Origin of the sequence: Mycobacterium haemophilum DSM 44634, from assembly GCF_000340435.2 — a bacterium.
Lineage (GTDB): Bacteria > Actinomycetota > Actinomycetes > Mycobacteriales > Mycobacteriaceae > Mycobacterium > Mycobacterium haemophilum.
In genome coordinates this window covers 690103-747773 of record NZ_CP011883.2, presented here as the reverse complement: position 1 = coordinate 747773, position 57671 = coordinate 690103, and the positions used below count along the sequence as shown (strand labels likewise).

Below are 57671 nucleotides of genomic sequence, written 5' to 3'. Positions count from 1 at the left end.
CACCTGCGAACCAGCGATCTTGAACGCCATTTCCGACGAGTCGACGTCGTGGTACGCACCGTCGAGCAGGGTAACCTTCAGGTTCACCAGCGGGTAGCCGGCCAGCACGCCGTACTGCATGGCGTCTTGGGCACCGGCGTCCACCGACGGGATGTACTCGCGCGGGATACGGCCACCGGTGACCTTGTTCTCGAACTCGTAGGTCGCGCCGTCCTCGCCGGTAAACGGCTCGAGTTTGATGATCACCTTGGCGAACTGGCCCGAGCCACCGGTCTGCTTCTTGTGGGTGTACTCGACGGTCTCCACGACCCGGCGGATGGTCTCCTTGTACGCCACCTGCGGCTTGCCGACGTTGGCCTCGACCTTAAACTCGCGGCGCATCCGGTCGACCAGGATGTCCAGGTGCAACTCGCCCATCCCGCCGATCACGGTCTGGCCGGTTTCGGAGTCCAGGTGCACCTTGAAGGTCGGGTCCTCCTCGGCGAGCTTCTGAATCGACAGGCTCAGCTTCTCCTGGTCGCTCTTGGTCTTCGGCTCGATGGCCACCTCGATCACCGGGTCCGGGAAGGTCATCGACTCGAGCACGATCTGGTTGTTCGGGTCGCTCAGAGTGTCGCCGGTGGTGGTGTCCTTGAGGCCGATCACCGCGTAGATGTGACCAGCTGCAGCAGACTCGACAGGATTCTCCTTATTCGAGTGCATCTGGAACAGCTTGCCCAGCCGCTCCTTCTTTCCCTTGGTCGCGTTGATGACCTGGCTGCCGGAGTCAACCTTGCCCGAGTACACCCGGACGTAGGTGAGCTTGCCGAAGAAGGGATGCGTCGCCACCTTGAACGCCAGTGCGGAGAACGGCTCGTCGGTCGACGGCTTGCGGACGATCTCCTCGTCCTCTTTGCCCGGTGCGTGGCCGATGGCCGCCGGCACGTCCAGCGGCGAGGGCAGGTAGTCGATGACGGCGTCGAGCATCGGCTGGACGCCTTTGTTCTTGAACGCGCTGCCGCACAGCACCGGGTACGCCTCCGAGCTGATGGTCAGCTTACGGATCGCGCCCTTGATCTCGGCAACCGTGAGCTCTTCGCCGCCGAGGTATTTTTCCAGCAGCGCCTCGTCGGTTTCGGCGACGGCCTCGAGCAGCTTGGTGCGGTACTCCTCGGCTTTCTCCTTCAAATCGGCCGGTATGTCAACAACGTCGTACTTCTCACCGAGCTTGGTCTCGGCGCTCCACACCTTGGCCTTCATCTCAACCAGGTCGACGACGCCTTCAAAGTCACCCTCGGAGCCGACGGGTAGCTGGATGGGAATGACGTTGGCGCCCAGCCGCTCCCGCATGGTGCGAACCGAGAAGTAGAAGTCGGCGCCGATCTTGTCCATCTTGTTGACGAAGCAGATGCGCGGAACGTCGTATTTGTCGGCCTGCCGCCAGACCTGCTCGGACTGCGGCTCGACGCCTTCCTTGCCGTCGAAAACCGCGACGGCGCCATCAAGAACACGGAGCGAACGCTCGACTTCCACGGTGAAGTCGACGTGGCCAGGCGTGTCAATAATGTTGATCTGGTTGTCATTCCAGAAGCAGGTCGTGGCCGCGGAGGTGATGGTGATCCCGCGTTCTTGCTCCTGCTCCATCCAGTCCATGGTGGCGGCGCCGTCGTGCACCTCACCGATCTTGTAGCTGATACCGGTGTAGTAGAGGATGCGCTCTGTCGTCGTCGTCTTGCCGGCGTCGATGTGCGCCATGATGCCGATGTTGCGGACCTTGGTGAGGTCGGTCAGCACGTCCTTCTGTGCCACAGAAGTCTTCTCTTTCGGTTGATAGTTGCTGTTGTCATTGCGCCTGGTCGACGGGAGCAGGCGGCTAAATCACCAGCGATAGTGCGCAAACGCGCGGTTTGCCTCGGCCATCTTGTGAGTGTCCTCGCGCCGCTTCACCGAGGCTCCGAGGCCGTTGCTGGCATCGAGGATCTCGTTGGCCAGCCGCTCGATCATGGTCTTCTCCCGACGTTGCCGCGAGAAGCCGACCAGCCAGCGCAGGGCCAGCGTGGTCGATCGGTCCGGTCGAACCTCGACAGGCACCTGATACGTCGCACCGCCAACGCGACGGCTACGCACCTCAAGGGCCGGCTTGACGTTGTCGAGAGCTCGCTTGAGCGTGATGACGGGATCGGTGCCGGTCTTGTCGCGGGCATGCTCGAGCGCACCATAAACAATGCGTTCGGCCAGCGATTTCTTCCCCTTCAGCAGAATTTTGTTCACCAGCTGGGTGACCAGCTGCGACCCGTAGACGGGGTCGTTGACCAACGGACGCTTGGGTGCGGGCCCCTTGCGTGGCATCAGCTCTTCTCCTTCTTGGCGCCATAACGGCTACGAGCCTGCTTGCGGTTCTTGACGCCCTGGGTGTCGAGCGAACCGCGAATGATCTTGTAGCGCACACCGGGCAGGTCCTTCACCCGGCCACCACGCACCAGCACCATGGAGTGTTCCTGCAGGTTGTGACCCTCGCCTGGGATGTACGCCGTGACCTCAACCTGACTCGTCAGCTTCACGCGGGCAACCTTGCGAAGCGCCGAGTTCGGCTTCTTCGGGGTGGTGGTGTACACGCGGGTGCAAACACCACGACGCTGCGGGCTGCCCTTCAGAGCCGCGGTCTTGACCTTGCCGATCTTGTCCCGACGGCCCTTGCGGACCAGCTGCTGAATGGTTGGCATCTACCGGCTTTCTGTGTTGCGTTCGTTGTCAAGCCTGTTGGCAAGTCTGGTTGTAGTGCAGTTATGCCCCGCCGCAGTACCCTGCGATCGGGTGTGTCGCATGTGCCCGCCCCGGACCGAATCCGTTGCATCCTGGACATGCGAATTGGCCCAGCATCACGCCCCCTAACATCAGGCGCCGTAAGCCGCCAGGCACGAGCAACCACAATACCCGTCCCTGCTCGGGCAGGTCAAAGCGACCCGATAACCCAACCGGCCTCAGCCGGCGCCCATGCCGCTTGCCACCGCAAAGGCTCCCGCTACAGCAAGCAAGACGGCCAGAATCTGCCGACGGCGAGACCGCACCCAACTATGCAACTGCAGCATGACTACTTGGGTTTGCGCCGGTTTCACCAGGTAGGCCACCAACGGCATCTCGACGACCGCAAGCGTCACAAGGATGAACCCGATAGCGGCACTCACCTGCATGCCGATGCTCGCTCCCGAGGCCAGGATGGCGGCGACTGCCACCAACCACTCGACAGCCGGCGGTGTGCCGGACATGCCGACCACGAACGCTACCCGGAAAGACGGGCCATCCAGCAAACCCCGGGCGCGGCCCAGCAGTCGCGAGAGTGCGGTCGGCCGGCCCGGGTTCAACAGCCCGGCCGGTGCAACGCCGACGGCCGGCACAGGTACCGATGCCCGAAGATGCGTTGGGAAGCCCACCGCGACGAGCACGGCGAGGAGTAGCACCAGCAAACCAACAACGATTTGGACGTGCCGGCCGGTCGAGCTCGCAGCAACGGAATTCACGCCTTCCGCAAACGCAGGCGCGAAGCCGCGTAGCCCCGTCAACAACCCGACAGTTAAAGCGCTACTCGCTATCAGGGCGCCGAGCCAGTATCCAAGCAAATTACGCATGGGCCGTTGCCGCGAAATCAACAGCAGCGCAACGCCAATACGCACCGGGTCGGCCGCCACCAGAAGTGCCAGCACAAACACCATCACCATCAGCCGGACCGCCTTACGCTGCCGGTGAGCCTGCTCCTCTGGGTGGCGGTATCGTTCACCACTTCGTGTCCCCCTGCTGCTAGGCACAAACGCTGCAGCGTCACACGTAAACCCACTGTCCCAATCATCGAAGCGACCTCTAATTCGGGAAGTGATCAGCAGCGTAATCGGTTGGTTCCACAAATGTGGGGTAATCGAATAATCGCGCGCCCGAACACAAAAGCCGCTGGTGAGATGGCTGCGCGCTGCACCAACCCCATCGACACGGTCAGTGCGTGGCAGCTGCGCATCAACGCTGGCAAACAACAGCCAGAACGCGGCGGCGCCTCATTCTTTGACGAAGCAGTACATCCGGTAGGACAGTATCCCGCTTTCCAGATCACGACGAGCGACCGAGACCCACCTAGGGACGAGATCCCGGGCAAAGCGTTGCAGCAACGCTGGCAGATAGCGATCGATCATGCCCATCCACTGCTGCGAATTTTTCTCCAGCCCACGCCTGACCTCGGCGCTGATGTCCCGGTGCGAAACCATGCGCATCGGGGCGTCGGCCAACATCGCCTCCCATGCAGCAACACCGTTGTGGGGTTGGACGTCGGCGTAGAGGAAATGCCCTCCCGGCCGCAGCACGCGCGCCACTTCGGCAAGGAAGCGCGGAAGACTGGGGTAATAAGTCGAGGATTCGATGTTGACGACTGCATCGAAAGACTGGTCGGGGAAGGGCAGGTTTTGGGCGTCACCTCGCACGAAATCTAGGCCGGGCAACCGGTGCCGTTTTTGACAAAAGGCGACACCGGTTGAGTTCAAATCCATTCCGGTATATGACGCCGGGTGCAAGGTGCGCATCAGGTATGAGGCTCCGCCGCCGTGGCCGCAACCGACTTCCAGGACCCGTTTGCCACGGATATCCGCCTGAGTCGCCGTGCGATGGTAGAGCTGGATAGAACCCCTATTGGGCTCGTCGGAGACAACCAACTGCAAAGACATGGGCGGATCCTCCTCATAGCCGAAGTTGAGGAAGACATCGTCGGCGCCAAGCCGGCGGGTGACGAGGGGATAAGCCCACTTCTGCAGCTTCTGATCGACCAGCTTCCAATAGAGCGGGCTTTGCAGCACACGGTCTTTGAGTGGCATGCCGGAAGTATCGCAGACCGCAGCGGCACCTCAGGTCGTTTCTGCCGTCTAGCTCAGACTATTACCGCCTATTACCGCCGAGCGTGGTACGCCGCTCCAAGCCAGCCGCCAGCCGCAACACCATGTCGGAGAACACCGCGTCCGTGTCGACGTCGTCCATGACGCCGGTCATTTCCAACAGCACAAACCCGTGCAGTGCCGACCAGAATTCGAGCGCTGCGTAGAAAGCTTCCTCACCGTCGAGGCCGAAGGACGACAACACCGCAATCACCGGTGCGGCCGCGCCCCTGGTCGCAGCGGTGTACTCGGGGTCATCCCCGCCCAGCGGCATCCGGGTGAACGCCGAATACCGACCGGGGTGGTGGTGGGCATAGCTGCGGTAGGCGCAGGCCATGACCAGCACCGCGTCATCGCGGGCACGACCCTCGCCGACCCGGTGCAACATCGTGATGATGTCGTCGATGACCCGAATCCGCACGGCGCGGCGCAGGTCCTCCAGGCTGTTGACGTGGTTGTACAGCGACGGCCCCTTGGTGCCCAGCTGGGTCGCCAGCGCATTAATGGTCAGCGAATCCCAGCCCTCCCGGTCCAGGAAGGTCAGTGCGCCGTCGATAATGCCGTCGCGGCTCAGCTTGGCCGAGCGGGCCACGGATTTCGCTGCTTTCGCCGCGCGCTGGCGCCCACCCGCTGACTGCGGTTCCGGCTGAGCTGACATGGCGATCGTCCTTCGATTGCGATGACACGGTTGGGCCACCGCCGCTTTTCGGTGCACGGTGAGTTCAACTAACGACTCTAGTTGACGAACTCGTGTACTTGGTCGTTCGTGCACGTAGGCTCAGTCCAGCAGACACCCGCCACAGCGAAGGGGCCCGCCGTGAATTGGACAACTGTCGCGGGGTCGCTAGCTACCTGCGTCATGACGATCGCTGCCACCCCTGCTGCCCCACCGCCAAGCGCGCACGCCAAAAACGGCGACACCCATGTCACCGGGGAGGGCCTCCAGCAGACTCTGGACTGCAACGATTCCACCTTGATGGTCGATGGCACAGCGAATATCGTCACCGCGAAGGGAACCTGCTGGGCGGTCACGTTAATGGGTTCGTCCAACACCGTGATCGCCGACACCGTGATCAACGACATCACCGTCTACGGCTGGGACCAGACAGTGTTCTTCCACAACGGCGAACCGTTCATCAAGGACCGCGGCCGCGAACTAGGCATGGTCAACCGGCTGCAGCGGGTACCCGGCTAATCCAAGGAATCGAGGAACCATGCGCTCCCCCATCACTGACGCATCCAGGCTGGCCGCACTGGCCCTGACGCTGGCGGTCGTACCGACAACTTTCGGGCTGGCCAGCTGCAGCTCGACGGCCAACCCCCCGGCAGGCCCGTCGACGAAAACCACGAGCAGCGTGACAACCACAACGAGTGCCGGAGCCGCACCGACGACGGGCGCACCCACCACCGCATCGGTCGAGATCGGAAACACAATGAACTACGGATCCCTTGGAACCACCGCCACCCTCGATTGCGGCGACGGCAAATCCTTGAACGTGGCCGGCTCCAGCAACACGCTGACCGTCAACGGCAGCTGCGCAACGGTGACCATCGGCGGCACGAATAACAAGATCACCTTCGACAAGATCGACCAACACCTCAGCGTGCTGGGGCTCGACAACACCATCACGTATAGAAACGGCGACCCGCAGGTCGACAACATCGGCTCGGGCAACACCATCAACAAGGGCGGATGACCCGCTAGCTCACCTCAGGACCCGCCGGGGCGCCATGGCGGCCGGCGCCCGCAGCGAACCGTCCGGCACCGTCGGCGGCCTCCGCGGCGACGCGCGAGATGCTGGCAAATTCGAAGTCCAACGCCGCAGCTTCCGGCATCCCCCATTGGTGCAGCGCCGACAATCGATCCGATCGCAGGCATTGCTGCGGCAGCGCGGCCAGTTGAGCCGCCAGTTCCTCGGCTGCTTGCCTGGCTTGGCCCTTGGGCACGACCCGATTGGCCAAGCCGATCGCTAGCGCTTCGTCGGCTGCCACCGCGCGGCCGGTGAGAATCATGTCCATCGCCCGACTCTGCCCGATGAGCCGGGGCAGCCGCACCGTACCGCCGTCAATGAGCGGCACTCCCCACCGCCGGCAAAACACCCCGAACACGGCGTCCTCCTCGGCTACCCGCAAATCACACCACACGGCTAACTCCAGACCACCGGCAACGGCGTAGCCGCTCACCGCGGCAATCACCGGTTTGGACAACAGCATCCGTGAAGGCCCCATCGGCCCGGGACCGCTGGGATGCACGGCGTTAGCCTCGGGGGTACCGAAGGCCTTCAAATCGGCTCCTGCGCAAAAGGTTCCGCCGTCGCCCCACAACACGGCCACCGATGCGGTGTCGTCGCGGTCGAATTCCTCGAACGCGGCGTAGAGGGCGGCCGCCGTCGGGCCGTTGACGGCGTTGCGCGCCGCCGGCCGGTTGAGGATCACCGTCGTCACCGGGCCCTTGCGCTCGACACGCACTGGATTAGTCATGTCGCCTCCGCGAGTTGAGTCCCATCTTTTTGTTCCACCACGTCGCGTCGCCCCGCCAGTTCAGTGGCGAAGTCGTAGTAGGCGGCACGCAGCTGGGCGCCCGGCCAATCGGCGGGTAGCAGTTCGGCCGGCAGCATCGGGTCAGCGAGCAAATGGCGCATCATCGCCGCGGCCACCACGAACCGACCGGGAATGTCAGGCGCTGCGGCCATCTCGTCGAGCAGCCGGTGGCCGGTCGCCGTCCATGTAGGCAGGTCCCACAGCTGACCGGCCAGCTGAGCGGGCGCATCGTCGCGAGCACTCAATATCCGCACCCGGGCCGCAACCTCGGGATCCAAGTCCAGGTCGAGGTTGTCGGGGCGCATCCATACCCCCTCGCGCAGTTCACCAAAACGCTTGTTGTACATGGCAGTTCGCAGTGCAGCCCGACTGCGGGCATCGGTGCCTACGCTGGTGACGATCAACATGACCCACCACCCATGCCACGACCGCACCCCTGGGCGCATCGCCTCGTCCTGGCGGCGCTGACGGGCCAGCAACCGATCGGAGAGCCGATAACCGTCAGCCGACCGGATTAGATCGCCCGCACTGACCATGCGGGTCAGGGCGACCCGCAGCGCAGTCTCCTTGATACCGAAATCGGCGGTAAGCCTGATCAGTTCGCTAGCGGTCGCCCAGGCAGGATGGGCACCGAGCAGCACGCTGAGCACCACTGATCGGGCAGTCATATTCGGCATGGCTACACCTGCGAAGCCTGGCGGCCGTAGTCGCCAAACGGCTCGTCGCGGTGGCGCACGGCGTCCCGAAAGCCGTGCTCGACTGCGTCGGCGACAAAGGCGTGCCCCTCAGGCGTGTGTCGCGCAACTCCGTCGAAAACGGTACTGACCATCCTGCTGGTGGCCACACCTTGTTGCAGCAGAGCGGAATTGAGCGCGAGCTTGACCATGATCAGCTGGTTGATCGGCATCGCAGCGATGCGGGCCACCAACCGTTCGGTGCGCTCGTCGAGATCTTGCGGATCCGGCGCTTCGACCGCCAAGCCCCACTCGGCGGCTTGCGCACCGGTGATGCAATCACCAGTGAACAGAAGACGTTTGGCGCGCTGGTCACCGAGACGATGCGCCCACAGACCCGCGGCGGGAACCCCCCACACCCGCGTCGGCGGATAGCCAATTTTGGCATCGGCGGCGGCGATCACCTGGTCGGCGTGCAGCGCGATGTCGGTGCCGCCGGCCACGCAGTAACCATGGATCTTGACCACAGTCGGCTTGTCGGCATGCAGCAAGCTGGAGAACCCCCGCACGAACCGGCTCATCATCTGGTAGTCGATCATCGGGTCCCACGGCTGGTTCGCGAAGTGGTTGATGGCCTGGGTCTTGCCGTCCAGCACGGTGCCTTTGTACGCGCTACCGCCGCCTGCCGGCGACTGCCCCTCGGCGTAGGCGGACAGGTCGAAACCCGCGCAAAAGCCCTCGCCACGACCGGATACCAGGATGACATGCACGTTCGGGTCCACGTCGGCACGCTCAACTAAGGCGGACAACTCCAGCGGCGTATCGGCGATGATCGCGTTGCCCTTCTCCGGCCGATTGAAGGTGATCCGCGCAACCCGGTCGGCAACCTCGTAGGTCATAGTTTTCAGGTTGTCGAAGTCCACTGGCCTGATTGCGTGAGTCATTGGCGCCGCTCCTCCTCATCGCTTCGCTCTGCATCGTCGTCGGCGCGGGTCATGTTGCGACTCAGCCTTTTACCAGGGCTCGCTCAAGGATGGGCGCCAGGTCCAACCCGGTTGGCAAGGTACCGAACGCCCCGCCCCACTGACCGTCGAGCCGGGTAGCCAGGAACGCCTCGACGACGGCAGGATGCCCGTAGCGCACCAGCAACGACCCCTGCAACGCCAGGCAGATGTCCTCAGCGACTTTGCGAGCGCGGTACTGGATAGTTTCAACGTCGGCCAGTTGTGGCCGCAGCCGCTCGACATGGGCGTCCAGTCGGGAGTCCTGACCCGCGGATCCGGCCAATTCGCCAAATAGCACCTCGACGCATTCGGGTCGAGTTGCCATGGCACGCAAGGTATCTAGGGCGCTGACGTTACCTGAGCCCTCCCAAATGCCCATCAGCGGCGCCTCGCGGTACAGCCGCGGCATCCCGGAATCCTCCACATATCCGTTGCCGCCCAGGCATTCCAGCGCTTCAGCAGCATGCGGGGTGGAACGCTTGCACACCCAATACTTACTGGCCGCCAGACCGATGCGGCGCAGCAGCGCCTCTGTCTCGTTCCCGCGCACCGCATTGTCGGTGGCACCGGCCATCCGCATCGCGACCATCGTGGCGGCCTCAGCCTCGACGGCCAGGTCCGCCAGTACGTTGCGCATTAGCGGCTGGTCAATCAGGTAGGCGCCGAATGCTTTTCGATGCTGGGCGTGGTGGATGGCGCGGGTCAGGCCGGTGCGCATGCTGGTGGCACTGCCCAGGGTGCAGTCCAACCGGGTGAGGTTGACCATCTCGATAATGGTCGGGACCCCGCGTCCCTCTTCACCGACCAACCAGGCAGTGGCACGAGAGTATTCAACCTCACTTGAGGCGTTGGCATGGTTACCGAGCTTGTCCTTGAGTCGCTGCAAGAACATCCGGTTGCGGGTGCCATCGGGGAGCACCCGCGGCAACAGAAAGCACGACAGCCCGGCCGGTGCCTGCGCAAGCACCAGGAAGATGTCGCACATGGGTGCCGACGTGAACCATTTGTGGCCCGTGAGGCTGTACGTGCCGTCGGCGTTTGGGGTCGCCCGGGTGGTGCCGGCGCGGACATCGGAGCCACCCTGCTTCTCGGTCATCGACATGCCCGCGGTGATGCCGCGCTTGCTGGTGGCCAGTTTCAGTTCCGGGTCGTACTCGCGGCTGGTCAGCAACGGCTCGTAGACCGCTGCCAGCTCGGGGTTGCACCGCAGCGCTGGGACAACAGCGTAGGTCATCGAGATCGGGCACATATGCCCCGGCTCGACGGTCCATACGGAGGTCATGGCGGCACGCACCACATGCGCCCCCGGCCGCTCATCGGCCCACGGCGCAGCGTGCATGCCGTGGGAGATCGCCGTGCGCATCAGCTCGTGGTAGGCCGGGTCGTATTCCACCTCATCGACGCGGTGTCCGTATCGGTCGTGGGTGTGCAGGACAGGCCGGTTGCGGTCGGCGAGCTCGCCCCAACGCTGGGCTTCGTGGTTGGCGGAAATCGCCCCAACCTCGTTGACCTTCTCGAGGCCCCACTGACCGCCCTCGCGGATTAGGGCCTCGATCAGCGCCGGGGAGGTCGCCGGGTTGTAGTCCAGCAGCGGCGGAACCTGGTTGGTGACGACATGGGTGTCTGGCATGCCACCGATATTACGCTTTTCCGATAGTCGTACAAAAAATGTAACGCCAGCGCTGCGTCAGCCGCTGGTCTTTTCGCGCAGGAACGCGATGTCGTCCTTGCGGCCCTCGTCAGCGGTTTCGCAGATCACCGGCGCACCCGCTGCCTTGACGGCTGCTACCAGCAACTCGGCATCGATCTGGCCGCTACCCAAGTTGGCGTGACGGTCACGACCCGAGCCCGCTTCGTCCTTGGAATCATTGCAGTGCACCAGGTCGATCCGGCCGGTGATGGCCTTGATGCGATCCACAGCTTGAATTAGCCCCTCGCCAGCCGCCCATGCGTGACAGGTGTCCAGGCAGAAACCGATCCCGGTGTCGCCGATGACATCCCAGAGTCGGGCGATGGTATCGAAGCGGCGAGCCATCGCGTGGTCGCCGCCGGCCGTGTTTTCGAGGTAGACCGGAACGTCGGTTTGCAGTTGGTCGAGTGCTTTACGCCAGCGGCCGAAACCATCCTCGAGGTCATTGTCGTCGGCGACGTGCCCACCATGCACGATCACGGCGGCAGCACCGATGTCGGCGGCCGCATCACAAGTCTGCTGCAGGATCTTGCGCGATGGGATCCGCACCCGGTTATTCGCCGACGCGACATTGATCAAGTAGGGCGCGTGCACGTACACCGGCAGGGCCGCGGCCTTCAGCACAGCGGCATCGCTACGCGGTTTGGGCGCCTTCCAGCTCTGCGGGTTGCCAAGGAAAATCTGCACGACGTCAGCGCCTTCAGCCTCCGCTGCGGCGAGCGGATCGGTTGGGCTGACATGCGAACCGATGAGCACGCCACCCAGTCTAGTGAGCGACACCGACCTGCGGCCCGTCGGGCGAACGTGCGGCCAGCCGCACACTCAGTCGCGAGCGTGAAGCTGGCCGCACACTGGGCGCACAGAAAAAGCCCCGGCAATTGGCCGGGGCTTTTTCTTAGCGATAATCCGAGTAGCCGTAGTCGTCCAGCGGAACGGCAGCACCGGTGGCCTGGCCGAAGTCCGGGCTGTAGTACTGATCCTCGTAGGACGGGATCGTGTAGGCCGCGGCGCGGGCCTCCTCGGTGGGCTGCACCGCGATGTTGCGGTAGCGGTTGATACCGGTGCCAGCCGGGATCAACTTTCCGATGATCACGTTCTCCTTCAGACCGTTGAGCTTGTCGCTGCGGCAGTTGATCGCCGCATCGGTCAGCACCCGCGTGGTCTCCTGGAACGACGCTGCGGAAAGCCACGAGTCGGTGGCCAGCGACGCCTTGGTGATACCCATCAACACCGGACGACCGGCGGCGGGCTCACCCCCCTCGGCCACCACCCGACGGTTCTCGGCCTCGAACTCCGCACGGTCGATCAGCGAGCCGGGCAGGAACTCCGTCGCGCCCGAGTCGATGATGGTGACCCGGCGCAGCATCTGGCGCACGATCACCTCGATGTGCTTGTCGTGGATCGACACGCCTTGGGCCCGGTAGACCTCCTGGACCTCGCGGACCAGGTGGATCTGCACCTCGCGCGGGCCCTGCACCCGCAGCACCTCGTGCGGGTCGGCCGAGCCTTCCATCAGCTGCTGACCCACCTCGACGTGGTCACCGTCGGAGAGCACCCGCTCGGAACCGTCTTCGTGCTTGAACACCCGCAGCCGTTGCCGCTTGGACAGCTTGTCGTAGACGACTTCTTCGCCGCCATCGTCGGGAACGATGGTGATCTTGTAGAAGCGCTCCCCGTCCTCGAGGCGGACCCGTCCGGTGACGTCGGCGATCGGCGCCTTGCCGCGCGGCACCCGGGCCTCGAACAGCTCCTGAACCCGGGGCAGACCGCCGGTGATGTCCTCACCGACACCACCCTGGTGGAAGGTACGCATGGTCAGCTGGGTGCCGGGCTCACCGATGGATTGGGCGGCCACGATGCCGACGGCCTCACCGATGTCGACCAGCTTGCCGGTGGCCATCGACCGCCCGTAACACGTCGCGCACACACCGGTGCCGGTGGTGCAGGTCAGCACCGAGCGCACCTTGACCTGCGTGATGCCCGCCGCCAGCAAGGCGTCGATCTCCGGGTCACCCAGATCCTCACCGCGCGCGACGATCACGTTGCCCGCCTCGTCGACCGCGTTGGTGCCCAAAGTCCGTGCGTATGCCGATGTTTCGATGTACGGGTCGCGGATGAGACTGGCCTTACCATCAACCCCAGCCGCACGCTCGGCCAGCTCGACGACGATGCCGCGCTCGGTCTGGCAGTCGTGTTCGCGGACGATGACATCCTGGCTCACGTCCACCAGACGACGGGTCAGGTACCCCGAGTCGGCGGTACGCAACGCGGTGTCCGCCAAGCCCTTTCGAGCGCCGTGGGTGTTGATGAAGTACTCCAGCACGGTCAGGCCCTCGCGGAAGGACGACTTGACCGGACGCGGAATGAACTCACCCTTCGGGTTGGTCACCAGACCCTTCATGCCGGCCAGCGTCCGGGTCTGGGTGAAGTTACCCGTGGCACCGGAGTCGACGATCGTGATGATCGGGTTGTCGACCGGGTAGTGGTCCCGCAGCGCCTGACCGACCTCGTCGGTGGCTTCCTTCCAGATCTCCACCAGCGCCTCGTTGCGTTCGTCGTGGTTCAAAGCGCCGCGCTGGAACTGCTTTTCGACCTTGTCCGCACGGTCCTCGTAGTGGTCGAGGATCTCCTTCTTGCGCGGCGGCACCAACACGTCGGCCATGGAAACAGTGACACCGCTGCGGGTCGCCCAGTAGAAGCCGGCGTCCTTGAGCTTGTCGACGGTCTGCGCGACCACGATCATCGGGTAGCGCTCTGCCAGGTCGTTGATGATGGAAGCCTGCACCTTCTTGTGCATCTGCTTGTTCACGAACGGGTAACCCAGCGGCAGTAGCTCGTTGAACATCACCCGACCCAACGTGGTGTCGGCCATCCACGGGTCGCCCGGATGCCAGCCGTTGGCGCCGAACCGCTCCGCCTCGATGTCGGCCGGCGGACGCAGCTGGGTTAGCCGCACCTTGATCTTGGCCCGCACCGAAAGCACCCCGCGGTCGGCCGCCATGATCGCTTCGGCCGGCGAGGAGTACACACCCGACTCTGGACGATCCTTGGCTGCCGCAACGTATTCGCCTTTATCGCCGTCGACCTCGGTGGTCAGGTAGTACAGCCCGGTCACCATGTCCAGTCGCGGCATGGCCAGTGGACGGCCAGAGGCCGGCGACAGGATGTTGTTGGAGGACAGCATCAGGATGCGGGCCTCGGCCTGCGCCTCGGCGGACAGCGGCAGGTGCACGGCCATCTGGTCCCCATCAAAGTCGGCGTTGAACGCCTCACACACCAATGGGTGCAGCTGGATGGCCTTGCCTTCCACCAGCATTGGCTCGAAAGCCTGGATACCCAGTCTATGGAGCGTCGGTGCCCTGTTTAATAGCACCGGATGCTCAGCGATGACCTCTTCGAGCACGTCCCACACCTGCGGACGCTGACGTTTCACCATTCGCTTGGCGCTCTTGATGTTTTGCGCGTGGTTGAGGTCAACCAGCCGCTTCATCACGAACGGTTTGAACAGCTCCAGCGCCATCAGCTTGGGCAGACCGCACTGGTGCAGCTTGAGCTGCGGGCCGACCACGATGACGGACCGGCCCGAGTAGTCGACACGCTTACCGAGCAGGTTCTGCCGGAACCGGCCCTGCTTGCCCTTGAGTAGATCCGACAGCGACTTGAGTGGACGGTTGCCCGGCCCGGTGACGGGCCGGCCGCGACGGCCATTGTCGAACAGCGCGTCCACGGACTCCTGCAGCATCCGCTTCTCGTTGTTGACAATAATTTCAGGAGCTCCGAGGTCAATTAACCTCTTCAGCCGGTTGTTGCGGTTGATCACCCGGCGGTACAGGTCGTTCAGGTCGGACGTGGCGAACCGGCCACCGTCGAGCTGCACCATCGGACGTAGCTCCGGCGGGATGACCGGGACCGCGTCGAGCACCATGCCCATTGGCGAGTTGCCGGACTGCTGGAAGGCAGCGACCACCTTCAGTCGCTTCAACGCCCGAAGCTTCTTTTGCCCCTTGCCGTTTCGGATCACCTCACGCAGCGACTCGGCCTCAGCCTCGATGTCGAAGTTCTGCATCAGCTTCTGAATCGACTCCGCGCCCATGGCGCCAGTGAAGTACTCGCCGTAGCGGTCGACCAGCTCACGGTAGAGGTTCTCGTCAACGATCAGCTGCTTGGGAGCCAGTTTGGTGAAGGTGCTCCAAATGTCTTCCAGCCGGTCCAGCTCACGCTGCGCGCGCTCGCGGAGCTGGCGCATCTCGCGCTCACTGCCGTCGCGGACCTTGCGCTTGGCGTCCGCCTTGGCGCCCTCGGTCTCCAGCTCGGCCAGGTCGGCCTCTAGTTTCTGGGCACGAGCTTCCAGGTCGGCGTCGCGCTGGTCCTCAACGGCCTTGCGCTCCACCATCATTTCGGCCTCGAGCGTCGACAGCTCGTTGTGCCGCATCTCCTCGTCGACCGTGGTGATCACGTACGCGGCGAAGTAGATGATCTTCTCGAGGTCCTTCGGGGCCAGGTCAAGTAGGTAGCCCAGCCGCGACGGCACACCCTTGAAGTACCAGATGTGCGTGACGGGTGCGGCCAGCTCGATGTGGCCCATCCGCTCACGGCGCACCTTGGCGCGAGTCACCTCGACGCCACAGCGCTCACAGATGATGCCCTTGAAACGCACCCGCTTGTACTTGCCGCAGTAGCACTCCCAGTCGCGAGTCGGTCCGAAGATCTTCTCGCAGAACAGGCCGTCCTTCTCCGGCTTGAGCGTGCGGTAGTTGATGGTCTCCGGCTTCTTCACCTCGCCGTAGGACCACTGCCTGATGTCCTCCGCGGTAGCCAGGCCGATGCGGAGTTCATCGAAGAAGTTGACGTCTAGCACGTAACTCCCTTTCCCCTTGCGGGTGTTGAAACTGATAGTTAGGCGAGGTCTTCGACGGACGCGGATTCGTTGCGGGACAAGTTAATTCCCAGGTTGGCCGCGGCCCGCTCGAGGTCCTCGTCCTCGCCTTCGCGCAGCTCGATCGCCGCACCGTCACTCGACAGCACCTCGACGTTGAGGCACAGCGACTGCAGCTCCTTGAGCAGCACCTTGAACGACTCGGGGATGCCCGGCTCGGGGATGTTCTCGCCCTTGACGATCGCCTCGTACACCTTGACCCGGCCGACGGTGTCGTCGGACTTGATGGTCAACAGCTCCTGCAGCGTGTAGGCCGCGCCGTAGGCCTGCATGGCCCAGCACTCCATCTCACCGAACCGCTGGCCGCCGAACTGTGCCTTACCACCCAGCGGCTGCTGGGTGATCATCGAGTACGGACCGGTGGAGCGGGCGTGGATCTTGTCGTCCACCAAGTGGTGCAGCTTCATGATGTACATGTAGCCAACCGTCACCGGATACGGGAACGGCTCACCGCTGCGTCCATCGAAGAGCACCGCCTTGCCGTCGCCGTCCACCATCACGTCGCCGTCGCGGTTGGGCAAGGTCGAGGACAGCAGGCCCTGCAGTTCCTCTTCCTTGGCACCGTCGAACACCGGGGTCGACACGATCTGGTTGGGCTCGGCGTGCAGCAACTCCGCAGGCAGGTTGGCCGCCCACTCCGGCATGCCGCCGGCCACGTCGATCTTCCAGCCGGACTTGGCCACCCACCCAAGGTGGGTTTCCAGGATCTGACCGATGTTCATCCGTCGCGGCACCCCATGGGTGTTGAGGATGATGTCCACCGGAGTGCCGTCCGGCAGGAACGGCATGTCCTCGGCCGGCAGGATCTTGCCGATCACGCCCTTGTTGCCGTGCCGCCCAGCCAGCTTGTCACCGTCGGAGATCTTGCGCTTCTGGGCGACGTAGACCCGGACCAGCTCGTTGACGCCGGCGGGCAATTCGTCGTCGTCCTCGCGGGAGAACACCCGAATGCCGATCACCTTGCCGGATTCGCCGTGCGGCACCTTCAGCGAGGTGTCACGGACCTCGCGGGCCTTCTCGCCGAAGATCGCCCGCAGCAGCCGCTCCTCCGGGGTCAGCTCGGTCTCCCCTTTCGGGGTGACCTTGCCGACCAGGATGTCGCCGTCGCGAACCTCGGCACCGATGCGCACGATGCCGCGCTCGTCCAAGTCGGCGAGCACCTCATCGGAGACGTTCGGAATGTCCCGGGTGATCTCCTCGGCGCCCAGCTTGGTGTCGCGGGCATCGATCTCATGCTCCTCGATGTGAATCGAGGTGAGCACGTCCTCTTCGACCAGTCGGTTGGAGAGGATGATCGCGTCCTCGTAGTTGTGGCCCTCCCACGGCATGATCGCCACCAGCAGGTTCTTGCCCAACGCCATCTCACCGTTCTCGGTGCACGGACCGTCGGCGATCACCTGGCCGGCCTCGACTCGGTCCCCGGAGTCCACGATCGGGGACTGGTTGGCGCAGGTGCCGTGGTTGGAGCGAGCGAACTTACGCATCCGGTAGGTCCGCCGGGTGCCGTCGTCGGCCATCACGGTGATGTAGTCGGCGGAGACCTCCTCGATCACCCCGGACTTCTCCGCGACGACAACGTCGCCGGCATCAATGGCCGCGCGCAACTCCATGCCGGTGCCCACCAGCGGGGCCTCGCTGCGCACCAGCGGAACCGCTTGGCGCTGCATGTTGGCGCCCATCAGGGCACGGTTGGCGTCGTCGTGCTCGAGGAACGGGATCATCGCGGTGGCCACCGACACCATCTGGCGTGGCGAAACGTCCATGTAGTCCACCTCGGACGAGGCCACGTACTCCACCTCGCCCGCCTTGCGACGCACCAGCACGCGCGGCTCAGCGAAAACCTGAGCACCGGCTCCGTTGTCCTTCGTCGGCGAGTTGGCCTGCGCCACCACGTGGCGGTCCTCCTCGTCAGCGGTGAGGTATTCGATGTCGTCAGTGACGACCCCGTCCACCACCTTCCGATAGGGCGTCTCGATAAACCCGAACGGGTTGACCCGGGCGTACACCGACAACGAGCCGATCAGACCGATGTTCGGCCCCTCCGGGGTCTCGATCGGGCACATCCGGCCGTAGTGCGACGGGTGCACGTCGCGGACCTCTAGCCCGGCACGCTCACGCGACAGACCGCCCGGCCCCAGCGCCGACAGCCGGCGCTTGTGGGTTAGGCCGGACAGCGGGTTGTTCTGGTCCATGAACTGCGACAGCTGGCTGGTGCCGAAGAACTCCTTGATCGCGGCCACCACCGGCCGGATATTGATCAGCGTCTGCGGCGTGATCGCCTCGACGTCCTGAGTGGTCATCCGCTCCCGGACCACCCGCTCCATCCGCGACATGCCGACCCGGATCTGGTTCTGGATCAATTCGCCGACCGTGCGCAGCCGGCGGTTGCCGAAGTGGTCGATGTCGTCAGTTTCCACTGGCACCTCGACGCCACCTGGAACGGTCATCGTCGACTGACCCTCATGCAGCCGGACCAGGTACTCGATGGTGGCGACGACGTCCTCTTCGGTCAGCGTCGAGCTCGTGATCGGCTCACCGGCGTGCAACCCGAGCTTCTTGTTGACCTTGTAACGACCAACCCGGGCCAGGTCGTAGCGCTTCTCCTTGAAGAACAGGTTCTCCAACAGCGTCTGCGCGGACTCCTTGGTCGGCGGCTCGCCGGGGCGCAGCTTGCGGTAGATGTCCAGCAGCGCCTCATCGGTGCCGACGGTGTTGTCCTTCTCCAGCGTCGAGCGCATGATCTCGGAGAAACCGAAGCGTTCGATGATCTGCTCGCTGGTCCAGCCCAGCGCCTTAAGCAGCACCGTGACGGGTTGCCGGCGTTTGCGGTCGATGCGCACACCCACGGTGTCGCGCTTGTCGACGTCGAATTCCAGCCAGGCACCGCGGCTGGGAATCACCTTGACGCTGTGCAGCGTCTTCTCGGTGGACTTGTCGATCGTCTCGTCGAAGTACACACCCGGGGAGCGCACCAGCTGGCTCACGACGACACGCTCGGTCCCGTTGATGATGAAGGTGCCCTTCTCGGTCATCATCGGGAAGTCGCCCATAAACACCGTCTGGCTCTTGATCTCACCGGTGTTGTTGTTGATGAACTCGGCCGTGACGAACAACGGGGCCGCGTACGTCATGTCCTTGTCTTTGCACTCGTCGACCGGCGCCTTGACTTCGTCGAAACGGGGATCGGAGAACGACAGCGACATGGAGCCGGAGAAGTCCTCGATCGGCGACAGCTCGTAGAGCACCTCTTCGAGACCACCCACCGGCTTGAGATCCCCGCGGCTGGCGGCCGCGGCACGCCAGCGCGGCGATCCGATCAACCACTCGAACGAATCAGTCTGCACGTCAAGCAGCCCCGGAACCTCAAGCGGTTCGCGGAGCTTGGCAAATGAAATTCGGTTGGGCGCTCCGGGCACGGAGTTGTTGGACGAACTTTGGGGGCGACTCTGGCTAGGACTTACGTCTGTCTTGCTCTGGCCGAAATCTGGCAAGATGCATCCTTCCAGCACCTCGTGCGGCTCACGTGAACCCCAGAAAGCTGGTGTCCGCCGGTTCGCCGCGATAATTGTGTTAGTTCGGCCGGCGAACAATCCAGCCCAGATCTCACGCGCGCAACCAAATAGCTGAGCCACAAACAGGGCTCAGGCTAAAGACCACAGTGTCAAGTGGCGGGTGAGGTGGGCAGGAAGTAGCCAGCGCAACGTCCAACAATAGCGCAGGACGGCGCATTCCTCAACTACCCAATAACGGCCACGTCCACGGGGGTATCGGCGCTGGCTGGCATCTCGACTTTCCCCGTGGACAGATGCTGCCCAACAGATTGACCCGTTTAGGCTCTGCCGTCAAGAGGGCAGCGCAGGCGAGTTGCGCCAAGTGGCGATGGATGGCCAGAGCACACCTTTAGTCGCCGAATTCGTGCGCTTGGTACTTGTGGGTGCCCTCGAGGTCATCGAGGATCGCCGCCTGGGCGCCCTTGGGCAGTGTGTGCAACATCGCGCGCACCCGGGCCTGGCGGCGCGCGACCGCTTTGCGCTCCGGCATGCCCGGCGTCGCGGTGATCTGCGGCGGCACCCCCTCGATTTCCTCGGTGCCACCCGCGTGGTGGCCCGCTTCGAGCAAGGCCGCCTCTTCGGCCATGGTGGCCTCGTCCTTCTCCTCGGACATACCGATCGGCCCGATGCGGCGGCCGTTGAGGAATTGCCGCACGACCGGCTCGTCGCTGGTTAGCAGCACCTCACGGGGCCCGAACATCACCAGATGCTTGCGGAACAACATGCCCATGTTGTCGGGCACGGTGCGGGCGATGTTGATGTTGTGCGTCACGATCAGGATGGTCGCGTCGATCTGGGCATTGATGTCCATGATCAGCTGACTCAGGTAGGCGGTACGGACCGGGTCCAGACCTGAGTCGGGCTCGTCGCACAGAATGATCTGCGGGTCGAGAACCAAAGCGCGCGCTAGGCCAGCACGCTTGCGCATACCGCCGGAGATCTCGCCGGGGAATTTCTTCTCGTCCCCACCGAGGCCGACCAGCTGCAGCTTCTCCATGACGATGTCACGGATCTCGCTTTCCTTTTTCTTGGTGTGCTCACGCAACGGGAACGCGGTGTTGTCGAAGAGGTTCATCGAGCCGAACAGCGCGCCGTCCTGGAACAGCACGCCGAACAGGGTGCGGATCTCGTAGAGTTCCTTGGCCGAGCATTCGATGATGTCGGTGCCATCGATGAGGATCGAGCCACGTTCCGGCCGCAACAAACCGATGAGGGACTTCAAGAACACGGATTTGCCGGTACCCGACGGCCCGAGCAACACACTGACCTCACCGGCGGGGATTTCAAGCGTGACGTCTTCCCAAATCCTCGAGGATCCAAAGGACTTGGTTAGTCCCTTCACCTCGATCGCAACGCCCATGGGAATCCTTCCGTTGCCGCCAATCGCTGCCACCTGCGCTTTTGTGTGGTATTGAGTCACTGTAGCGCACGCTTGAGGCAGGACTTCACGGTTGCACAGCGCCACGAAAAGCCGGTGCAACCAAACTTACCCCGACAACGTTGGACAAGGCTGCAGCAGCGCCGAGTCAGGCACTCGGCGCCCAATTGCCGTGAAAACCCATTGGTATCCGCTGGGGCAGATGCACCGTGGCCACCGACTCGAGGGTCTGGGCATCCAACAACAGCAACTGGCTTTCATCACGGCCGCGGTGCTGCCCCAAGCCCATCAGGACGCCGTCGTCTTCGGCGGCAGCACCCGGGTTCGGCACGAACGACATTTCGCCAATGAGCAGGTCGGGGTCGAGCACCGCGACCTCCCTGGATCCGCTCGCGTAGTCGTGCTTGTAGAGGAACGTCGACATCTGGTCCGCCGCGACGAATCCGCCGTCGACGCCGACGGTGTAGCCGAATCGATGCCGCCCGCCGGTGAGGTTCTCGTTGATCCGGGGAAACTCCTGCGACCGATCGTCGCGGCACTCGGTGCCGACCGCGCCGGTCGTCAGGTTGATCGTCCAGCGGTCCAAGGTGGGCAAGCTCTCGCCGGGCCCGCGCCGGTCGCGGTCGAACATCCGTGGGTAGCGCACCACGTCAAGCACCAGCACCTCGGCCCCCGCCCGAGCTTCGGAGTAGGCGTTGAGCGGGTGGTAGACGTAGCAGGGCTCGATGTCGAACCAGCGAATGGCATCCTTGCCCGCGTTGCTCCCGCGGCCCTCGCGGGGCATGACGCCGATGCGTGCCGGATAGTCAGGGTTCCACGCGTACGGGAGGCCGACTGCACGACGGGTGTCGCGGTTGACTAGCGCCGCGATCGGGCTGGGAATCCGGACCCGTCCGATCACCGACTGCATCACCAGCCGGGCGGGCAGTTGCAGCCAGCTCGGCACAGCCGCGCGCAACACCGGTACCGGGTCGAATGTCACCGGCAGGTCGTAGATCACCACGTACTTGTCGGTCAGCGAAAAGTCATGCATCATCGGCGACCCCGACACCCCGATGTCGACCGTCCGGCGCGCGCGGCCGTGGATGTCGATGACCGAGTACTGCACGGTCCGCCCGCGCGCGAATGAGTAGGACACCGCGTGCAATTCGCCGGTTCGCGGATCACGGTGCGGATGTGCGGTGTAGCCGCCGGCCAGGGTGCCGTCGAAGTCGCAGGTCCCGACGGTGTCCAGGTCGGCGGTGAGTTCGTAGTTGGCGACACCGCCTTCGACGAGCGCCAGGGTCTTTCCGCCGTGGGCCAGCACGTTGGTGTTGGCACCGAGGCCCAGCATGCCCGCCCGCGGGTCGAGCCGGCCGGGCAGCCGCTCACCGAGGGTGGCGCAGACGGCCGGGCTGCGGACCCAGCGGTTGCGGTACCAGCAGGCTTTCCCGTCGCGCAGAGCTACCCCGTGCACCATGCCGTCGCCGGTGAACCAGTGATACGACGCCGGGTCGACCTCGGCGGCCGGATTGGGTCCGTTGCGGAGGTAGCGCCCGTCCAGATGCCCTGGAATACGCCCGGTGACCTGCAGGTCGGTCGCGGTCACTTCGGTGGAAACCGGCGCCAGGAAGCCGTCGAGGTACGGGTTCTGGGATTCGACGATTTGCCCGGAAGTCATGACTGAACTCCTATAACATTGATATTACAGTGTTATAGAAACGGTACGCCGCCGATGAGATGAGGGCAAGGATGGCTTCGGAGACCGGGCGCAAGGTTCGTGATGGGATGCTGCACGCTGCCGTCGGGCTGCTCAACGACCATGGGCCCGATGCGCTGCAGACCCGCAAGGTGGCCGGCGCCGCCGGCACCTCGACGATGGCGGTGTACACCCATTTTGGTGGCATGCGCGCGCTTATCGCCGAAGTCGCCGAGGAGGGGTTGCGCCAGTTCGACGCCGCGCTGACGGTGCCGCAAACTACCGACCCGGTCGCCGACCTGTTCGCCATGGGCTCTGCTTACCGCCGCTATGCCATCGAGCGGCCACACATGTATCGCCTGATGTTCGGCAGCACCAGCGCACACGGCATCAACGCGCCGGCGCACAACGTCTTGACCCAGCCGGTCGCTGAGATCGAGCAGCACTATCCCGCCTTCGCCCACCTGGTGCGGGCGGTACGCCGGTCGATGCAGGCGGGCCGGATCAGCGCGGGTGCTGTGGGGTCGGCAGCTGACGACACAGCGGTCGTAGCCACAGCCGCCCAATTTTGGGCGCTGATACACGGGTTTGTGATGTTGGAGCTGGCCGGGTACTACGGCAACGACGGCGCGGCCGTCGAGCCGGTGCTTGGCACGATGACCTCGAATCTGCTTGTCGCTTTAGGGGATTCACCAGAGCGTGTGCAAGAGTCGCTGCGTTCGGCGGCTGACGCGGGCTGAGCACACGAAACCCCCGGGCCCTGCGCGGGTCCCGGGGGTTTTCGCGAATTGACCTACTTGACGCTGACGGTGGCGCCGGCGGCCTCAAGCTTGGCCTTGGCGTCGTCGGCGGCCTCCTTGGCGACCTTCTCCAGCAGCGGCTTGGGCGCGCCGTCGACCAGGTCCTTAGCCTCCTTAAGGCCCAGGCCGGAGACGATCTCGCGGACAACCTTGATGACGCCGATCTTCTTGTCGCCAGCGCTTTCGAGGATGACGTCGAACTCGGACTGCTCCTCGGCGGCCTCGCCGGCCGCGGCCGCGGGTGCACCAGCAGCGGCAACAGCGACCGGAGCGGCCGCGGTGACCTCGAAGGTCTCCTCGAACTTCTTAACGAAGTCCGAGAGCTCCAACAGGGTCATTTCCTTGAACGCGTCGAGCAGTTCGTCGCTAGAGAGCTTTGACATGGTGGGGGTCCTTCCTTGATTTCTGGTGCTTGGTTATTCGGCTGCAGCCGGTGCTGAAGCTGGTGCTGAAGCTGGCTCTAAGGCCTTCTTTTCCTGCAGTGCGGCGGCGAGCCTTGCCATCTGCGAGGCCGGCGCGTTAAACAGTCCGGCCGCCTTGGCGAGGTTGCCCTTCATCGCGCCGGCCAGTTTGGCGAGCAACACCTCACGGGACTCCAGGTCGGCGATGCGCTCGACTTCGGCGACGGTCAACGGGTGGCCGTCCATGTAGCCGCCCTTGATCACCAGCGCCTTGTGTTCCTTGGCGAACGTCTTGATGGCCTTGGCGGCGTCGACCGGCTCACCGGTGACGAACGCGATCGCCGTCGGGCCGGCGAAGAGCTCGTCGAGACCCTCGATGCCGGCTTCGGAAGCTGCCCGCTTAATGAGCGTGTTCTTGGCCACCGCGTAGCTGGCCGAGCCCGTCAGAGACCGGCGCAGCTCGGCCAGGTTGGCCACCGTCAAGCCGCGGTATTCGGTAATCACGGCTGCCGTCGCAGCCTTGAACTGCTCTGCGATGTCTGCAACGGCGGTGGCCTTGTCAGCCCTGGCCATGCATACCTCCTGAGGTGAAAGTCGGGTTGCGACTTGGTGTCTACGACCACCTGGGAACGACGAACGCCCCGGCGCAGGAAGCGGCCGGGGCGTTGAAATACGCCGGTGTACGCCGGCGGTGATGCCTCGTCCTCCTACGTGGGCCGCCCGGGATGTTCCCGGACCTTCAACCGATTCTTCGGTGACCGACGGTCTTCGGTGGATCGGCAACCACCATAGCGCGATGCCACGGCATCAGCCAAAACGTTCGCGCAGCCCCGCGAGCCTGGCGGCACCGACCAGACCGGCCTCGCCACCGAGCTCGGCCGGCACCACCTGCAACCCAGCCACGAAATCCAGCCGGGCGTAGTCGGCCAACGCCGCGCGCAGCGGGTCGAACAGCAACCGACCGGATTTAGCGACGCCGCCGCCGAGCACGACGAGGTCTAGATCGCACACCGCCGCCACCGAGGCGATCGTTCTGGCTAGCGCGGCGGCGCCGCGGTGGAACGCCCGCACCGCCACCTCATTCCCGGCCGCCGCCGCATCGGCCAGCTCCCTGGCGCCGGCGCCGGGGGCCGCAGACCAGCCGTTGGCGCGAGCCCACCGCGCCAACGACGGGCCGGCAGCGATGGTCTCGACGCAGCCGCGGCCACCGCATGTGCATCGGCGGCCATAGGGTTCGACCACGACGTGACCGACGTGACCAGCATTGCCGGTGCGGCCGGCATAGGGAGCACCGTCGAGCACCAAGCCGCCACCGACGCCGGTGGACACCACCATGCCCAGCAGGAAGCGTGCGCCCCGTCCGGCTCCGCGCCAGTGCTCACCGAGCGCCATGCACACGCCGTCGCCGCCGAGCTGTACTGGAACGCCAGGCACCGCCGCGGCGACCTTGTCGCGCAGCGGGAAGCCGCGCCAGCAACCAATGTTGATCGGGCTGACGGTTCCGCTGGGTAGGTCGATGGGGCCGGCCGAAGCGATACCCACCGCGGACACCGCACCGTCGGCCGCGCGCACCATGTCGGCGATCATGGCGGCGACCGCGGCCCAGACCTGTGTCGCTCCGCCATCAGCCGGGGTACGACGGGTGGCGGTGTGTACCAACACGCCACCGGGGTCGGCCAGACCGGCGGCGATCTTCGTGCCGCCAATGTCGAGGCAGAGTGTGAGCATGGGTCGCTCAGTGCCGGTGGGTCTGCTCATGTCACGGTCACCTGCACCGCCGGGGAGTAGATCAGCCGGCCGGCGCAGCCGACCCGGACCAGGGCCCACCACTGACCGGGTTCCAGCCACGCCGGCGGGGTCACGTCGAAGCCGACCTCAACGGTGCTGTCGGCGGGCAAGATGGCGCCGACCGCGGCCGGGCCGATCCACTCCCAGGTGCCCCAGGGGCTGATCAGATGCGCCTCCACCGCCAAGTCGGCCCGGGCATGGGTGCCGACCGTGACAACCAGCCGGGCCGACTCGCCGGCCGCGAGAGCGACGTCGGCGGGCCCGTCAACCAGGTACGCCAGCTCCTCGTTGCTGCCTACACCAAGCTCCACCACGCACACGTCCTCGACGACCTGACCCCAGGCGGCCGGGATTCGATCCCCGCTGACGCGCAGCTGGGCCCGTATCGGATAGCGCCCCGGTCGTGCGCCGGCCGGAATCCTCAGCGCAACGTCAGCCCCCTGGTGCTCGCCGCTACCCAGCGTGAACGGCAGCTGCGCAGGTGTGGCCGCCCAACCCTGCGGACATAGCACTGCCACCGTGCCGTCCAACGCGACATCGGTGCAGTCGCTGGCCGCGGTGAGCCGCAGCACCACGTCGCTGCCTGGCTCGGCCGGCAGCGACTGCGGGTGCAGGTAGGCGACGGCCGGCAGCCCGCCCAGCGGTGCGGGCCCGCGATTGTGCAGCCAATAACGCGCGTAGAGCGGCTGAGCAGTCTCGGCCTGCGGGGCCAGATCGGGCGCCTCTGTGAGCACCCTGGGCATCTCGAGCCGGGCCAGCACGGTGGCAACCTGGTAGCCGTGCAGGTCGACCGCACGGGTGCGGTGTTTCAGTTGGTGCAGCGGTTTCTCCAGCAGGTCGGCCAGCTGGAGCGCGCGTACCGTCCCGAGCTCCGAGCCGATAGCGACGCGGGTGCTGGCCCCGGTCGTTTCCACCAGCCGCACCGCCACCGCCCCGGGGTCGACCGGCTGGGCACTGCCGCCGGCCAGCGGGTTGCCCGCCGCTTTGAGGGCGCCCAGCTGCACCGACTGGGGCGGGTCGACGTGCAGCAGCGAGCCGACCGGTGCCAGCCGGCCCCGTCGCCGTGTCGCCGACACGGCGAGCAGCGGGTGGGAGAACTGCGCGCTGCGCGCCGGGATCTCGGCGCGCCGCCAGTCGCCGGCGCCGCAGGCCAGCGCGTAGTCGAAGACGTGGGTCCAATGTTGGAGTTGGAAGTTTGACCCGTCCGGGGCGGTGCGGCGCGGTTCGTCGATCCAGACGCCGGAGGGCCAGCCGCTGCAGGAACGCATTAATGCGGTGTGCAGGGTGCCCTGCGGGTCGACGGCGAAGCTCGGCACCCCGCGGTTGAAGAGCGCGACGGTGCGGTCGTCGAAGGGGTCCATGTCCGGTGGAGCCTGCTGGTCAGCTTGCGTAACCAGGATCTCAGCGTCGGCGAGATCGTCGGCGACCGAGGCGATCTCGGCGCTCAGGCCGTCGTCGTCGGAGCCGGCGAGCACCAGCACCGGCAGCGTCTGGACGCCACGCAGGTCGGCGCCAGGTTCCCACACCTGTGCCAACGGCGTCGCGGCGGGCACCCACACGCGGGCCCGGCCCGTCTCGGCCAGCTGCCGGTCGAGTTCGGCGCGGTACGCCGGGTCGGCCTCAGCGAGTACAGCCCTGGTGAAAGGGTTGCGGGTGGGCCCGCCCAGCGCAATCCGTACGTCGGGCAGATTCGAGTCGACGTCGAGGTCGCCGTAGCGCGGCTTATCGGCACTGCTGCAGGTGGCCGTGACACCCTGGCGGACCAACGCGATCATCAGCTCGCGCGCCAGTGGGCCAGATATCGTCTCGGCCGGCGACACCACCTCGGCCACCGATACCGCCCGCATGGCCGTACTTCCGACCCGGACCCGTACCGCCGAAGACAGGCCGAACCAGCTGTAGGCCGGGTTATCCAGCGTCCACGGGTGCTGGGCGGTATCCACCGAGCGGGGTCCCCCAGAAAGCGGGTGTAGCAACGCGAATCCGCGCCCGACGACAGCGTCCCCCACCTCACTGACCGGCATCGCGCCTGGCACCGCACACGCCCAGCGCAGTCGCACCAGGAGGTCGACCCCGGTGAACTCGTCGATGGTGGTGCGGCAGTCCACGCGGGCGACGCCGCGCCACAGGGTAAGCGTTTGGGTGTAGCGCAGTACCGCGCCGATCCGGCCATGCACGACCAGCCGCTGCCCCAACGGCCCGTGGTAGGCCTGCACCCGCGCGGACGATTCCGATGAGCAGGCCATCGGCCCCGCGGGCAACAGGTGCCACGGGCCTTCGCCCTGCGTCGGATGTGACGGGTATTCCTGGTAGACGACCAGCTCGTTGCCCACCCGCTCGTCCGCGATCAGCTGGTGCCCATCATGAACCAGCTCAACCAGAGAAGACACCGCGCCACCACGCGCGGGGTCAACCGCCAGCCGGTAATGCTCGTTGGCAATCTCCCAAATATCCAAGCCCGGCACCGCTTCCCAGCCTGTCGGCTCGGCAGCGGGGACCAGCCGATAGGCCCGCCAGCCCAGCGAGGGCACGTCGCGCGCCAGCCAGCTGATCGACCTGCCGCCGTGCTCGACATGTGCGGGCAGTTCGGCACCGTCCGCGTCGAACACGCGCACCCCCGCGCCGAGCGGCGGATCGCACCGGGCGGTGACGATGTCGGTGCGCTGCTGGGTCAATGGGTTCCACACCACCACGGAGTTCTGCGGAACCTCGACCGCGCTGGACAGCAGTTCCAGGGAGTTGTCGCGGGCCGCGCGGCCCAGCTCCCACGCGTCACGCCAGCCGGTCAGCAGGTCTAGGTAGACCTGATCGGACTCCGACCCGGTGATGGCGTCGTGGTGCGCGCCGTAGGCCAACTGCACCCACGCCTTAGCCAACGCCGCCTGCGGATAGTCGGCGCCGGCCAGCAGCGCGGCGAACACCGCGAAGCGTTCGGCGTGCAGGACGGCGTTCTCGGCGGCCCGGTTGGCTTGTTTGGCGTCGATGTAGGACACATCCTTGCCGGTGTAGATCGGGTTCATGTCCCGGGTTTGCGGCGACGGCGCACACCCGCGCTCGGCGAGTTCGGTGCGCACCGCCGCGAAGAACTCCCGCGGCAGCCCGCACACGAACCGCGGCCAGGTGTAGCGCGCACCCCAGTCGCGGTGGATTGCGGTGACCCACTTGTTCGGCGGCGTGTAGTCGGTACCGACTGGCAGCAACACGTTGCGGGTCAATGCGACCTTCTTCAGCTGGTCGAACAGCGCATAGGTGGCGTCCTCGGCCTCGGTCAACGAGGTCGAGGAGTCCATCCACCAGCCCGCCGAATAGTGCGCCGGCATGTAATGGGTGAGCAAACCTCGCCCCGACGGCGCGATCCACTCGAACTCACTGCAGAACTGCATGCGGTCGACCCCACGGCCTGGGGAGCCGTGCGAGCCACCTTGAGCCGGGCCCCATTGGTGGTGGGGTCCTCGGGCCCAGGAACTCGACGTCAGACCGGCGTCAGCGGCCATCCCGGGGAATTGCGGGTTATGACCGAACACGTCGAGCTGCCACGCGGTGGCCGGGTTAGCACCCAACACGTCACGCTGAAAACCTATGCCGTGCACCAGGTTTCGAATGGTCGTCTCCGGACCGATGAGGTTGGTATTGGGTTCGTTATAGGTGCCGCCCAGCACTTCGACGCGGCCCTCGGCGAGAAACCGGCGCAGGTCGGCACGGTCCTGCGGATGCATGTCCCAGTACGGCTTGAGGTAATCCACTTCAGCCAGCACAAACTTGTACTCCGGCTCCCGACGGGCCAGCTCCAGATGCGCCTGCACCAGCGCGAAGCCGTTCACCTGCCGGGCCCGACCCGGCGGATCTTCGGTCCACCGGCTGGTGTAGCCGCCCTGCGTGTTCCACCACACCGGGTCGTAGTGGAAGTGGCTGATCATGAACATCGTCCACCCGGGCTCGGCGATGGTGAACTCGAACGTGTTGCTGACGCCGTCGGCATGCGCCCGCGCAACCCGTCGCTGGCCGACCACCGGGTGAACAACCCTGACCGGAACCTCGACGACCTCGTCGCCGGCCTGTGCCCCCAAGGCCATCGCCTCGCCGTGCAGGCCGTCACCATCAATGCGGATTGGCGTGGGCTCGGTGCACCCGGTGACGGTGATGCGTGCCAGCTGCACTGGCACCTCCGGCGGACCAACAAACAGTTCGGTCGACTCGGCCGAAGCCACTTGCATGCCAGCACCTTACGCTCGGAATCAGGTCAGACGTCACCACATAACTGGCCGACCTGAACCGTCCAGCGCACCGTCAACCAGGAGGATTGAGAATGCCTGCCCTCGCCCCACCCGTGGCTGACGAACGCAGCGCCCTGCGCGAGTTCCTGGCGTTCCACCAAAGTGCGTTCTTCGCGGTCTCCTATGGCCTCACCGACGAACAGGCCCGGTCCACGCCGTCGGTTAGCGCGCTGTCGATCGGGGGGCTGGTCAAGCATGCCACCGGCATGCAACGCAGCTGGATGGCACGAGTCGCCGCCGCTCCGGCTGCACCGCCGAAAGACCCGCGGCCGGTCAGCGAGATCGCCAAGGAGTTCGCCGACCAGCACGTGATGGGCCCCGACGAAACACTCGACGGGCTGCTGCACGCATTCGAAGCGCAGAACGCGACGACACTACAGCTGGTCGACACCGCCGACCTCGACGGCGCCACCATGTACGAATTGATCGCCGGGCTGGAGAACTGGGAGATCACGGGGTGGGTGGCGCCCTGGCGTCCCCGGGGGACCTGACACCACCGGTTTGGCACACTGCACAGATGAGTTCCACCAAAAGCCGCGAGGTGGTCAAGCTGGACCGGGTGCCGTTGCCGGTCGAGGCGGCCCGGGTAGCCGCCACCGGTTGGCAAGTCACCCGCACCGCCGCTCGCGTCGCCACCAAGCTGGCGGGCAAGGGTCCGTGGCAGCACAAGGTGATCAAGGAAATCCCGCAGACCTTTGCCGACCTCGGGCCGACGTACGTCAAGTTCGGACAGATCATCGCGTCCAGCCCGGGCGCGTTTGGTGAGTCGCTGTCGCGCGAATTCCGCGGCCTGCTCGACCGGGTGCCGCCGGCCGACACGAACGAGGTGCACAAGCTGTTCGTCGAGGAGCTCGGCGACGAGCCGTCCACGCTGTTCGCCAGCTTCTCCGAAGAGCCGTTCGCGTCGGCGTCCATCGCCCAGGTGCACTATGCGACGCTGCACAGCGGCGAGCAGGTCGTCGTCAAGATCCAGCGGCCCGGCATCCGCCGCCGGGTCGCCGCCGACCTGCAGATCCTGAAGCGCTTCGCGCAAGCAGTCGAACTGGCCAAGCTGGGCCGTCGGCTGTCGGCGCAAGATGTCGTCGCCGACTTTTCCGACAACCTTGCCGAAGAGCTGAACTTCCGTCTCGAGGCGCAGTCAATGGAGGCGTGGATCTCCCACCTGCACGCCTCGCCGCTCGGCAAGAACATCCGGGTTCCGCAGGTGCACTGGGAGTTCACCGGAGAGCGGGTGTTGACGATGGAGCGGGTGCACGGCATCCGCATCGACAATGCGGCTGCCATCCGCAAGTCGGGCTTCGACGGCGTCGAGCTGGTCAAGGCGCTGCTGTTCTCGGTGTTCGAGGGCGGGTTGCGGCACGGCCTGTTCCACGGCGACTTGCACGCGGGCAACCTGTACGTCGACGACCAAGGCCGCATCGTGTTCTTCGACTTCGGGATCATGGGCCGCATCGATCCGCGTACCCGTTGGTTGCTGCGCGAGCTGGTGTATGCCCTGCTGGTGAAGAAGGACCACGCCGCGGCCGGCAAAATCGTGGTGCTGATGGGCGCCGTCGGCACCGTGAAACCCGAGGCTCAGGCCGCTAAAGACCTGGAAAGCTTCACCACGCCGCTGAGCATGAAGACTCTTGGCGACATGTCCTACGCCGATATCGGCCGGCAGCTGTCGGCGCTGGCTGACGCCTACGACGTCAAGCTGCCCCGCGAGCTGGTGCTGATCGGCAAGCAATTCCTCTACGTCGAGCGGTATATGAAGCTGCTGGCGCCGAAATGGCAGATGATGTCGGATCCGGAGCTGACGGGGTACTTCGCGAACTTTATGGTCGAAGTCAGCCGCGAGCATCAATCCGACGTGGAGGTCTAGTGGAAGTCCGCACCGGTCACGCCCCGGTAGTTCATCCCAAGGGTGACTTGACGCTGTACTACGAGGACATGGGCGACGTCGATGACCCGCCGGTCCTGCTGATCATGGGGCTGGGCGCCCAACTGGTGCTGTGGCGGACCGCCTTCTGCGAAAAGCTCGTCGCTCAGGGTCTACGAGTCATTCGGTACGACAACCGCGACGTCGGGCTTTCCAGCAAGACCGAGCAGCCCTGCCCCAGCCAGCCGCTGACCGCACGGCTGCTCCGCTTCTGGCTCGGCCGGCGCAACGAGTGCGCGTACACGCTAGAGGACATGGCCGACGACGCTGCCGCCCTGCTAGACCACCTCGACATCGAGCGGGCCCACATCGTCGGGGCATCGATGGGCGGCATGATTGCCCAGATCTTCGCGGCACGTTTCCCCGCGCGCACCAAGGCGCTAGCAATCATCTTCTCCAGCAACAATCGCGCCTTTCTGCCGCCGCCCGCCCCGCGTGCCCTGCTGACGCTGCTCACCGGCCCACCGCCCGGGTCACCACGCGACGTGGTCGTCGACAACGTCGTGCGGGTCACCAAAATCACCGGCAGTCCGCGCTACCGCATGCCTGAGGAACAGGTCCGCGCCGACGCTGCCGAGATCTACGACCGCAGTTTCTACCCGTTGGGTGTCAGTCGACACTTCAACGCGATCCTGGGCAGCGGTAGCCTGCTGCGCTACAACCAACGCATAGTCGCACCGACGGTGGTGATTCATGGCCGAGCCGACAAACTGGTGCGACCCTCCAGCGGCCGTGCGGTCGCCCGCGCCATCACCGGCGCCCGACTGGTGTTATTCGACGGAATGGGCCATGATCTGCCGCACCAGCTGTGGGATCGGGTGGTCGGCGTATTGATGAGCAACTTCGCCAAGGCTCGCTAACCACAGGGTCATACCAACTCGCCGAGCTGTACGGTTGGCGCAGGAGGTTGTCTCACATGGCCAAGCTGAGACCGTATTACGAAGAGTCGCAATCGGCATACGACATCTCGGACGACTTTTTCGCCCTCTTCCTCGACCCCACCTGGGTGTACACCTGCGCATATTTCGAGCGCGACGACATGACCCTCGAAGAGGCCCAATTAGCAAAGTTAGACCTGGCCCTGGACAAGCTGGACCTCACGCCCGGCATGACGTTGCTCGACGTGGGTTGCGGCTGGGGCGGGGCGCTGGTCCGGGCGGTGCAGAAGTACGACGTCAACGTCATTGGCCTCACCCTCAGCCGCAACCATTGCGCGCGCAGCAAAGCCAGGCTCGCCGAGATCCCGACGCAGCGGCATGCCGAGGCTCGGCTGCAAGGCTGGGAAGAGTTCGAAGAGAAGGTCGACCGGATCGTCAGCTTCGAGGCGTTCGATGCCTTTAAGAAGGAGCGGTATCCCGCCTTCTTCGAACGCTCATATGACATCCTCCCCGACGACGGCCGGATGCTGTTGCACAGCTTATTCACCTATGACCGGCGATGGTTGCACGAACAAGGCATCCCGCTGACGATGAGCGACCTGCGGTTCCTCAAATTCCTGCGCGAGTCGATTTTCCCGGGCGGCGAACTGCCTTCCGAACCCGACATTGTCGACAATGCCGAGGCCGCGGGGTTCTCCGTCGAGCAAACCCAGCTAATGCAGCCACATTACGCACGGACCCTGGATATGTGGGCAGCCAACTTGGCGGCCGCCAGGGAGCGGGCCCTCGATGTACAGCCCGCAGAGATCTACGACAACTTCATGCACTACTTGACTGGGTGTGCGGACCGCTTCCGGCGGGGGCTGATCAACGTGGCCCAATTCACGCTGACCAAGTAGCGGCGCCGTCTTTAGGGCAAACTCGATCGCGGTTTAGTGATGCGGCCAGGCATCGGATAGCATGCCTCGAGCAAGCCGGGGGGAAATTTTCGGTGCGTTTCGTCCGAGCACCGACGGGCCAATGCGGGCCCAGGAAGGCACACGAGGTCATGGCCAGGGAATTGACGCCACAGTTCGCCAATGTGCAGGCGCACTACGATCTATCTGACGACTTCTTCCGCCTGTTTCTGGACGCCACCCAGACCTACAGCTGCGCGTACTTCGAGCGCGAGGACATGACGCTGGAAGAGGCGCAGTTCGCCAAGATCGACTTGGCGCTGGGCAAGCTGGGCTTGCAACCCGGCATGACGTTACTGGACATCGGCTGCGGCTGGGGCGCCACCATGCGCCGTGCCATCGAGCGCTACGACGTGAACGTCATCGGCCTGACGTTGTCAAAGAACCAGGCCGCCCATGTCCAGAAGTTGTTCGACCAGATGGACAGCCCGCGCAGCAAGCGTGTGGTGCTCGGCGGTTGGGAACAGTTCCGTGAACCCGTCGATCGCATCGTGTCAATCGGCGCGTTCGAGCACTTCGGCCACGACCGCTACGACGACTTCTTCGAGACGGCCTACAGCATCCTGCCTGCCGACGGCGTGATGCTGTTGCACACGATCACCGGGCTGACCAAACAGCAGATGACCGACAACGGCTTGCCGCTTTCGCTTGAGGTGATCCGCTTCTTCTGGTTTATCTTCACCGAAATTTTCCCGGGCGGCCGGGTGCCGACCATTGAAATGGTGGAGGAGGGTGCGCCCAAAGCTGGCTTCAGGCTGACCCGTCGCCAGTCGCTGCAGCCGCATTACGCCCGGACCCTCGACTTGTGGGCCGAAGCGCTCGAGAGAAACCGAAGTGAGGCCATCGCGATTCAATCCGAAGAAGTCTATGAGCGGTACATGAAGTACCTCACCGGCTGCGCCAAGCTATTCCGCGCCGGCTACACCGATCTCAACCAGTTCACCCTGGAGAAATAGTGATCGTGTCGGTCAGACTGCATCTGACGGACCTCGATCGAGCGGAGCTCGATTGAGAATGGCAGAGTCAAGCGACTTCAAATTCACAGGATATCCCGGGCTCCATGCAAGGGGCCGGCGACGGTCGCCTCGTCAAGGTGCCTGTCCATCCAGGAGGACACATGTCTGACACCCCAGCAGGCGCCACGCGGACGCAGTCTAATGTCGACGACGTTCAGGCGCACTACGACCTTTCGAACGAATTCTTCGCACTGTTCCAGGACCCGACTCGCACCTACAGTTGCGCATATTTTCCGCGCGACGGTATGACCCTGCACGAAGCGCAGGTCGCCAAGCTCGATCTGACACTCGACAAGCTGGGGCTGCAGCCAGGGATGACCCTGCTCGACATCGGCTGCGGCTGGGGCTCGGTGATGAAGCGGGCCATCGAGCGCTACGACGTCAACGTCGTCGGGTTGACCTTGTCCAAGAACCAGCATGCTTACTGCCAGCAGGTGCTCGACGAAATCGATTCGAACCGCTCGCGACGGGCACTGCTGTGCGACTGGGCCGACTTCGACGAGCCGGTGGACCGGATCGTCATCATCGAAGCGTTAGAGCACTTCGGTTTTGACCGTTACGACGATTTCTTCAAGTTCGCCTACAACGCGCTGCCCGCTGACGGGGTGATGCTGCTGCACGTGATCACCGGGCTGCATCCCAAGCAGGTCATGGAGCGCGGCATACCTATGACGATGGAGATCGCCAAGTTCATTAAGTTTATGCTCGCCGACATCTTTCCGGGCGGCCGGCTGCCGATGATCGAGACCGTCGAGGAGCACTCAACCAAGGTCGGCTTCAAGATAGCCCGCATCCAGTCGCTGCAGCCGGACTTCGCCAAGACCCTTGACCTGTGGGCCGAGGCCCTCGAGAAGCGCAAGGATGAGGCCATCGCGATCCAGTCCGAAGAAATGTACGAGCGGTACATGAAGTACCTGACCGGCTGCGCGAAGGCATTCCGGATGGGTTACATCGACTGCAACCAGTTCACACTGGAAAAGTAAGCGACACCCTCGACAGTGAACATCATCCAGGAGACCAAGACGACAATGGTTGAGCAACCGACTGGCCCGACGAAGACGAGGACGCGCTCCGAAGACATCCAGGCGCACTACGACGTCTCCGACGATTTCTTCGCCCTGTTCCAGGACCCCACCCGCACCTACAGCTGCGCCTATTTCGAGCCGCCAGGCCTCACGCTCGAAGAAGCCCAGTACGCCAAGATCGACCTCAACCTGGACAAGCTGGACCTCAAGCCGGGCATGACCCTGCTCGACATCGGCTGCGGTTGGGGCACCACCATGAGGCGCGCCGTCGAGAAGTACGACGTCAACGTGATCGGCTTGACGCTGTCCAAGAATCAGCACGCCCGCTGCGAGCAGGTGCTGACCGCTCTGGACAGCAACCGTTCACGTCAAGTGCGGCTGCAAGGCTGGGAGGATTTCAGCGAGCCCGTCGACCGGATCGTGTCGATCGAGGCCTTCGAGCATTTCGGGCACGAGAACTACGACGACTTCTTCAAGCGGTGTTCCACCATCATGCCCTCCGACGGTCGGATGACCGTGCAAAGCAGCGTCAGCTACCACCCCTTCGACATGGCTGCCAGGGGTAAGAAGCTGAGCTTCGAAACGGCTCGCTTCATCAAGTTCATCATCACCGAGATATTTCCGGGTGGACGGCTGCCATCGACCAAGATGATGGTTGAACACGGCGAGAAGGCGGGATTCACCGTCCCCGAACCGCTGTCGCTGCAGCCGCACTACATCAAGACGCTGCGCATCTGGGGTGACACCCTAGAGTCCAACAGGGCAAAGGCCATCGAAGTCACCTCCGAAGAGGTCTACAACCGGTACATGAAGTATCTACGCGGCTGCGAGCACTACTTCGCCGACGAGATGCTGGACTGCAGCCTGGTGACCTACCTCAAGCCGGGTGCTGCCGCTTAGGCTGTCGGATTGCCCGCGCGTCGTTCGTCGAACATGTAGAGAGTGGAACACCGGGTTTCGCTCACTACCTGGAGGTGACGACACATGCAGTACTTCGCCTTGTTGATCAGCAAAGAGCAGGACCGCACGCCCGACGATGCGGCCGCCGCGATGGCCGCGTTCGAGAGCTTCCACGCCAAGGCCGGCTCGGCGATTAAAGCCGGCGACGCGCTGACGCCCACGGCGACTGGGGTGCAGATCACCGGCGGGCCGGATGCCCCAACCGTCACCGACGGTCCCTTCGCCGAAGCGGCCGAGGTGGCCTGCGGCTACTACGTGTTCGAGGCCGAAAACCTCGACGAGGCGCTCGCGTTGGCGCGCGACGTCCCGGTCGCCACCTTTGGGGCCGTGGAGGTGTGGCCGATGGCGGGCGGGACGATCCCGACGCAACCGCTGGAGGGCACCAACTGGATCGCGCTGCTGCTGGAGCCGCCGGACCGTCCGGTGCAGCCCGGCTCGCCGCACTGGGAGGCGATGGTGGTTGAGCACCAAAAGTTCGCAGCCGCCATCGGCGGTGGTCACATCAGGGCCGGCGCCGGTCTGTATCCGCCGTCCACGGCGACCACCGTGCGGGTGCGCGACGGCGAGCTCTTGATAACGGACGGGCCTTACGTGGAGGGCGCTGAAGTCGCCAACGGCTTCTATGTGCTTAGCGCGAGTGACCGCGACGAGGCGGTCAAGGTCGCGTCCATGATCCCCGCCTCAACCGTGCAGCTGCGGCAGCTAGCGGGTGTCTCGGGCCTGTAGACCCGGCGAATGACCAACCTGGACGGCGTCTTTCGGCGGGAGTGGGGCCCCGCCGTGGCCGCGCTCGCGCGGTGGTCCGGCGACCTCACCATCGCCGAGGACGCCGTCCAGGAAGCCTGCGCCGAGGCGCTTCGCAGCTGGCCCCGCGATGGCGTGCCCGATCACCCCGGCGGGTGGCTGATGACCGTCGCACGTAACCGCGCCCGGGATCGGCTGCGCCGCGAATCCGTCCGTCCGGGAAAGGAATTGGCCGCCGTGGTCGACGATATCCGGGCACGTACCGATCACTGCGACCCGCATCCGGTCCGCGACGACGAGCTGCGGATGATGTTCACCTGCGCGCATCCGGCGCTGGACCGCCAGTCGCAACTCGCGCTCACGCTGCGGTTGGTGTCTGGGTTGACCGTCGCCGAGATCGCCCGTGCGCTGCTGCAGACTGATACCGCGGTCGGGCAGCGAATCACCCGCGCCAAGAACAAGATCCGGCACGCCAACATCCCGCTGCGGGTGCCACCTGTCGAGCTGCTGCCTCAGCGCACGCCGCACGTGCTCAGTTGCATCTACTCGGTGTTCACCGAGGGTTATTGGTCAACGGCGGGCCCGTCGGCGATTCGTGACGAATTGTGCGACGAAGGGATTCGGCTGGCCGGCGAGCTGTGCGTGCTGATGCCGACCGAGCTGGAGGCGCATGCTTTGACAGCCCTGATGCTGCTGCATGATGCGCGACGACTAACGCGGGTGGATGACGCCGGCGCGCTGGTCTCGCTTGAGGACCAGGACCGTCGTCGGTGGGATCGCGGCCGCATCACCCGCGGCCTGGACCGCTTGCGCCAGGCCCAGGGGGCGACGGGCCCGTATCTGCCGCAAGCGGTGATCGCCGCGCTGCACGCGACGGCGCCGTCCTGGGACCAAACCGACTGGCGGACCATCTGCACGGCCTATGACCGGCTGCTGCAGCTGACAAATTCACCGGTGGTGCGAGCCAACCGCGCGCTGGCGATTGGCTTGCGCGACGGCCCCGACGCTGGCCTAGCCGCGTTGGAGCAGGTGGCGCATGATCCCCGGCTGGCCCACTCCAGCCTCGTCGCATCGGTGCGCGCCGATCTGCTGCGCCGCGCGGGCCGGCCCAGCGAAGCCGTCACCTGGTACCGAATAGCGTTGGAAGCAGGCGGATCCGAGCCGGGACGCGCCTTTCTGCGGCGCCGCATCGCCGAGTGCGGCGGGTAGCGCCCTAGGCCTCGGCGAAATTCCGGGTGATCGACGGGTCGACCGGAATGCCGGGTCCCATGGTCGTCGACACGGTGACCTTCTTCAGGTAGCGGCCCTTCGACGACGACGGCTTGAGCCGCAGCACCTCGTCAAGCGCGGCGCCGTAGTTCTCCGCCAGCCGCTTCTCATCGAACGATGCCTTGCCGATCACAAAGTGCAAGTTGGCCTGCTTGTCCACCCGGAAGTTGATCTTGCCGCCCTTGATGTCGGCCACAGCCTTGGCGACGTCGGGGGTGACCGTGCCGGTCTTGGGGTTGGGCATCAGGCCACGTGGACCCAGTACCCGAGCGATACGACCGACCTTGGCCATCTGATCGGGCGTGGCGATCGCGGCGTCGAACTCCAGCCAGCCGCCCTGAATCTTCTCGATCAGATCGTCGCTTCCAACCACATCAGCTCCCGCGGCGAGGGCAGCATCCGCTTTTTCGCCGACGGCGAACACCGCGACCCGGGCGGTCTTACCGGTGCCGTGTGGCAGGTTGACCGTGCCGCGGACCATTTGGTCTGCCTTGCGCGGGTCGACACCCAGCCGGATCGCCACCTCGACGGTCGCATCCTGCTTGGTCGACGACGTCTCTTTGGCGAGCTTGGCCGCCTGCAGCGGAGTGTAGAGGTTGGTGCGGTCCACCTTCTCGGCGGCGGCGCGATATGCCTTGCTGTTCTTGCTCATTGAAATATCCAATCTGGTGTTGGGTCGTGGTGATCAAGCGGGCCGAAGCTGGCCCTCCCACGGGTTCGGGGGTGGAGCTACGCAGATCTATGCAGACCTATTCGACGGTGATGCCCATCGAACGGGCGGTACCGGCGATGATCTTGGCGGCGGCGTCGATGTCGTTGGCGTTAAGGTCCGCCTTCTTGGTCTCGGCGATCTCACGAACTTGATCCCAGCTGACCTTGGCGACCTTGGTCTTGTGCGGCTCCGCCGACCCCTTGCCCACGCCGGCGGCCTTGAGGAGCAACTTGGCGGCGGGCGGTGTCTTCAGCGCAAACGTGAAGCTGCGGTCCTCGTAGACCGTGATCTCCACCGGGATGACCTGGCCGCGCTGGTTCTCGGTGGCAGCGTTGTACGCCTTGCAGAACTCCATGATGTTGACGCCATGCTGGCCGAGCGCGGGACCGACCGGCGGCGCAGGATTGGCCTGCCCCGCCTGGATCTGAAGCTTGATCAGCCCGGCGACTTTCTTCTTCGGGGCCATGGGGTTTCGTTGTTCCTTCCTGAGTTAGTTGCCCTGCGGGCTAAATCTTGGAGACTTGGCTGAAGGTCAGCTCCACCGGCGTTTCGCGGCCGAAGATCGAAACCAGCACCTTGAGCTTCTGCTGCTCGGCGTTGACCTCGCTAATCGTGGCCGGCAACGTCGCAAACGGTCCGTCCATGACCGTTACCGATTCGCCCACCTCGTAGTCAACCTCGACAACCGGGCGTTCCAGCCCGCCCGTCTCGGCGGCAGCGGCGGTACTGGCCGCACCCTTGGCGGCCTTCTTCGCCGACCCTGGCGGCAGCAGGAACTTCACCACATCGTCGAGCGTGAGCGCCGACGGACGCGACGTTGCGCCGACGAATCCGGTGACCCCCGGCGTGTTGCGCACCGCGGCCCACGAGTCGTCGGTCAAATCCATCCGCACCAGGATGTAGCCAGGCAACACCTTGCGGTTAACCTGCTTGCGTTGGCCATTCTTGATCTCGGTGACCTCTTCGGTGGGCACCTCCACCTGGAAGATGTAGTCGCCGACGTCGAGGTTTTGCACCCGGGTTTCGAGGTTGGCTTTCACCTTGTTCTCGTACCCCGCGTAGGAGTGGATGACATACCAGTCACCCGGCTTGCTACGCAGCTCTGCCTTGAGCGCGGCGGCCGGGTCGACCTCTGCAGCCGGCTCCACGGGAACGCCAGCCGCGGCGACCTCGTCGACGCTGGCCTCTTGCACGTCGACCGCCTCACCCGCAGACGTGTCACCGTCGAAGGTAGTCACGGTTTTCAGTCCTCTCTCATCACTGTCGAGCCTCAGCCGAACACCAACAGCACCAGCTTGGCCAGGCCAAAATCAGCAAGGCCGACCAGCGCCACCATAAAGGCGAGAAACGCCAGCACAACTGAGGTGTAAGTGAGCATTTGTTTGCGGTTAGGCCAGATAACCTTCCGCATCTCTGCAACGACCTGCTTGAGGTAGTTGTAGATGAATATGATCGGGTTAGCCGAGCGGCCCGCCGATTTCTTCGGCTTTTTGGTTTTGCCTTCCTTAGCAACCTCAGCCTCAGTCGACGATTCTTCGACCTCGACGCCGGCCCCCGTGTCCGCGTCATCCGTCGCTCGCTGCCGAGACCGTTTGCCGGTGGGCCGCTGCGGCCGAGTCGCAGGTTTTGTCACCACGGCCGTCCGACCGCCACTCTCGCGACCGTCTTCGGTTCCGCCGCCGTCGCTGGCGGCGTCGTTGGCAGCGTCGCCCTCGTCGCTCACCGCGTGCTCCTTTGTTCGCTAGCTGTTCCCGCGAGCCGTGCTGATCCAATCGAGTCTGATCGGACACTCCTCCCAGTGTCCACCATGACACGTCTTCGCCGTCAGCAGGGGCGACAGGACTTGAACCTGCAACCTGCGGTTTTGGAGACCGCTGCTCTGCCAGTTGAGCTACGCCCCTTCGCGGGGCTTACATGACACGCGCGCCCCCGCTCGTTCGACTCGCGGAAAGCGCGCTGATGTTGGGAAAACCCCGAGGTCCGAGTGTACTCGATTCCACTCCAGCGCAGGAAATCCGATACCAATTACGCGCTTCTGATGACCTGTCCGGATTCCTTGTCCCATTTGAGCTGACTGGAGTTGTCGCCCTGCTGACCCATCAGCGTGGTGTAAGCCTCCATGACCAGTTCACCGTCGTCGTTGGTGCAGCTGTTCTTGGTGACGACGATGTCGGCGCCAAAGCGTTCGTCCACCGAATGGACGTGCATCTGGGCCCACAGCTTGTCCCCGGCAAGCACCGGCTTGTGGAAAACAAAGCGCTGGTCGACCTGCACGATCTGCATGGTCTCCATGCCGACGTCGACATTGCGGAAGAAGTCGGTTTGGACCAATTTCGCGAGAATGCTGGCGAAGGTCAGCGGCGCGACGATGCTGTCATAGCCGAGTTCGGCCGCCGCGTCCTCCTCGAAGTAGGCCGGGTGCTCGCATTTGATGGCACTCGCGAAGCTGCGGAGCTGCTCACGGCCCACGACGAAGTAGTCCGGGTACTTCCAGACCATCCCGCGGATATCAGTTTTCAGCGCCATAAACCACGCCCGCCTACGCCAGTTTCGCCGACGCGATCGCCCGGCCGAAGATCTTCTTGCCACCGGTGGTGGCCGACAGCGCGATGGTCACCGACTTGGTGTCCGGATCGACCGACTTCACCCTGCCGCTGAACACCAGCTCGGCGCCTTTACCGTCGTTGGGCACCGGCACCACCGCGGTGAACCGCACGTTGTACTCGGTGACCGCACCTGGGTCGCCGACCCAGGACGTGACATAGCCGCCACCTATACCCATCGTCAGCATGCCGTGGGCGATCGCGGTGTCCAACCCCACAATCTTGGCGATCTCGTCGTCCCAGTGGATCGGGTTCAAGTCACCCGATACCCCCGCGTAGTTCACCAGATCTTGGCGGGTCAGCGGGTAGGTCTTCTCCGGAAGCTGGTCACCCACCTTGACCGAACTAAACTCACGCAGCGCCATCAGAAAATCCCTCTTCTCCATCCTCGCCGGCACGGCCCGCCAGCGTCGTGTAGGTCTCCTGGACGATGTCACCCGCTTCGTTCGTGATGATGTTCTTGGTCACGATGATCTGGGTGCCGTGCGCCTCACGCATCGAATCCACGTAAACATCGCAGTACAGCTTGTCGCCCGCCACGATCGGCTTGGCGAATTTCAACACTTGGTCGACCTGCACGATCTGCGCATCCTGAACCGCGATGTTGGCGCTCTTGAAAAACGCCGATTGCGCCTTGTAGCCGAATACACAGATAAACGTCAACGGGGCCAGCAGCCCCTTATAGCCGAGTTCGGCCGCCGCGTCCTCCTCGAAGTACGAGGTGTCCTCGTTTTGCACGGCTATCGCGTACTCGCGGACCTTCTCGCGCTCGACCTCGTAGTAGTCGGGGTAGCGGTAATGCATCCCGACGATGTCTGTGGTCAACCCCACGGCTGTAGAACCTACCTAGTCACTCTTGGTCTACCGCTTACGGGTGGCTACCGTGTCTCACGATGGGACTGGTGCTTGCCGCAATTGCGGCAGAACTTCTTCAGCTCCATCCGGTCGGGGTCGTTACGCCGGTTCTTCTTGGTGATGTAGTTACGGTGCTTGCACACCTCGCATGCCAAGGTGATCTTCGGCCGCACGTCGGTACTGGAAGCCATGACGGTTCTCTCTCAAATCTGATGTCAAACATCTCGTTTTTGTGTTGTAGCGATGGCCGGACTCGAACCGGCGACCTAACGATTATGAGTCGTTCGCTCTAACCGACTGAGCTACATCGCCTCTGGGCCACCCCGTCCCCGGGTTCGGGGCCGCCTGCCTGCTCGGCGTCCGCCGAGCCCCCTAACGGAATCGAACCGTTGACCTTTTCCTTACCATGGAAACGCTCTACCGACTGAGCTAAGGGGGCCATTCCACCCGAAGCGACCAGTCGTGCCGCGGGCCTAAAAGAGGGTACAGCCTGGCGCACAACGTCACCAAACCACGGGGCGCAACTGGGGGCAGCTGAGAAAGTCGGTGAAGCGTTAAAAGGATGAACGGCCGGTGGCTACCCGGGATCACCCGGTGTCGCTGCTTCGGCGAGGACGCCACGCATCGGGGTCACTGAACTCGTCGTATTCCTGGTCCTGCTCTGCGTGGTCCCCGGCACCGCCCTCGCCAAGGAGGGCCTTCAGCGCCAGATGGACGGCCTCTCGCCTGCCATATAGCCCGTACCGACGGATGACCTCTTGGACTAGGTCGTCGTCAACCTCGATCTCGACCTTCTTCAGCATGGGCCAACAATACCCAGTGCGCTCAGCCCGCGGCCCGCCGAGGACCTAGTCTGGTGACGTGTCAGACTCGGACCGGCTGTACTTTCGGCAACTGCTCTCCGGACGCGATTTCGCCGTCGGCGATGTGGTCGCGACGCAGATGCGCAATTTCGCCTACCTGATCGGCGACCGCCGGACCGGGGACTGCGTCGTAGTCGACCCGGCGTACGCCGCCGGTGATCTGGTGGACACCCTCGAAGCGGACGGGATGCGGCTGTCTGGAGTGCTGGTGACGCATCATCACCCCGACCATGTGGGCGGGGCGATGATGGGCTTTCAGCTGAAGGGATTGACCGAGCTGTTGGACCGAGCAACTGTGCCGGTGCACGTGAATACCCATGAGGCGCTTTGGGTTTCGCGTGTCACTGGGATTTCCCTCGGTGATCTGACCTCCCATGAGCACCGCGACAAGGTCAGCGTTGGCGATATCGAAATTGAGCTGCTGCACACACCGGGTCATACGCCGGGCAGCCAATGTTTTCTGCTCGATGGCCGGCTGGTCGCCGGTGACACGTTGTTCCTGGAAGGCTGTGGCCGCACCGACTTTCCGGGTGGCGATTCCGACGAGATGTACCGCAGCCTGCAGCAGCTCGCGCAGCTTCCGGGTGACCCGACAGTGTTCCCGGGGCACTGGTATTCAACTGATCCCAGTGCCACGCTATCGCTGGTCAAGCGCTCCAATTACGTGTATCGCGCCGCGGATCTTGATCAGTGGCGAACGTTGATGGGCGGCTGAGCAACCATGCGTCAGGTCAATCTGGTTCAATCGTCGGGCTGTCCGTATCGAAGGAGCACCCATGAGCGGCCCTGTTAGCTATAGCCACAAAGATTCCATCGCGGTCATCAAGATGGACGACGGCAAAGTCAACGCGCTAGGACCGACGATGCAGCAGGCCCTCAACGAGGCGATCGACCAAGCCGACAAAGACAACGTCGGTGCACTGGTGATCACCGGGAATGACCGAGTTTTCAGTGGCGGCTTCGACCTGAAGGTCCTGACGTCCGGGCAGGCCCAGCCCGCGATCGACATGCTCAGCGGCGGCTTCGAGCTGGCGTACCGGCTGTTGTCCTATCCCAAGCCGGTAGTGATGGCCTGCACCGGCCACGCCATCGCTATGGGGGCGTTCCTGCTGTCCGCGGGCGACCACCGGGTGGCGGCCCACGCCTACAACATTCAGGCCAACGAAGTTGCGATCGGCATGACCATCCCCTACGCGGCCTTGGCGATCATGAAGCTGCGGCTAACACCGTCGGCGTACCAGCAAGCCGCCGGGCTAGCCAAGACATTCTTCGGTGAAACTGCGCTTGCGGCGGGCTTCGTCGACGAGATCGTGCTGCCCGAGATGGTGCGCAGTCGCGCCGAAGAAGCCGCGCAGGAGTTCGCCGGCCTCAACCAGCAGGCTCACCTGGCAACCAAGTTGCGCACCCGCGCCGACACGCTTACAGCCATCCGCGCCGGAATCGACAAGATGGCAGCCGAGTTCGGACTGTAATTCCACAGCCGCCTTCTAGTGTTGCGCCGAAGCCCATTGGTAGGGAAGGAATTTACCGTCAAACGTCAGGACGACGCGATCGCCTGACGGATGCGACTTCTTTTTCAGGTCGAGGCTGAAGTTGATGGCGCTCATGATGCCGTCGCCGAACTGCTCGTTGATCAGTTCTTTGATAGCGCCGCCGTATACCTGGATTGCTTCGTACAAGCGGTAGATGGTGGGGTCGGTAGGGACAGCGGTGGGCAACCCGCCGCGCATGGGTGACGCGGCCAGCACCGGCACCACTGATTCGTCGAGACCCAGCATCCCAACCAGGACGGTACCGAGCTCGGCGGGAATCGGGTGCTCGCCTAGTAATGCCGATGTCGTCCACACCACCGGCCTGCCGATTGCGTCGGCGAGCTGCTGCCACTTCAGACCTTTTGCCAGCCGGGCAACCACGATCTGTTCGGTGATCTCATTTCTCTTCATGGCCCCAGCATGCACTGGGTGCCACCGCACTCACCCGGGTTTGGTGGCGGTGACCAAACGCGTCGAGGTTTAGGGTGACGCTCGATGGCCCTTCATCTGCACCGCGCCGGGCAGACCGATCTGCTTGCGGACGGCCTCTGCGCACTGCTGGCCGACCCGCTGCCCGACCCGTTCGCTGAGGAGTTGGTGCTGGTATCGGCGCGCGGCGTGGAACGCTGGCTCAGTCAGCGGCTTTCGCATGTGCTCGGATGCCGGCCCGGTGGCGGCGACGGGGTGTGCGCGGGCGTGACATTCCGCAGTCCGACCTCACTGATCTCGGAGATTCTAGGGATCACCGGGACAGCCGCCCACGACCCGTGGTCCCCGGAGGCCATGACTTGGCCGCTACTGGAGGTAATCGATGCGAATCTCGACGAGCCCTGGTGCGGCACACTGGCAAAACACTTGGGCCACTTCGACACCGATGACGAGGCCGAACTTCGCAAGGGGCGCCGATATGCGGTGGCGCGCCGGATCGCTGGGCTGTTCGCTGGCTACGCCAGACAACGGCCGTGCCTGCTGGTCGACTGGCTGGACGGCGAGGAGGGCGGCCTCGACGCCGACCTGGCTTGGCAGCCGCAGCTGTGGCGGTTGCTGGTCGCGAACGTCGCCGTCGATCCGCCGCACGTCCGGCACCGCAACGCCGTTACCCGGCTGCGTGCGTCGCCGACCGACCTGCCCGCTCGACTGTCGCTGTTCGGCCACACTCGACTGGCGGTCACCGACATCGAGCTGCTCGACGCCGTGGCCACCCACCATGACCTGCACCTGTGGTTGCCGCATCCCAGCGATGAGCTGTGGCGGGCGCTCGCCGGTAGGCGCCACCGCTCGGTGCCACGCACCGAAGACACCAGCCGGCGTGCCGCCAAGCATCCGCTGCTGCAGACATTGGGCCGCGACCTGCGTGAGCTGCAGAGCCTGCTGCCCGCTCGCCCCGCCACCGACGAATACCTCGGGACGGCTCTGGGTTTGATGAGTGGCGACCCGCTGCGCCCGGCTCCGCCGCGCTTGCGATCGCCACTGGGTTTGATGAGTGGCGCCGAGAAGCCCAACACCTTGCTGGGCTGGCTGCAATCCGACATCACCGCCAACGCGGTGCGACCCCAGAACCGCGTGCTGGCCGAGGGTGACCGATCTGTTCAGGTGCACGCCTGTCACGGAACGGCCCGCCAGATCGATGTGTTGCGTGAGGTCCTGCTCGGACTGTTGGCTGATGATCCCACCCTGGAACCCCGCGACATCGTGGTGATGTGTCCCGACATCGAGACCTGCGCCCCGCTGATTGTGGCCGACTTCGGCCTGGGCGAACTACCCGGCCACAGTCACCCGGCGCATCGGCTGCGGGTCCGGCTGGCCGACCGCGCCCTCACCCAGACCAACCCGCTGCTGGGCGTGGCTGGCCAGTTGCTCGGTATCGCCGATAGTCGCACCACCGCCACGCAAGTGTTGAATCTTGCTGCGGCGACGCCGGTGCGGGCCCGCTTCGGGTTCACCGACGATGATCTCGACACCATCACCACGTGGGTGCGCGACTCGGGTATCCGGTGGAGCTTCGACACAGCGCACCGCAAGCAGTATGGGCTCGATCACATCGTGGGAAACACCTGGCGTTTCGGGCTCGACCGCATCTTGACCGGGGTCGCGATGTCGGACGACTCGCAAGCGTGGCTGTCCACCGCGCTGCCGCTCGATGATGTCGGCAGCAACCGGGTGGAGCTGGCGGGGCGGCTGGCCGAGTACATCCACCGGCTGCAGTCCGTGGTCGACTCGCTCGATGGCATCCGACCGCTGTCCGAGTGGATCGAAGCGTTGACCGACGGTGTCGCGCAATTGACGCGGGTGGGTGCTGCCGACGCCTGGCAACCCGAACAGCTGCGCCGCGAATTCGCAACCATACTGGCACACGCAGACTTTCGCCGCACCACCGCGCTGCGACTGTCGGACGTCCGCGCATTGCTGGCCGAGCAGCTGGCCGGGCGCCCGACCCGGGCCAACTTCCGGACCGGCACCTTGACCGCGTGCACCATGGTGCCGATGCGCTCGGTCCCGCACCGCGTGGTCTGCTTGGTCGGGCTCGACGACGGCGTGTTCCCCCGGCTGGCGCTGCCCGACGGCGACGACGTGCTGGCCCGTCGGCCAATGACGGGTGAGCGCGACATCCGTTCGGAGGACCGGCAATTGCTGCTGGACGCGATATGCGCGGCCAGGCAAACGTTGATTATCACCTATACCGGCGCCGACGAACACACCGGACATCCGCGACCGCCGTCGGTGCCATTGGCCGAGCTGCTCGACGCGTTGGACCAGACCACGCCGGCGTCGGTGCGCGATCGCGTCCTGATCGAACATCCGTTACAGCCGTTCGATATTCGCAATGTCACGCCCGGTGAGCTGGTGCCCGACCAGCCGTTCACCTTCGATCCAACCGTACTGGTGGCGGCCAGGGCAGCTGCCGGGGACCGGCACCTGCGACCGGGCTTTTACACCGACCCTCTCCCCGAGCCGGCGCCCGACGACGTTGCCCTTGCCGACCTGCTCGCCTTCTTCCGTGATCCGGTCAAGGGATTCTTTCGCGCGCTCGACTACACGCTGCCGTGGGACGTCGACGAGGTCCAAGACGAAATGCCGGTCGAGATCGACAGCCTGGAAGAGTGGGCAGCTGGCGATCGCATGTTGCGAGACATGGTGCGCGGCATGGATGCCGACGCGGCCACCCAAGCCGAATGGCGGCGCGGAGCCTTGCCGCCCGGACAGCTGGGCTGGCGCAAGGCCAAGGAAATCCGTACCCAGGCGGCGGGGCTGGCCGCCGAGGCGCTGCGGCATCGCCGGGGTGTGGCCGCTGCTTACGACATCAACGTTGAGCTCGACGGCCAGCGGCGGCTCACCGGCACGGTGACGCCGGTGTTCGGCACCCGCACGGTATCGGTTACCTACTCCAGGCTCGGCGGCAAGCATCTGCTCGAGGCGTGGATCCCGTTGCTGGCGTTACAGGCCGACAAACCGCATCGCGAGTGGACCGCCCTGTGCATTGGACGAGCCCAGAAGAACCAGCAGATCGAGCAGCGGCTGCTCGGCCCGCCAACCGATCCCCGCGAAACGCTGCGGGATCTGGTGCGGCTGTACGACGCCGGCCGCCGCGAGCCGTTGCCACTGCCGCTGCGGACGTCCTACGCGTGGGCCGACGCCCGCAATTGCGGCAGAGACCCGGTCAAGGTCGCGGGTTGGCGGTGGAACTCGCAGCACAACTATCGCGGCGAAGACGCTGAGCCCGCGCATGAAAGAGTTTGGGGCACCAGGGCTCCACTTGACGTCCTGCTGGGGACACCGCGTCCAGGCGAGGAAGCCGCCGGTGAGGGCACCCGGCTGGGCGCGCTGTCGGCTCGGCTGTGGCTGCCGCTGTTGCGCGCCGAGCGGTCGCCGCGGGAGGTGGGCTGATGGAGCGGTTCGATCTGCTCGGCCCGTTGCCCGCCGTGGGGTCCACGACGGTGCTCGAAGCCAGTGCCGGCACCGGCAAGACGTTCGCACTGGCCGGTCTGGTAACCCGTTTTGTCGCCGAGGGAGTGGCCACACTCGACCAGATGCTGCTGATCACCTTCAGCAAGGCCGCCAGCCGCGAGCTACGTGAGCGGGTCCGCAGCCAGATCGTGAACGCTATTGCTGCACTGGATGGTTCAGCATCGGTCACGCCCAATGACCTGGTTTCTCATTTGACGAGCGGCACGGCCGCCGACTGTGCGGCGCGGCGCCAACGGCTGCGGGACGCGCTCACGGACTTCGATGCCGCCACCATCTGCACCACACATCAGTTCTGCCAGCTGGTGCTCAAATCGCTTGGGGTGGCCGGGGATACCGACACCGGCGCTACCCTGGTGGAAAGTCTCGACGATCTGGTTACCCAAATCGTCGGCGACCTGTATCTGGCACACTTCGGATCGCAACGCGACGAGGTGGCGTTGCGCCACCGCGAGGCGCTGGCGCTGGCCCGCGCGGTGGTCGCAGACCCATGCGCCGAGCTGCGACCGCAGCACCCGGAGCCACAATCCGTTGCCGCGGTGCGGCTGCGGTTCGCCACCGACGTGCTCGAGCAACTCGAACTGCGTAAACGCCGGCTCGGCATCTTCAGCTACAACGACCTGCTCAGCCGCCTCGCCAATGCGTTGGACGGTCCGCCGGACTCCGCGGATTCCGCTGCCCGCGACCGGATGCGCCGCCGCTGGGCGATCGTGATGGTCGACGAGTTCCAGGACACCGATCCGATTCAGTGGCAGGTCATCGATCGCGCGTTCAACGGGCACGCTCGGCTGGTGCTGATTGGTGACCCCAAGCAGGCGATCTACGGCTTTCGTGGCGGCGATATCTACACGTATTTGTTGGCTGCGCGCACAGCCGGTGTGCGGCGGACGTTGGGGGTGAACTGGCGCAGCGACAAGGCCCTTGTCGACAGCCTGCACACCGTGTTGCGCGGGGCCGCGCTTGGCGATGCCGACATCGTGGTGCGCGACGTCGAAGCTCACGTCGGCGGGCATCGGCTGCACAACGCACCACGCAACGCGCCGTTTCGGCTTCGGGTCGTCAGCCGCGCCATGTTCGGCTACGACCAGACCAGAACCATCGCGATCGATGCTTTGCGCCAACATATTTCGTCCGACCTTGCCGCCGACGTCGGGGCCCTGCTGGGCAGTGACGCGACCTTCGACGGACACCGAATACAGGCCAGCGACATCGCGGTGATCGTCGAATCAAGCAAGGACGCCCGACCGTGCCAAGCGGCGTTGCTACGAGCCGGAATTCCCGCCGTCTATACCAGCGACGGCGACGTGTTCGCCGCCGACGCGGCCAAGGACTGGCTACTTCTGCTGGACGCGTTCGACCAGACGCACCGTGCCGGGCTGGTGCGGGCCGCGGCGGCCACGGTGTTCTTCGGCAAGACCGCCAATGACCTGGCCGCCGGCGGCGACGCGCTGGCCGACGAGGTGGCCGCCACACTGCGGGATTGGACCGACCAGCTGCGCGAGCGCGGACCGGCAGCGGTCTTTGCGGCCGCGCAACTGGCGGGCATGGGTCGACGAGTACTGGCCGAGCAAGGCGGTGAGCGCACCATGACCGACCTGGCGCACATCGCTGAACTCCTGCATGCGGTAGCGCATCGCGAGCGGTTGGCTTTGCCGGCACTGCGCGACTGGCTGCGCCGACAATGCGACGAGCGCGCCGGCGCACCCGAACGCAGCCGACGGATCGATAGTGACGCGGCCGCGGTGCAGATTCTGACGGTGTGGGGTGCCAAGGGATTACAGTTCCCGATCGTCTATCTGCCGTTCGCGTTCAACCGGCACGTCTTCATCGACGATATCCCGCTCTACCACGACGGCACCGGCGTTCGGTGCCTGCATGTCGGCGGCCCGGGAAGCGCGGACCGCCGCAGCATTGAGGCGTTCAGCCGGGCCGAGGCGGCCCGCAACGACATCCGACTGACCTACGTAGCCCTGACGCGAGCACAGTCACAGGTGGTGGCGTGGTGGGCGCCCGCAAAGGACGAACCGAACGGCGGGCTATCCCGATTATTACGCGGGCGGCGTCTCGGCCAGGCCGAAGTGCCGGATAGCTGTGCGCCCAAGACGATCTCTGATGAGGAGGCGTTGGCGTGCTTTCGGGCGTGGCAGGCCGCCGGTGGCCCAGTGGTCGAAGAATCGTCGGTGGTCACCGCTGCCGCTGTTCGCCGGCCCGAGCCGCCGACGCACCTGGCGGTGCGCCACTTTCACCGATCAATCGACACCACCTGGCGGCGCACCTCGTATTCAGCACTGATCCGCGGCGCGCACGACTCGGGCGTAACCAGCGAGCCGGAGATGACCGCACGCGACGACGAAATCGACGACGCCGCGGTGGCCGTCGCGTCAGGTGCAGCCGACGGCGTGTCCTCCCCGATGTCACACCTGCCGGCTGGTGCGACGTTCGGTTCGCTGGTGCATGCCGTGTTAGAGAACACCGATCCCTTCGCTGTTGACCTCGCAGCAGAGTTGGAATCTCAGGTGCGGACGCATTCAGGGTGGTGGCCGGTGGACGCCGAGCCGGCCACGCTGGCTTCTGCATTGCTGCCGATGTACGACACGCCCCTGGGCCCGCTGACTGACGGGCTGACGTTGCGCCAGATCGGGCTGCGGGATCGGTTGCGGGAGTTAGACTTCGAAATACCCTTGACCGGTGGCGACGTCCGGGCTTCGGTGCCGGCTGTTCACCTGTCGCAGGTGGGTGAGCTGGTCCGTGAGCACCTTGCCACCGATGATCCGTTGGCCAGGTACAGCGACCGGCTGCTGCGGGACGGTCTCGGCGGCCAGCCGTTGCGCGGTTATCTGGCCGGCTCGATCGACGTGGTGCTGCGGTTGCCTCGGCAGCGTTATTTCGTGGTGGACTACAAAACCAACATGCTGGGCGCTGCCGCCGCCGACTACAGCTTCCCACGGCTGACCGAGACGATGCTGCATTCGGATTACCCCTTGCAGGCCTTGCTGTATACCGTTGTGTTGCATCGATTTTTGCGATGGCGGCAGCCGGGATACCAGCCGTCGCAGCACCTGGGTGGGGTGCTGTACCTCTTTGTGCGCGGCATGTGCGGGGCCGCGACCCCACAAGTGGACGGCCATCCCTGCGGGGTGTTCAGTTGGCTACCACCGCCAGCGCTGGTGGTGGCGTTGTCGGACTTACTAGACCAGGGTCGACCATCGGCATGAGCAGCATCAGCAACACAGACATCGAGGACCCGCTGGACTGGCGGATAGCCCTTGGCGCCAGCGGCTTGCTGCGGATATTCAACGAAGCCGGTCTGCTGGAATCTGCTGATGTGCATGTAGCGCAACGGCTTACCGTGCTCGCTGGTGAGCACGGTAATAGCAATGGGGCAGTGGCGTTGGCGGTGGCGTTGGCGGCCCGGGCATTACGCGGCGGATCGGTGTGCGTGGACCTGCACACGGTGGCCACCGATTCCGGTATCCCCGACCTACCGTGGCCAGACCCCACGACGTGGCTGGCGGCATTACGGGCGAGTCCGTTACTGGGCGAGCCACCGGTGTTGCGACTGTATGACGACCGGTTGCTCTACCTCGACCGATACTGGCGGGAGGAAGAGCAGGTGTGCGCCGACCTGCTCGCGCTGTCTGTCCCGACGGCGCGAGTCGAAATATCCGGCTATGAACGCCTTTTCCCACCGCAGTTCGCCGAACAGCGGGCGGCCGCAGAGATCGCGTTGTCACAGGCCGTTACCGTGCTGACCGGCGGTCCGGGCACCGGCAAGACCACCACGGTCGCGCGGCTGCTCGCGCTGCTCGCGGAACAGGCGGGCGTTTCCGGAACTCCCGGTCTGCGGATCGCCTTGGCCGCACCTACCGGCAAGGCGGCAGCGCGGTTGACCCAAGCGGTGGCAGTCGAGGTCGGAGAGCTCGACGCCGGTGACCGTGAACGCCTTTCCGACTTGCACGCAGTAACGCTGCACCGGCTGTTGGGTAGCCGACCAGACACATCGACACGGTTTCGGCACCATCGGGGCAACCGGCTGCCCCACGACGTGATCGTTGTCGACGAGACATCGATGGTGTCGCTGACGATGATGGCCCGGTTGCTTGAAGCGGTGCGGCCCGACGCCCGGCTGATCCTGGTCGGCGACGCCGACCAGCTGGCATCGGTGGAAGCCGGCGCGGTGCTGGCAGATCTGGTCGACGGCTTGTCGGCGCGCAGCGACGTGCGGGTGGCGACGTTGCGAACCTCGCACCGGTTCGGCGCGGCGATCGGCGCCTTGGCCGAGGCCGTCCGCCTCGGCGACACCGACGAGGTGCTGGCGCTGCTTCGCTCCGGAGATGAACATGTCGAGTTCATCGAAGACAGCGACCCGACGGCGCGGTTGCGCGCGATCGTGCTGCCCCATGCGTTGCGGCTGCGGGAGGCGGCGCGATTGGGAGCCACCGACGTGGCGTTGGCGACGCTGGACGAACACCGGCTGCTGTGCGCGCACCGGCAGGGTCTTTGTGGTGTGCAGCACTGGAACCAGCAGGTGCACAACTGGCTGGCCGAGGAGACGGACCAGCCGGCGTGGTCGCAGTGGTATGCCGGACGGCCGCTGCTGGTGACGGCAAACGATTACGGGCTGCGCGTCTACAACGGCGACACCGGTGTCGTGGTCGCTGGCCCCGACGGTTTGCGTGCCGTCATCGCCGGCGCTGCCGGTCCGGTTAGCCTCGCGACCAGCCGCCTCTCTGATATCGAAACCATGCACGCGATGACCATCCACAAAAGCCAAGGAAGCCAGGCCGATGCGGTCACGGTGCTGGTGCCGCCGCAGGATTCGCGGCTACTTACCCGGGAGCTGTTCTATACCGCCGTGACCCGGGCCAAGACCAAGGTCCGGGTGGTCGGCTCCGAAACCGAAGTCGCCGCTGCGCTTGAGCGGCGGGCCGTGCGGGCGACGGGGCTGCGGTTGCGGCTGCAGACTTGACTGAACTCAAATCACTTGTGTCACTTCGATATCAGTGGTCACTGGGTGGCGATTCTTGATGCTCCTATTCGTGTTATGGGTCAAGCGGCGGTGAGCCATTGGCGATAATTGGCGGCGAGGGTGTCGTTGCGTTGGAGTCCGCGTTCGAGTCGGGAGATGTCGTTAGGCCAGACGCCGAAGTGCTCGGCCACGGTGCTGAGAGTGATGTTTTTGGCTTGGCGAGCTGGGCGTAGATCGCTGTAGTCGTCGATGACGCAGGGGCGGGTGAGTAGTCGGAAGACCTCGCGGGCGATGGCGCGTTTGAGGAGGCGCAGGATTTCGGCCTTGCGGCGATTGTTGGTGGTTTGGCGGGCGACGTAGTCGCGGGTGCGCGGGTCATTGGACATTCGCACCAAGGCGATGCGGTACAACGCGTTGTTTGCTGAGCGATCGCCGCCCCGCGAGAGTCGATGGCGGGTCGTCTTGCCCGAGGAGGCCGGAACGGGGGCAACACCGCATAGCGCGGCAAAGGCGGCTTCGCTGCGTAGCCGATATGGGTTGAGGCCGGCGGTGATTAGTAGCGCGGCGGCGGTGTCGGGTCCAATGCCGTGGGCGACGCGCAGCCCGGGGTTGATGCTCTGTACCAGGGTGTCGATCTGGTCGGTGAGTTCACGCTCTTGGCGATGCAGGAACTGCGCGCGAAGGGCCAGCGTCTTGACTGCGCTAAGGACGGCCATGGTGGTCGGGTCACCATGGGCAACAAGCCGGCAACGAGCTAGGGCTTTGACCAGACCGGCTGTGTTGCAACGGCGGTAGCGTTCACGCAGCTCGGCGGGTGCGGTGATCAATAAAGATTGAATTTGGTTGGTCGCTGCGGTGCGGGCTTTGACTGCGCCGCGACGAGCGGTCAACAGAGCGCTCAGCGCCGTGGTGCGTTCGTCTTTCGGGGCGGCAAGGCCGTCCCCGGACAACGCGTTACGGGCCGCGGCATAGGCGTCGAGCGGGTCGGACTTGCCGCGCCGGCGCCGGGTGGCGCGGTCGGGGCGGTTAACTTCGACGACCTCGATGCCGGCGTCCTGCAGCGCCCGGGTCAATCCCGCACCATAGCTGGAAGTGCCTTCCACCCCGGCGATCAGTACTGTCCCGAAGCTCTGCGCCCACGTGAGCGCCTCGCAATAGCCCGTCGGGTTCGTCGGGAACTCCGCATCTGCCAAGGGTTTGCCGGTATCGCTCAACGTGGCGAGGTGAACGGTATCGAGATGCGTGTCGGCGCCAATGACGACCAACTGCGATGCTGTCACGATGGTGATGTTCCCTTCTGCCGGTGTGATCACCGGCGGTTGCGGTGACACCCGGTAGGGCGGGCAGACAAGACATTGATGAGGGAACTACCAGGCTCCTGATTAGGTCATGTCCGCCCTGCCGGGCCTCATGGTGCGACCCGCCCGCCGCCGGTGAGACAGATCAAGAAAAAGACAACCCAGCAGGGCGTCAGTCAGTGCCAGGGTCACCACCGGAAGCGGACGGGCCAGCTAATCATCAACCGTTGCGGTTGAACACCATCAATGTCGGTGCCCTTCGATAGTTTCGGGGACATGGGTTCGAGTGCGGTTGTTGATCGGGAGGCGATCACGGCTGCGTTTGATGCGTTGGATGCTGCGGTTGATGGTGTGGTCGCGCTGGATTTTGATGCGCTGTGCGCCCGGGAGTGGTTGGTGTTGTTGGAGCGGGTGGAGCGGGTGCGCCGCAGGTTGCCCGCGGTGGAGCATGGCGTGATTAATTCCCTGGCCCGTCAAGCCACCCCCGAAGAGTTGGGCGGCACGCTTTCGCATGCGATTGCCGAGTGGACGCTGATCAGCCGCGCCGAGGCCGCCAAGCGTATCCGGGAGGCCGCCGATCTGGGGCCGCGTCGGGGCTTGACCGGTGAACCGTTGCCACCCGTCTTGGCAGCGACCGCCGCAGCGCAACGCGCCGGACGGCTGGGCGCCGGTCAGGTGGCGGTGATTCGGAAGTTCTGCCACGGGTTGCCCGGCTGGGTCGATACGGCAACCCACGAACACGCCGAAGCGCATCTTGCGAAACTGGGCTCCCAGTTTCGGCCCGAACAATTGGCCGGGCTGGCCGATCGGCTCGCCGACTGCCTCAACCCCGACGGCACCTACAGCGACACCGACCGCGCCCGGCGGCGCGGCGTAACCTTAGGCAACCAGCAAGCCGACGGCATGTCAGCGCTGCACGGTTGGCTGACCCCCGAGGCCCGCGCCACCCTGGAGGCCGTGCTGGCCAAACTGGCCGCGCCCGGCATGTGCAACCCCGCCGATGACACCGCATGTGTGGACGGCGCACCCAGCCAACAGGCCATCGACAAAGACACCCGCAGCCCCGCCCAACGCAACCATGACGCGCTCACTGCCGCGTTGCGTGCCCTGCTGGCGTCGGGAAAGCTGGGACAGCACAATGGGTTACCGGCCTCCATCATCGTGTCCACCACCCTGGCCGAGCTCGAGGCTGCCGCCGGCAAAGGCCTTACCGGCGGGGGCACCCTGTTGCCCATGAGTGATGTCATCCGGCTAGCGCGCCACGCCCGGCACTACCTGGCCATTTTCGACAAAGGCAAGGCGCTGGCGCTCTACCACACCAAACGACTCGCCTCCCCCGGGCAGCGAATCGTCTTGTACGCCAAGGAGCGTGGCTGCTCCGCGCCGGGCTGCACGGTGCCCGGCTACTACTGCGAAGTGCATCACACCATCCCCTACGCCACCTGCCGCAGCACCGACATCAACAACCTCACCTTCGGCTGCGGCCCCCAACACCGCCTCCTGCAACCCGGCGGCTGGACCACCCGCAAAAACACCCACGGCGACACCGAATGGATCCCACCGCCGCATCTTGACCACGGCCAACCGAGAATCAACACGTACTGGCACCCCGAAAAACTCCTGCATGCCGGAGACGACGACGAAGACAACTAGGCGAGGCGCCACGCCCGCGGACCGATGGTCGTCGGGAACTATGCTCTTTCCGGCAGTTATCCAGCAATCGCCGCCACAATTCCGCGACATCGCCGCATTACTTGAATAAGTCCGACATCCCAGCTCTGCAAGGCACGCTGTGAGCTCGTTGACCACCGGCATCGAGCCATGTTCATTGCAAGCGCGCGATAAGTGTCTTACACTTTTGAGGTGCGGATCAAGTGCCTGCCACACGCGTGGCAGCACAGGAGGTTTTCACCCTCTCGGGCGGCATGATTGACCTGCGCAACGAACTCGTTCCGCAACGCCCGTTCATCGGACCGCGGGTCGGAAGGACTGCTGATCAATGACAAAGAGAACCGCAGAAGACTACGCGGCGCTGAGCCGCGCAGTAGAAAGCGGCGAGTACACGGTAGGCGGCCCGTTAGAGCTGGGGGCGTCGCTACAGATGGGGCGGCCAGCTGGCGGGATGAAACGCGGCAAGACGCCGAACCTCAGCGTGCGGCTGCCTAAGGCGATCCGCGACGAGCTCACAGTCCGGGCAAAGGCCGAAGGCTCAACCGAATCAGAACTGATCCGACGTGCTGTGGTTGAGTACATCGGCAATCATCCCGCCGGATGTAGCTGACGACCTGCGCCTCCACGGCAGCCGACGGGTCAAAGCCCGCCGCCAGAATCACCGCCTGGCGGATACCTACCAGTGGCATCAGTGAAGAACCGTGCTCATTGCCGACTCACTCCCCAACCCGCTCGGCCGACACAAACAACGTCTGCGGGGCGGCATCTTCAATGTCCTGCGCGAGTTGGCGACCGTAGCCGGCCATCAGCTCCTCGGCCGGCGTCACCGTCACCT

Annotated in this window: 50 protein-coding genes and 3 tRNA genes (2 of these 53 only partly in view); 19 read left to right on the top strand and 34 right to left on the bottom strand. The window is 64.8% G+C overall.

Translation table 11 applies throughout. The annotated features are described in order from the left end of the window. The 6 genes from fusA to B586_RS03500 all read right to left on the bottom strand — a co-directional run. Positions 1–1788, bottom strand: the 5' portion of a protein-coding gene (fusA, locus tag B586_RS03525; RefSeq protein WP_054880671.1) for an elongation factor G. Its footprint begins 318 nt before the window's first position; the window shows 1788 of its 2106 coding nt (coding positions 1–1788); it begins with the start codon at positions 1786–1788; its stop codon lies off the left edge, out of view. Between the two features lie 69 nt (positions 1789–1857). Beyond that, entirely contained in the window at positions 1858–2328 is a 471-nt protein-coding gene (rpsG, locus tag B586_RS03520; RefSeq protein ID WP_010908590.1) for a 30S ribosomal protein S7, read from the bottom strand. Further along, complete coding sequence (rpsL, locus tag B586_RS03515; RefSeq protein ID WP_003879423.1) at positions 2328–2702, bottom strand: 30S ribosomal protein S12; 375 nt, start codon at positions 2700–2702, stop codon at positions 2328–2330. The genes rpsG and rpsL overlap by 1 nt, the downstream gene beginning before the upstream one ends. Before the next feature lie 258 nt (positions 2703–2960). Beyond that, entirely contained in the window at positions 2961–3695 is a 735-nt protein-coding gene (locus B586_RS03510; protein WP_047313537.1) for a GAP family protein, read from the bottom strand. Positions 3696–4022: 327 nt separating this feature from the next. Further along, complete coding sequence (locus B586_RS03505; protein ID WP_047313538.1) at positions 4023–4829, bottom strand: phthiotriol/phenolphthiotriol dimycocerosates methyltransferase; 807 nt, start codon at positions 4827–4829, stop codon at positions 4023–4025. Positions 4830–4890: 61 nt separating this feature from the next. Next, complete coding sequence (locus tag B586_RS03500; RefSeq protein WP_156166297.1) at positions 4891–5478, bottom strand: TetR/AcrR family transcriptional regulator; 588 nt, start codon at positions 5476–5478, stop codon at positions 4891–4893. A 225-nt stretch (positions 5479–5703) separates the two neighbouring features. On the opposite strand from B586_RS03500, the gene B586_RS03495 reads away from it, so the two are divergent. Both B586_RS03495 and B586_RS03490 read left to right on the top strand, forming a co-directional pair. Then, entirely contained in the window at positions 5704–6081 is a 378-nt protein-coding gene (locus B586_RS03495) for a DUF3060 domain-containing protein (protein WP_054880672.1), read from the top strand. Between the two features lie 19 nt (positions 6082–6100). Beyond that, entirely contained in the window at positions 6101–6583 is a 483-nt protein-coding gene (locus B586_RS03490) for a DUF3060 domain-containing protein (RefSeq protein ID WP_054880673.1), read from the top strand. 4 nt (positions 6584–6587) lie between these two features. Here B586_RS03490 and B586_RS03485 read toward each other — a convergent pair whose 3' ends face one another. The 9 genes from B586_RS03485 to B586_RS03445 form a co-directional block, all read right to left on the bottom strand. After that, entirely contained in the window at positions 6588–7367 is a 780-nt protein-coding gene (locus B586_RS03485) for a crotonase/enoyl-CoA hydratase family protein (protein ID WP_047317013.1), read from the bottom strand. Further along, complete coding sequence (locus B586_RS03480; RefSeq protein WP_047313543.1) at positions 7364–8104, bottom strand: PaaX family transcriptional regulator C-terminal domain-containing protein; 741 nt, start codon at positions 8102–8104, stop codon at positions 7364–7366. Before B586_RS03480 ends, B586_RS03485 begins: the two co-directional genes overlap by 4 nt. 2 nt (positions 8105–8106) lie before the next feature. After that, complete coding sequence (locus B586_RS03475) at positions 8107–9045, bottom strand: crotonase/enoyl-CoA hydratase family protein (protein WP_047313544.1); 939 nt, start codon at positions 9043–9045, stop codon at positions 8107–8109. Between the two features lie 61 nt (positions 9046–9106). Next, positions 9107–10735: an acyl-CoA dehydrogenase family protein gene (locus tag B586_RS03470; RefSeq protein ID WP_054880674.1), complete on the bottom strand. Its 1629-nt coding sequence runs from the start codon at positions 10733–10735 to the stop codon at positions 9107–9109. Between the two features lie 57 nt (positions 10736–10792). After that, on the bottom strand, positions 10793–11551 hold the full coding sequence (locus tag B586_RS03465) for a deoxyribonuclease IV (RefSeq protein ID WP_047313546.1): 759 nt from the start codon (positions 11549–11551) through the stop codon (positions 10793–10795). Between the two features lie 139 nt (positions 11552–11690). Then, positions 11691–15653 carry a DNA-directed RNA polymerase subunit beta' gene (locus B586_RS03460; RefSeq protein WP_054880675.1) on the bottom strand — a complete coding sequence of 1321 codons (3963 nt, stop codon included), beginning with the start codon at positions 15651–15653 and terminating at the stop codon, positions 11691–11693. Between the two features lie 38 nt (positions 15654–15691). Beyond that, entirely contained in the window at positions 15692–19222 is a 3531-nt protein-coding gene (gene rpoB / locus B586_RS03455; protein WP_156166280.1) for a DNA-directed RNA polymerase subunit beta, read from the bottom strand. Between the two features lie 409 nt (positions 19223–19631). Next, a complete protein-coding gene (locus B586_RS03450; RefSeq protein ID WP_047313549.1) occupies positions 19632–20642 on the bottom strand; it encodes an ABC transporter ATP-binding protein in 1011 nt (336 codons plus the stop codon). Between the two features lie 166 nt (positions 20643–20808). After that, positions 20809–22320, bottom strand: a complete 1512-nt coding sequence (locus B586_RS03445; protein ID WP_054880676.1) for a carotenoid oxygenase family protein — start codon at positions 22318–22320, stop codon at positions 20809–20811. A gap of 71 nt (positions 22321–22391) precedes the next feature. Here B586_RS03445 and B586_RS03440 point away from each other — a divergent pair, with 71 nt between their 5' ends. Continuing rightward, positions 22392–23078, top strand: a complete 687-nt coding sequence (locus B586_RS03440) for a TetR/AcrR family transcriptional regulator (protein WP_047313551.1) — start codon at positions 22392–22394, stop codon at positions 23076–23078. A gap of 53 nt (positions 23079–23131) precedes the next feature. Here B586_RS03440 and rplL read toward each other — a convergent pair whose 3' ends face one another. The 4 genes from rplL to B586_RS03420 form a co-directional block, all read right to left on the bottom strand. Next, the gene (gene rplL / locus B586_RS03435; RefSeq protein WP_047313552.1) at positions 23132–23521 is read right to left on the bottom strand and encodes a 50S ribosomal protein L7/L12; all 390 of its coding nucleotides are present in this window, start codon (positions 23519–23521) and stop codon (positions 23132–23134) included. Between the two features lie 33 nt (positions 23522–23554). Beyond that, positions 23555–24112: a 50S ribosomal protein L10 gene (rplJ, locus tag B586_RS03430; RefSeq protein WP_054880677.1), complete on the bottom strand. Its 558-nt coding sequence runs from the start codon at positions 24110–24112 to the stop codon at positions 23555–23557. Between the two features lie 234 nt (positions 24113–24346). After that, a complete protein-coding gene (locus B586_RS03425) occupies positions 24347–25267 on the bottom strand; it encodes an ROK family protein (protein ID WP_054881090.1) in 921 nt (306 codons plus the stop codon). A 26-nt stretch (positions 25268–25293) separates the two neighbouring features. After that, positions 25294–29541, bottom strand: coding sequence for a glycoside hydrolase family 38 N-terminal domain-containing protein (locus B586_RS03420; protein ID WP_054880678.1), 4248 nt, complete (start codon positions 29539–29541; stop codon positions 25294–25296). A gap of 113 nt (positions 29542–29654) precedes the next feature. Here B586_RS03420 and B586_RS03415 point away from each other — a divergent pair, with 113 nt between their 5' ends. The 9 genes from B586_RS03415 (at position 29655) to B586_RS03375 (ending at position 38310) form a co-directional block, all read left to right on the top strand. After that, positions 29655–30092 (top strand): mycothiol transferase, encoded by a 438-nt coding sequence (locus tag B586_RS03415; RefSeq protein ID WP_054880679.1) that lies wholly within the window; start codon positions 29655–29657, stop codon positions 30090–30092. A gap of 26 nt (positions 30093–30118) precedes the next feature. Then, positions 30119–31465 carry an ABC1 kinase family protein gene (locus tag B586_RS03410; RefSeq protein ID WP_047313778.1) on the top strand — a complete coding sequence of 449 codons (1347 nt, stop codon included), beginning with the start codon at positions 30119–30121 and terminating at the stop codon, positions 31463–31465. Positions 31466–31533: 68 nt separating this feature from the next. After that, positions 31534–32382 carry an alpha/beta fold hydrolase gene (locus B586_RS03405; protein ID WP_418001132.1) on the top strand — a complete coding sequence of 283 codons (849 nt, stop codon included), beginning with the start codon at positions 31534–31536 and terminating at the stop codon, positions 32380–32382. Between the two features lie 56 nt (positions 32383–32438). Next, a complete protein-coding gene (mmaA1, locus tag B586_RS03400; protein WP_054880681.1) occupies positions 32439–33299 on the top strand; it encodes a mycolic acid methyltransferase MmaA1 in 861 nt (286 codons plus the stop codon). Positions 33300–33448: 149 nt separating this feature from the next. Continuing rightward, entirely contained in the window at positions 33449–34312 is an 864-nt protein-coding gene (gene mmaA2 / locus B586_RS03395; protein ID WP_054880682.1) for a cyclopropane mycolic acid synthase MmaA2, read from the top strand. 161 nt (positions 34313–34473) lie between these two features. Then, positions 34474–35355, top strand: coding sequence for a methoxy mycolic acid synthase MmaA3 (gene mmaA3 / locus B586_RS03390; protein WP_054880683.1), 882 nt, complete (start codon positions 34474–34476; stop codon positions 35353–35355). A 45-nt stretch (positions 35356–35400) separates the two neighbouring features. Continuing rightward, positions 35401–36297 carry a hydroxymycolate synthase MmaA4 gene (mmaA4, locus tag B586_RS03385; RefSeq protein ID WP_054881091.1) on the top strand — a complete coding sequence of 299 codons (897 nt, stop codon included), beginning with the start codon at positions 35401–35403 and terminating at the stop codon, positions 36295–36297. An 84-nt stretch (positions 36298–36381) separates the two neighbouring features. Continuing rightward, positions 36382–37083, top strand: coding sequence for a YciI family protein (locus B586_RS03380; RefSeq protein WP_047313560.1), 702 nt, complete (start codon positions 36382–36384; stop codon positions 37081–37083). 9 nt (positions 37084–37092) lie between these two features. Then, positions 37093–38310, top strand: coding sequence for an RNA polymerase sigma factor (locus B586_RS03375; protein ID WP_054880684.1), 1218 nt, complete (start codon positions 37093–37095; stop codon positions 38308–38310). A gap of 4 nt (positions 38311–38314) precedes the next feature. On the opposite strand, the gene rplA is transcribed toward B586_RS03375, so the two are convergent. The 12 genes from rplA to B586_RS03315 all read right to left on the bottom strand — a co-directional run bounded on the left by rplA (position 38315) and on the right by B586_RS03315 (position 43343). Further along, on the bottom strand, positions 38315–39022 hold the full coding sequence (gene rplA, locus B586_RS03370; protein ID WP_047313562.1) for a 50S ribosomal protein L1: 708 nt from the start codon (positions 39020–39022) through the stop codon (positions 38315–38317). Between the two features lie 97 nt (positions 39023–39119). Then, positions 39120–39548: a 50S ribosomal protein L11 gene (rplK, locus tag B586_RS03365; RefSeq protein ID WP_047313563.1), complete on the bottom strand. Its 429-nt coding sequence runs from the start codon at positions 39546–39548 to the stop codon at positions 39120–39122. Positions 39549–39588: 40 nt separating this feature from the next. Next, positions 39589–40320, bottom strand: coding sequence for a transcription termination/antitermination protein NusG (gene nusG / locus B586_RS03360; RefSeq protein ID WP_047313564.1), 732 nt, complete (start codon positions 40318–40320; stop codon positions 39589–39591). Between the two features lie 32 nt (positions 40321–40352). Then, complete coding sequence (gene secE, locus B586_RS03355) at positions 40353–40805, bottom strand: preprotein translocase subunit SecE (RefSeq protein ID WP_054880685.1); 453 nt, start codon at positions 40803–40805, stop codon at positions 40353–40355. Positions 40806–40910: 105 nt separating this feature from the next. Next, positions 40911–40983, bottom strand: a tRNA-Trp gene (locus B586_RS03350). A 124-nt stretch (positions 40984–41107) separates the two neighbouring features. Beyond that, on the bottom strand, positions 41108–41608 hold the full coding sequence (hadC, locus tag B586_RS03345; protein WP_054880686.1) for a (3R)-hydroxyacyl-ACP dehydratase subunit HadC: 501 nt from the start codon (positions 41606–41608) through the stop codon (positions 41108–41110). A 13-nt stretch (positions 41609–41621) separates the two neighbouring features. After that, complete coding sequence (gene hadB / locus B586_RS03340) at positions 41622–42050, bottom strand: (3R)-hydroxyacyl-ACP dehydratase subunit HadB (RefSeq protein ID WP_047313567.1); 429 nt, start codon at positions 42048–42050, stop codon at positions 41622–41624. Continuing rightward, positions 42037–42516 (bottom strand): (3R)-hydroxyacyl-ACP dehydratase subunit HadA, encoded by a 480-nt coding sequence (gene hadA / locus B586_RS03335; protein ID WP_054880687.1) that lies wholly within the window; start codon positions 42514–42516, stop codon positions 42037–42039. The genes hadB and hadA overlap by 14 nt, the downstream gene beginning before the upstream one ends. A gap of 47 nt (positions 42517–42563) precedes the next feature. Continuing rightward, complete coding sequence (gene rpmG / locus B586_RS03330) at positions 42564–42731, bottom strand: 50S ribosomal protein L33 (RefSeq protein WP_047313569.1); 168 nt, start codon at positions 42729–42731, stop codon at positions 42564–42566. Between the two features lie 47 nt (positions 42732–42778). Further along, positions 42779–42852, bottom strand: a tRNA-Met gene (locus B586_RS03325). A gap of 54 nt (positions 42853–42906) precedes the next feature. Continuing rightward, a tRNA-Thr gene (locus B586_RS03320) sits at positions 42907–42979 on the bottom strand. 148 nt (positions 42980–43127) lie between these two features. Continuing rightward, complete coding sequence (locus B586_RS03315; protein WP_054880688.1) at positions 43128–43343, bottom strand: type II toxin-antitoxin system VapB family antitoxin; 216 nt, start codon at positions 43341–43343, stop codon at positions 43128–43130. A 58-nt stretch (positions 43344–43401) separates the two neighbouring features. On the opposite strand from B586_RS03315, the gene B586_RS03310 reads away from it, so the two are divergent. Both B586_RS03310 and B586_RS03305 read left to right on the top strand, forming a co-directional pair. Beyond that, the gene (locus B586_RS03310; protein ID WP_054880689.1) at positions 43402–44118 is read left to right on the top strand and encodes an MBL fold metallo-hydrolase; all 717 of its coding nucleotides are present in this window, start codon (positions 43402–43404) and stop codon (positions 44116–44118) included. Positions 44119–44179: 61 nt separating this feature from the next. After that, complete coding sequence (locus tag B586_RS03305) at positions 44180–44875, top strand: crotonase/enoyl-CoA hydratase family protein (protein ID WP_047313572.1); 696 nt, start codon at positions 44180–44182, stop codon at positions 44873–44875. Between the two features lie 15 nt (positions 44876–44890). On the opposite strand, the gene cynS is transcribed toward B586_RS03305, so the two are convergent. After that, positions 44891–45346, bottom strand: a complete 456-nt coding sequence (gene cynS, locus B586_RS03300) for a cyanase (RefSeq protein WP_054880690.1) — start codon at positions 45344–45346, stop codon at positions 44891–44893. An 84-nt stretch (positions 45347–45430) separates the two neighbouring features. Between cynS and recC the strand changes: the two genes are divergently transcribed. The 3 genes from recC to recD are packed head-to-tail and all read left to right on the top strand — an operon-like array spanning position 45431 to position 53867. Then, positions 45431–48820 carry an exodeoxyribonuclease V subunit gamma gene (gene recC / locus B586_RS03295; RefSeq protein WP_054880691.1) on the top strand — a complete coding sequence of 1130 codons (3390 nt, stop codon included), beginning with the start codon at positions 45431–45433 and terminating at the stop codon, positions 48818–48820. Further along, positions 48820–52113, top strand: a complete 3294-nt coding sequence (gene recB, locus B586_RS21550; RefSeq protein ID WP_054881092.1) for an exodeoxyribonuclease V subunit beta — start codon at positions 48820–48822, stop codon at positions 52111–52113. The genes recC and recB overlap by 1 nt, the downstream gene beginning before the upstream one ends. After that, the gene (recD, locus tag B586_RS03285; protein WP_054880692.1) at positions 52110–53867 is read left to right on the top strand and encodes an exodeoxyribonuclease V subunit alpha; all 1758 of its coding nucleotides are present in this window, start codon (positions 52110–52112) and stop codon (positions 53865–53867) included. The genes recB and recD overlap by 4 nt, the downstream gene beginning before the upstream one ends. 80 nt (positions 53868–53947) lie before the next feature. On the opposite strand, the gene B586_RS03280 is transcribed toward recD, so the two are convergent. Beyond that, positions 53948–55147 carry an IS110 family RNA-guided transposase gene (locus tag B586_RS03280; protein ID WP_054880758.1) on the bottom strand — a complete coding sequence of 400 codons (1200 nt, stop codon included), beginning with the start codon at positions 55145–55147 and terminating at the stop codon, positions 53948–53950. Positions 55148–55441: 294 nt separating this feature from the next. Here B586_RS03280 and B586_RS03275 point away from each other — a divergent pair, with 294 nt between their 5' ends. Together B586_RS03275 and B586_RS19810 are read left to right on the top strand one after the other, a co-directional pair. After that, positions 55442–56818 carry an HNH endonuclease signature motif containing protein gene (locus B586_RS03275; protein ID WP_054881093.1) on the top strand — a complete coding sequence of 459 codons (1377 nt, stop codon included), beginning with the start codon at positions 55442–55444 and terminating at the stop codon, positions 56816–56818. A 346-nt stretch (positions 56819–57164) separates the two neighbouring features. Beyond that, complete coding sequence (locus B586_RS19810) at positions 57165–57446, top strand: ribbon-helix-helix domain-containing protein (RefSeq protein ID WP_082607492.1); 282 nt, start codon at positions 57165–57167, stop codon at positions 57444–57446. A gap of 106 nt (positions 57447–57552) precedes the next feature. Here the strand turns inward: B586_RS19810 and B586_RS03270 are convergent, their stop codons facing one another. Next, a protein-coding gene (locus tag B586_RS03270; RefSeq protein ID WP_054880693.1) for a class I SAM-dependent methyltransferase crosses the window boundary here: on the bottom strand, positions 57553–57671 show its 3' end. Its footprint extends 829 nt past the window's final position; only the last 119 of its 948 coding nucleotides appear in the window; the start codon falls outside the window, past its right edge; its stop codon occupies positions 57553–57555.

Excerpts from the sequence above, each read along its gene's own strand:
- recB (WP_054881092.1), top strand. The coding sequence starts at position 48,820 with ATGGAGCGGTTCGATCTGCTCGGCCCGTTGCCCGCCGTGGGGTCCACG.
- B586_RS03380 (WP_047313560.1), top strand. The coding sequence starts at position 36,382 with ATGCAGTACTTCGCCTTGTTGATCAGCAAAGAGCAGGACCGCACGCCC.
- B586_RS03470 (WP_054880674.1), bottom strand. The coding sequence starts at position 10,735 with ATGCCAGACACCCATGTCGTCACCAACCAGGTTCCGCCGCTGCTGGAC.
- B586_RS03475 (WP_047313544.1), bottom strand. The coding sequence starts at position 9,045 with ATGACTCACGCAATCAGGCCAGTGGACTTCGACAACCTGAAAACTATG.
- rpsL (WP_003879423.1), bottom strand. The coding sequence starts at position 2,702 with ATGCCAACCATTCAGCAGCTGGTCCGCAAGGGCCGTCGGGACAAGATC.
- B586_RS03275 (WP_054881093.1), top strand. The coding sequence starts at position 55,442 with ATGGGTTCGAGTGCGGTTGTTGATCGGGAGGCGATCACGGCTGCGTTT.
- B586_RS03505 (WP_047313538.1), bottom strand. The coding sequence starts at position 4,829 with ATGCCACTCAAAGACCGTGTGCTGCAAAGCCCGCTCTATTGGAAGCTG.
- B586_RS19810 (WP_082607492.1), top strand. The coding sequence starts at position 57,165 with ATGACAAAGAGAACCGCAGAAGACTACGCGGCGCTGAGCCGCGCAGTA.
- rplA (WP_047313562.1), bottom strand. The coding sequence starts at position 39,022 with ATGAGCAAGAACAGCAAGGCATATCGCGCCGCCGCCGAGAAGGTGGAC.
- rpmG (WP_047313569.1), bottom strand. The coding sequence starts at position 42,731 with ATGGCTTCCAGTACCGACGTGCGGCCGAAGATCACCTTGGCATGCGAG.
- rplK (WP_047313563.1), bottom strand. The coding sequence starts at position 39,548 with ATGGCCCCGAAGAAGAAAGTCGCCGGGCTGATCAAGCTTCAGATCCAG.
- B586_RS03405 (WP_418001132.1), top strand. The coding sequence starts at position 31,534 with ATGGGCGACGTCGATGACCCGCCGGTCCTGCTGATCATGGGGCTGGGC.
- mmaA1 (WP_054880681.1), top strand. The coding sequence starts at position 32,439 with ATGGCCAAGCTGAGACCGTATTACGAAGAGTCGCAATCGGCATACGAC.
- B586_RS03410 (WP_047313778.1), top strand. The coding sequence starts at position 30,119 with ATGAGTTCCACCAAAAGCCGCGAGGTGGTCAAGCTGGACCGGGTGCCG.
- B586_RS03445 (WP_054880676.1), bottom strand. The coding sequence starts at position 22,320 with ATGACTTCCGGGCAAATCGTCGAATCCCAGAACCCGTACCTCGACGGC.
- recC (WP_054880691.1), top strand. The coding sequence starts at position 45,431 with ATGGCCCTTCATCTGCACCGCGCCGGGCAGACCGATCTGCTTGCGGAC.
- mmaA2 (WP_054880682.1), top strand. The coding sequence starts at position 33,449 with ATGGCCAGGGAATTGACGCCACAGTTCGCCAATGTGCAGGCGCACTAC.
- B586_RS03315 (WP_054880688.1), bottom strand. The coding sequence starts at position 43,343 with ATGCTGAAGAAGGTCGAGATCGAGGTTGACGACGACCTAGTCCAAGAG.
- hadB (WP_047313567.1), bottom strand. The coding sequence starts at position 42,050 with ATGGCGCTGCGTGAGTTTAGTTCGGTCAAGGTGGGTGACCAGCTTCCG.
- B586_RS03425 (WP_054881090.1), bottom strand. The coding sequence starts at position 25,267 with ATGCTCACACTCTGCCTCGACATTGGCGGCACGAAGATCGCCGCCGGT.
- B586_RS03440 (WP_047313551.1), top strand. The coding sequence starts at position 22,392 with ATGGCTTCGGAGACCGGGCGCAAGGTTCGTGATGGGATGCTGCACGCT.
- B586_RS03480 (WP_047313543.1), bottom strand. The coding sequence starts at position 8,104 with ATGCCGAATATGACTGCCCGATCAGTGGTGCTCAGCGTGCTGCTCGGT.
- B586_RS03490 (WP_054880673.1), top strand. The coding sequence starts at position 6,101 with ATGCGCTCCCCCATCACTGACGCATCCAGGCTGGCCGCACTGGCCCTG.
- B586_RS03450 (WP_047313549.1), bottom strand. The coding sequence starts at position 20,642 with ATGGGCGTTGCGATCGAGGTGAAGGGACTAACCAAGTCCTTTGGATCC.
- mmaA3 (WP_054880683.1), top strand. The coding sequence starts at position 34,474 with ATGTCTGACACCCCAGCAGGCGCCACGCGGACGCAGTCTAATGTCGAC.
- recD (WP_054880692.1), top strand. The coding sequence starts at position 52,110 with ATGAGCAGCATCAGCAACACAGACATCGAGGACCCGCTGGACTGGCGG.
- rplJ (WP_054880677.1), bottom strand. The coding sequence starts at position 24,112 with ATGGCCAGGGCTGACAAGGCCACCGCCGTTGCAGACATCGCAGAGCAG.
- rpsG (WP_010908590.1), bottom strand. The coding sequence starts at position 2,328 with ATGCCACGCAAGGGGCCCGCACCCAAGCGTCCGTTGGTCAACGACCCC.
- B586_RS03305 (WP_047313572.1), top strand. The coding sequence starts at position 44,180 with ATGAGCGGCCCTGTTAGCTATAGCCACAAAGATTCCATCGCGGTCATC.
- B586_RS03485 (WP_047317013.1), bottom strand. The coding sequence starts at position 7,367 with ATGACTAATCCAGTGCGTGTCGAGCGCAAGGGCCCGGTGACGACGGTG.
- cynS (WP_054880690.1), bottom strand. The coding sequence starts at position 45,346 with ATGAAGAGAAATGAGATCACCGAACAGATCGTGGTTGCCCGGCTGGCA.
- B586_RS03420 (WP_054880678.1), bottom strand. The coding sequence starts at position 29,541 with ATGCAAGTGGCTTCGGCCGAGTCGACCGAACTGTTTGTTGGTCCGCCG.
- hadC (WP_054880686.1), bottom strand. The coding sequence starts at position 41,608 with ATGGCGCTGAAAACTGATATCCGCGGGATGGTCTGGAAGTACCCGGAC.
- B586_RS03510 (WP_047313537.1), bottom strand. The coding sequence starts at position 3,695 with ATGGTGATGGTGTTTGTGCTGGCACTTCTGGTGGCGGCCGACCCGGTG.
- B586_RS03375 (WP_054880684.1), top strand. The coding sequence starts at position 37,093 with ATGACCAACCTGGACGGCGTCTTTCGGCGGGAGTGGGGCCCCGCCGTG.
- mmaA4 (WP_054881091.1), top strand. The coding sequence starts at position 35,401 with ATGGTTGAGCAACCGACTGGCCCGACGAAGACGAGGACGCGCTCCGAA.
- rplL (WP_047313552.1), bottom strand. The coding sequence starts at position 23,521 with ATGTCAAAGCTCTCTAGCGACGAACTGCTCGACGCGTTCAAGGAAATG.